General features: G+C 49.1%; 51 protein-coding genes and 1 tRNA gene (1 of these 52 running past the window's edge). 36 read left to right on the top strand and 16 right to left on the bottom strand.

Annotated features, from left to right (window positions below):
* The 6 genes from B5F07_RS09035 to B5F07_RS09010 form a co-directional block, all read left to right on the top strand.
* On the top strand, positions 1-315 hold the end of the coding sequence (locus tag B5F07_RS09035; protein ID WP_087160956.1) for a tannase/feruloyl esterase family alpha/beta hydrolase. Its footprint begins 1,224 nt before the window's first position; the window shows 315 of its 1,539 coding nt (coding positions 1,225-1,539); its start codon lies off the left edge, out of view; its stop codon occupies positions 313-315.
* 24 nt (positions 316-339) lie between these two features.
* Positions 340-1,590: a neutral/alkaline non-lysosomal ceramidase N-terminal domain-containing protein gene (locus B5F07_RS09030; protein ID WP_087160955.1), complete on the top strand. Its 1,251-nt coding sequence runs from the start codon at positions 340-342 to the stop codon at positions 1,588-1,590.
* Positions 1,587-4,394, top strand: coding sequence for an alpha-L-rhamnosidase (locus B5F07_RS09025; protein ID WP_087160954.1), 2,808 nt, complete (start codon positions 1,587-1,589; stop codon positions 4,392-4,394). Before B5F07_RS09030 ends, B5F07_RS09025 begins: the two co-directional genes overlap by 4 nt.
* Positions 4,395-4,542: 148 nt before the next feature.
* Entirely contained in the window at positions 4,543-5,496 is a 954-nt protein-coding gene (locus tag B5F07_RS09020; protein WP_087160953.1) for an alpha/beta hydrolase, read from the top strand.
* A gap of 91 nt (positions 5,497-5,587) precedes the next feature.
* The gene (locus B5F07_RS09015; protein WP_087160952.1) at positions 5,588-7,990 is read left to right on the top strand and encodes an alpha-L-rhamnosidase-related protein; all 2,403 of its coding nucleotides are present in this window, start codon (positions 5,588-5,590) and stop codon (positions 7,988-7,990) included.
* A complete protein-coding gene (locus B5F07_RS09010; RefSeq protein ID WP_087160951.1) occupies positions 7,987-10,803 on the top strand; it encodes a hypothetical protein in 2,817 nt (938 codons plus the stop codon). The genes B5F07_RS09015 and B5F07_RS09010 overlap by 4 nt, the downstream gene beginning before the upstream one ends.
* 168 nt (positions 10,804-10,971) lie before the next feature.
* Here B5F07_RS09010 and B5F07_RS09005 read toward each other — a convergent pair whose 3' ends face one another.
* Positions 10,972-12,429 (bottom strand): ATP-binding protein, encoded by a 1,458-nt coding sequence (locus tag B5F07_RS09005; RefSeq protein ID WP_087160950.1) that lies wholly within the window; start codon positions 12,427-12,429, stop codon positions 10,972-10,974.
* Between the two features lie 189 nt (positions 12,430-12,618).
* Positions 12,619-13,551: a D-2-hydroxyacid dehydrogenase gene (locus tag B5F07_RS09000; RefSeq protein ID WP_087160949.1), complete on the bottom strand. Its 933-nt coding sequence runs from the start codon at positions 13,549-13,551 to the stop codon at positions 12,619-12,621.
* Positions 13,552-13,785: 234 nt separating this feature from the next.
* On the opposite strand from B5F07_RS09000, the gene B5F07_RS08995 reads away from it, so the two are divergent.
* The 7 genes from B5F07_RS08995 (at position 13,786) to B5F07_RS08965 (ending at position 20,191) form a co-directional block, all read left to right on the top strand.
* A complete protein-coding gene (locus tag B5F07_RS08995; RefSeq protein ID WP_242972480.1) occupies positions 13,786-14,250 on the top strand; it encodes a protease complex subunit PrcB family protein in 465 nt (154 codons plus the stop codon).
* A 49-nt stretch (positions 14,251-14,299) separates the two neighbouring features.
* Positions 14,300-15,859, top strand: a complete 1,560-nt coding sequence (locus B5F07_RS08990; RefSeq protein ID WP_087160947.1) for a DUF3794 and LysM peptidoglycan-binding domain-containing protein — start codon at positions 14,300-14,302, stop codon at positions 15,857-15,859.
* 45 nt (positions 15,860-15,904) lie between these two features.
* Complete coding sequence (ispE, locus tag B5F07_RS08985) at positions 15,905-16,798, top strand: 4-(cytidine 5'-diphospho)-2-C-methyl-D-erythritol kinase (RefSeq protein ID WP_087160946.1); 894 nt, start codon at positions 15,905-15,907, stop codon at positions 16,796-16,798.
* Positions 16,782-17,459 carry a GntR family transcriptional regulator gene (locus B5F07_RS08980; protein ID WP_087160945.1) on the top strand — a complete coding sequence of 226 codons (678 nt, stop codon included), beginning with the start codon at positions 16,782-16,784 and terminating at the stop codon, positions 17,457-17,459. Before ispE ends, B5F07_RS08980 begins: the two co-directional genes overlap by 17 nt.
* 62 nt (positions 17,460-17,521) lie before the next feature.
* Complete coding sequence (gene spoIIR, locus B5F07_RS08975) at positions 17,522-18,175, top strand: stage II sporulation protein R (RefSeq protein WP_204248833.1); 654 nt, start codon at positions 17,522-17,524, stop codon at positions 18,173-18,175.
* Positions 18,176-18,216: 41 nt separating this feature from the next.
* A complete protein-coding gene (locus B5F07_RS08970; RefSeq protein ID WP_087160943.1) occupies positions 18,217-19,401 on the top strand; it encodes a cation diffusion facilitator family transporter in 1,185 nt (394 codons plus the stop codon).
* A gap of 37 nt (positions 19,402-19,438) precedes the next feature.
* Positions 19,439-20,191: an acyl-[acyl-carrier-protein] thioesterase gene (locus tag B5F07_RS08965; RefSeq protein WP_087161000.1), complete on the top strand. Its 753-nt coding sequence runs from the start codon at positions 19,439-19,441 to the stop codon at positions 20,189-20,191.
* A gap of 25 nt (positions 20,192-20,216) precedes the next feature.
* On the opposite strand, the gene B5F07_RS08960 is transcribed toward B5F07_RS08965, so the two are convergent.
* Positions 20,217-21,281, bottom strand: a complete 1,065-nt coding sequence (locus B5F07_RS08960; protein WP_087160942.1) for a helix-turn-helix domain-containing protein — start codon at positions 21,279-21,281, stop codon at positions 20,217-20,219.
* Positions 21,282-21,513: 232 nt separating this feature from the next.
* Here B5F07_RS08960 and B5F07_RS08955 point away from each other — a divergent pair, with 232 nt between their 5' ends.
* Entirely contained in the window at positions 21,514-23,868 is a 2,355-nt protein-coding gene (locus B5F07_RS08955; protein ID WP_087160941.1) for a beta-glucosidase, read from the top strand.
* Positions 23,869-23,890: 22 nt separating this feature from the next.
* Positions 23,891-25,237 (top strand): MFS transporter, encoded by a 1,347-nt coding sequence (locus B5F07_RS08950; RefSeq protein WP_162613089.1) that lies wholly within the window; start codon positions 23,891-23,893, stop codon positions 25,235-25,237.
* A gap of 63 nt (positions 25,238-25,300) precedes the next feature.
* Here the strand turns inward: B5F07_RS08950 and B5F07_RS08945 are convergent, their stop codons facing one another.
* Positions 25,301-25,594: a helix-turn-helix transcriptional regulator gene (locus B5F07_RS08945; RefSeq protein WP_162613088.1), complete on the bottom strand. Its 294-nt coding sequence runs from the start codon at positions 25,592-25,594 to the stop codon at positions 25,301-25,303.
* A 52-nt stretch (positions 25,595-25,646) separates the two neighbouring features.
* Between B5F07_RS08945 and B5F07_RS08940 the strand changes: the two genes are divergently transcribed.
* Positions 25,647-26,126 (top strand): glycoside hydrolase family 3 N-terminal domain-containing protein, encoded by a 480-nt coding sequence (locus B5F07_RS08940; protein WP_162613087.1) that lies wholly within the window; start codon positions 25,647-25,649, stop codon positions 26,124-26,126.
* Positions 26,127-26,363: 237 nt separating this feature from the next.
* On the opposite strand, the gene B5F07_RS08930 is transcribed toward B5F07_RS08940, so the two are convergent.
* On the bottom strand, positions 26,364-27,167 hold the full coding sequence (locus B5F07_RS08930; protein WP_087160936.1) for a Cof-type HAD-IIB family hydrolase: 804 nt from the start codon (positions 27,165-27,167) through the stop codon (positions 26,364-26,366).
* Positions 27,168-27,420: 253 nt separating this feature from the next.
* On the opposite strand from B5F07_RS08930, the gene glmM reads away from it, so the two are divergent.
* Positions 27,421-28,764 carry a phosphoglucosamine mutase gene (gene glmM / locus B5F07_RS08925; RefSeq protein ID WP_087160935.1) on the top strand — a complete coding sequence of 448 codons (1,344 nt, stop codon included), beginning with the start codon at positions 27,421-27,423 and terminating at the stop codon, positions 28,762-28,764.
* A gap of 146 nt (positions 28,765-28,910) precedes the next feature.
* On the opposite strand, the gene B5F07_RS08920 is transcribed toward glmM, so the two are convergent.
* Both B5F07_RS08920 and B5F07_RS08915 read right to left on the bottom strand, forming a co-directional pair.
* Positions 28,911-29,693 (bottom strand): N-acetylmuramoyl-L-alanine amidase, encoded by a 783-nt coding sequence (locus tag B5F07_RS08920; RefSeq protein ID WP_087160934.1) that lies wholly within the window; start codon positions 29,691-29,693, stop codon positions 28,911-28,913.
* 158 nt (positions 29,694-29,851) lie between these two features.
* Positions 29,852-31,210 (bottom strand): HlyC/CorC family transporter, encoded by a 1,359-nt coding sequence (locus B5F07_RS08915; RefSeq protein ID WP_087160933.1) that lies wholly within the window; start codon positions 31,208-31,210, stop codon positions 29,852-29,854.
* 192 nt (positions 31,211-31,402) lie between these two features.
* On the opposite strand from B5F07_RS08915, the gene murB reads away from it, so the two are divergent.
* From murB to B5F07_RS08870, 10 genes are all read left to right on the top strand, one after another.
* A complete protein-coding gene (gene murB / locus B5F07_RS08910; protein WP_087160932.1) occupies positions 31,403-32,323 on the top strand; it encodes a UDP-N-acetylmuramate dehydrogenase in 921 nt (306 codons plus the stop codon).
* 48 nt (positions 32,324-32,371) lie between these two features.
* On the top strand, positions 32,372-33,250 hold the full coding sequence (rapZ, locus tag B5F07_RS08905; protein WP_087160999.1) for an RNase adapter RapZ: 879 nt from the start codon (positions 32,372-32,374) through the stop codon (positions 33,248-33,250).
* Between the two features lie 6 nt (positions 33,251-33,256).
* Complete coding sequence (gene whiA, locus B5F07_RS08900) at positions 33,257-34,213, top strand: DNA-binding protein WhiA (RefSeq protein WP_087160931.1); 957 nt, start codon at positions 33,257-33,259, stop codon at positions 34,211-34,213.
* Positions 34,210-34,467 carry an HPr family phosphocarrier protein gene (locus B5F07_RS08895; RefSeq protein ID WP_087160930.1) on the top strand — a complete coding sequence of 86 codons (258 nt, stop codon included), beginning with the start codon at positions 34,210-34,212 and terminating at the stop codon, positions 34,465-34,467. The genes whiA and B5F07_RS08895 overlap by 4 nt, the downstream gene beginning before the upstream one ends.
* 131 nt (positions 34,468-34,598) lie before the next feature.
* Positions 34,599-35,534 carry a diacylglycerol/lipid kinase family protein gene (locus B5F07_RS08890; protein ID WP_087160929.1) on the top strand — a complete coding sequence of 312 codons (936 nt, stop codon included), beginning with the start codon at positions 34,599-34,601 and terminating at the stop codon, positions 35,532-35,534.
* A gap of 113 nt (positions 35,535-35,647) precedes the next feature.
* Positions 35,648-35,719: transfer RNA gene (locus B5F07_RS08885), tRNA-Glu, on the top strand.
* Positions 35,720-35,943: 224 nt separating this feature from the next.
* Positions 35,944-36,081, top strand: coding sequence for an AlbA family DNA-binding domain-containing protein (locus B5F07_RS23040; protein WP_242972479.1), 138 nt, complete (start codon positions 35,944-35,946; stop codon positions 36,079-36,081).
* A 57-nt stretch (positions 36,082-36,138) separates the two neighbouring features.
* On the top strand, positions 36,139-37,305 hold the full coding sequence (locus tag B5F07_RS08880; protein ID WP_242972478.1) for an ATP-binding protein: 1,167 nt from the start codon (positions 36,139-36,141) through the stop codon (positions 37,303-37,305).
* Positions 37,306-37,467: 162 nt separating this feature from the next.
* Positions 37,468-38,331, top strand: coding sequence for a class II fructose-1,6-bisphosphate aldolase (gene fba / locus B5F07_RS08875; protein ID WP_087160928.1), 864 nt, complete (start codon positions 37,468-37,470; stop codon positions 38,329-38,331).
* Positions 38,332-38,591: 260 nt separating this feature from the next.
* Positions 38,592-40,706, top strand: coding sequence for a glutamine synthetase III family protein (locus tag B5F07_RS08870; RefSeq protein ID WP_087160927.1), 2,115 nt, complete (start codon positions 38,592-38,594; stop codon positions 40,704-40,706).
* A 151-nt stretch (positions 40,707-40,857) separates the two neighbouring features.
* Here B5F07_RS08870 and B5F07_RS08865 read toward each other — a convergent pair whose 3' ends face one another.
* Positions 40,858-41,214 carry an ArsR/SmtB family transcription factor gene (locus B5F07_RS08865; protein ID WP_087160926.1) on the bottom strand — a complete coding sequence of 119 codons (357 nt, stop codon included), beginning with the start codon at positions 41,212-41,214 and terminating at the stop codon, positions 40,858-40,860.
* 181 nt (positions 41,215-41,395) lie between these two features.
* Here B5F07_RS08865 and B5F07_RS08860 point away from each other — a divergent pair, with 181 nt between their 5' ends.
* The 3 genes from B5F07_RS08860 (at position 41,396) to B5F07_RS08850 (ending at position 44,802) form a co-directional block, all read left to right on the top strand.
* Complete coding sequence (locus tag B5F07_RS08860) at positions 41,396-42,379, top strand: radical SAM protein (protein ID WP_242972477.1); 984 nt, start codon at positions 41,396-41,398, stop codon at positions 42,377-42,379.
* Between the two features lie 105 nt (positions 42,380-42,484).
* Positions 42,485-43,852 carry a uroporphyrinogen decarboxylase family protein gene (locus B5F07_RS08855; protein ID WP_330397771.1) on the top strand — a complete coding sequence of 456 codons (1,368 nt, stop codon included), beginning with the start codon at positions 42,485-42,487 and terminating at the stop codon, positions 43,850-43,852.
* A gap of 2 nt (positions 43,853-43,854) precedes the next feature.
* Positions 43,855-44,802 carry a CobW family GTP-binding protein gene (locus B5F07_RS08850; protein ID WP_087160924.1) on the top strand — a complete coding sequence of 316 codons (948 nt, stop codon included), beginning with the start codon at positions 43,855-43,857 and terminating at the stop codon, positions 44,800-44,802.
* Between the two features lie 9 nt (positions 44,803-44,811).
* Here the strand turns inward: B5F07_RS08850 and B5F07_RS08845 are convergent, their stop codons facing one another.
* From B5F07_RS08845 to B5F07_RS08830, 4 genes are all read right to left on the bottom strand, one after another.
* Positions 44,812-45,531 carry an ABC transporter permease gene (locus B5F07_RS08845; protein ID WP_087160923.1) on the bottom strand — a complete coding sequence of 240 codons (720 nt, stop codon included), beginning with the start codon at positions 45,529-45,531 and terminating at the stop codon, positions 44,812-44,814.
* Positions 45,528-46,367: an ABC transporter ATP-binding protein gene (locus tag B5F07_RS08840; RefSeq protein WP_087160922.1), complete on the bottom strand. Its 840-nt coding sequence runs from the start codon at positions 46,365-46,367 to the stop codon at positions 45,528-45,530. The genes B5F07_RS08845 and B5F07_RS08840 overlap by 4 nt, the downstream gene beginning before the upstream one ends.
* A gap of 122 nt (positions 46,368-46,489) precedes the next feature.
* Complete coding sequence (locus B5F07_RS08835; RefSeq protein WP_087160921.1) at positions 46,490-47,203, bottom strand: hypothetical protein; 714 nt, start codon at positions 47,201-47,203, stop codon at positions 46,490-46,492.
* 36 nt (positions 47,204-47,239) lie between these two features.
* Positions 47,240-48,127 (bottom strand): LytTR family transcriptional regulator DNA-binding domain-containing protein, encoded by an 888-nt coding sequence (locus B5F07_RS08830; protein WP_087160920.1) that lies wholly within the window; start codon positions 48,125-48,127, stop codon positions 47,240-47,242.
* Between the two features lie 258 nt (positions 48,128-48,385).
* On the opposite strand from B5F07_RS08830, the gene B5F07_RS08825 reads away from it, so the two are divergent.
* Together B5F07_RS08825 and B5F07_RS08820 are read left to right on the top strand one after the other, a co-directional pair.
* Positions 48,386-48,604, top strand: a complete 219-nt coding sequence (locus tag B5F07_RS08825) for a cation transporter (protein ID WP_087160919.1) — start codon at positions 48,386-48,388, stop codon at positions 48,602-48,604.
* A gap of 45 nt (positions 48,605-48,649) precedes the next feature.
* Positions 48,650-50,536 (top strand): heavy metal translocating P-type ATPase, encoded by a 1,887-nt coding sequence (locus B5F07_RS08820; protein ID WP_087160918.1) that lies wholly within the window; start codon positions 48,650-48,652, stop codon positions 50,534-50,536.
* A gap of 72 nt (positions 50,537-50,608) precedes the next feature.
* Here B5F07_RS08820 and B5F07_RS08815 read toward each other — a convergent pair whose 3' ends face one another.
* On the bottom strand, positions 50,609-51,166 hold the full coding sequence (locus B5F07_RS08815; RefSeq protein WP_140397999.1) for a TetR/AcrR family transcriptional regulator: 558 nt from the start codon (positions 51,164-51,166) through the stop codon (positions 50,609-50,611).
* A gap of 134 nt (positions 51,167-51,300) precedes the next feature.
* Here B5F07_RS08815 and B5F07_RS08810 point away from each other — a divergent pair, with 134 nt between their 5' ends.
* Positions 51,301-52,149: an SDR family NAD(P)-dependent oxidoreductase gene (locus B5F07_RS08810; protein WP_162613086.1), complete on the top strand. Its 849-nt coding sequence runs from the start codon at positions 51,301-51,303 to the stop codon at positions 52,147-52,149.
* Between the two features lie 157 nt (positions 52,150-52,306).
* Complete coding sequence (locus tag B5F07_RS23695) at positions 52,307-52,453, top strand: helix-turn-helix domain-containing protein (RefSeq protein ID WP_442911412.1); 147 nt, start codon at positions 52,307-52,309, stop codon at positions 52,451-52,453.
* Here B5F07_RS23695 and B5F07_RS08800 read toward each other — a convergent pair.
* Complete coding sequence (locus B5F07_RS08800) at positions 52,413-53,762, bottom strand: MATE family efflux transporter (protein WP_087160914.1); 1,350 nt, start codon at positions 53,760-53,762, stop codon at positions 52,413-52,415. The two genes, B5F07_RS23695 and B5F07_RS08800, sit on opposite strands and share 41 nt — an antisense overlap.
* A gap of 293 nt (positions 53,763-54,055) precedes the next feature.
* The gene (locus tag B5F07_RS08795; RefSeq protein WP_162613084.1) at positions 54,056-55,279 is read right to left on the bottom strand and encodes a transposase; all 1,224 of its coding nucleotides are present in this window, start codon (positions 55,277-55,279) and stop codon (positions 54,056-54,058) included.
* 329 nt (positions 55,280-55,608) lie between these two features.
* Here B5F07_RS08795 and B5F07_RS08790 point away from each other — a divergent pair, with 329 nt between their 5' ends.
* Together B5F07_RS08790 and B5F07_RS08785 are read left to right on the top strand one after the other, a co-directional pair.
* Positions 55,609-56,067: an Lrp/AsnC family transcriptional regulator gene (locus B5F07_RS08790; RefSeq protein ID WP_087160912.1), complete on the top strand. Its 459-nt coding sequence runs from the start codon at positions 55,609-55,611 to the stop codon at positions 56,065-56,067.
* A 27-nt stretch (positions 56,068-56,094) separates the two neighbouring features.
* Positions 56,095-56,319, top strand: coding sequence for a hypothetical protein (locus tag B5F07_RS08785; protein WP_087160911.1), 225 nt, complete (start codon positions 56,095-56,097; stop codon positions 56,317-56,319).
* Positions 56,320-56,422: 103 nt separating this feature from the next.
* Here the strand turns inward: B5F07_RS08785 and B5F07_RS08780 are convergent, their stop codons facing one another.
* A complete protein-coding gene (locus B5F07_RS08780; RefSeq protein ID WP_087160910.1) occupies positions 56,423-57,535 on the bottom strand; it encodes a tyrosine-type recombinase/integrase in 1,113 nt (370 codons plus the stop codon).
* Positions 57,536-57,671: the final 136 nt, after the last annotated feature.

The raw sequence follows: 57,671 nt of genomic DNA, 5'->3' as shown, positions 1-57,671 counted from the left end.
GTGACCGATGGATATCTGAGATACTTTATGATACCCGGAATGGGACACTGCGGTGGCGGAACAGGATTTCAGAGCGTGGGCTATATGGCGATGCCGAACGGGATCGGGGACAGGTATCACGACACGATGCTCGCCATGGAGAAATGGGTAGAGGACGGAGAAGCCCCGGAGAAGCTGATCGCCACGGCGTTTACGGACGGCAATAATTTCAGAGGAGAGGTTACTGCGCAGCGTCCGGTATGGGCATGGCCCGCAGAGACCGTGTATGCAGGCGGCGATGTGAATGCGGCGGAGAGCTATGTAAAGAAAGGATAGTTTTGAAAGGCAGGAGGAGTTCTTATGGTGAAAAAGTATAGTTTTTACGCGGGCGCAGCGAAAGGGGATATCACTCCGGCAGAGGAACTTTTTCCGATCCCGTTTATCGGTCCGATCGCGATAGACAGGGTTTGCGACCGGATCTATGTGAGAGCGCTTATGATGGATGACGGCAGCAGCCGTATCCTTTTTATGACCTTAGATGTCTGCATCCTTCCCCATTATAAAGAAATGGAAAAGCTGATTTCAGAAGAGACGGGAATCCCGCAGGATCACATTTTCATGGCGGCGACGCATACCCATGAAGTACCGATAACAGGAGCAGGAGATTATCTGGAAGGGGTAACGGAGGAACCAAAACGCAGAAAATGGTACGAAGCGCTGCTGAAGACGGTTCTTGATACAGCAAAGGAAGCAGAGCGTAATCTGCGCCCTGCCCGGATCGGATATGGGACGGGAAAATCTTATGTGAATGCCAATCGGGATGCACTGCCACGAGAGAAAGGCGGAAAATCTGAGATCGGCATCAACTTTGAGCGCCCGAGCGATAAGACGCTTGCTCTTGTCCGGATTGAAGACCTGGATGGGAAGACGATCGCCCTGATCATCAATTATGCGGTACATGCCGTGGTATTAAACGGCTGTATCGTAGAGGGAGGAATCGGTCTTTCGGGAGACCTGCCGGGAAGAACATCCGCATTGCTGGAGGAGAAGATCGACGGTGCGGTGGTGCTTTGGACTTCCGGAGCGGCAGGAGACCAGAATCCCAGGATCATGGGGCAGTACGGCATAGAGATCAGGGACGGAAACCCATATCTGAAGAATCTGGAGGAAAAGGGATATATGATTCTCGATTTTCTCACAGCGGAACATGTGGAGGATATTTTGGAGGTGAACGACAGAATCGTCTGTGAGGAAGAGGAGGCAGAGATCTATTCAGCGGAGAGGACTGCTGTGTGCCCGGGCAGAAAAGCAGAGAAAGATCCGGTCTCATATACCCTTCGGCTTCTGACAGTCGGTGAGATCGCTTTTGAGGGGATTTCTGCAGAAGTTGTTACATCGGTGGGAAAGGCAGTCCGCGAGGATTCTCCTTACAGGAAGACGATTCTTGTAAGCCACGCCTGCGGATACTGCGGCTATGTACCGGACGACTGGGAATATGAGCACGATGCTTTCGAGGCGGAAGGAACTCCGGTGAAACAGGGATATGCACAGCCGGCATTTATCCGCGGATTCCGGGAACTGTTTAAAGAAAGGATGGGGAGAAGAAAATGAAAATCTATGATATGAAAGTAAATCACCTGACAAATCCCGTGGGATACCGGATGGATCGGACGGTATTTTCATGGAAAGTAGAAGAGGCGGCAGGCACAGTGCAGACTGCCGCCCGTATTGTGGTGGCGCGGGATGCATCGATGGACAAAGTGGAGGCGGATACAGGATTTTCGGAGGACACCGACAGTCTGGGAACACCGGTCGTACTTTCTCTGAAGCCGCGCACCCGGTACTATTGGACTGTAACTGTGCGGACGAATGCCGGAGAAGAAGCGAAAGGAGAAGTGCAGTGGTTCGAGACCGGGAAACGGGACGAGGCGTGGCAGGCACAATGGATCACCTGCGACAATGAAAATCCGCGGCATCCGGTATTTGAAAAAAAGATCTCCCCGAAGAAAAAGGTGGAGAAGGCGCGGCTCTATATCTGCGGTCTGGGGCTGTATGAGGCGATGTTCTGCGGGAAACGGATCGGAAACGAGTACTTTACCCCTTACTGCAATGACTATAACGAGTGGGTGCAGTACCAGACGTTTGACCTGACGGAAGTGATGCAGGAGGAAGGGAAAGGGACGCTGTCTGTATTTCTCGGAAACGGGTGGTACAAAGGGCGTTTCGGATTCGACGGCAAAGACGAAGGCGGCTTTTATGGAAAGGAGTGGAAACTTCTTGCGGAACTGCACCTGGAATACGAGGATGGAGAGACGGAGACCATCGGGACAGACCCGTCCTGGAAAGTGCGCCGCAGCAGGATCACATTCTCCAATATCTATGACGGCGAACACCGGGACGATACCCTGCCGGACCTCCCGGCGGAACAGGCAGTCCTTACCGCTGCGCCTGCGGGAGAACTGACAGAGCGGATGAGTATTCCGGTGACGGAACACGAGCGTTTCACTCCGGCTGAGCTTATCCATACGCCTGCCGGAGAGGCAGTTCTTGACATGGGACAGGAGTTCACGGGGATTTTTGAACTGAAAGTGAGGGAACCCCGGGGGACTCAGATCCACATTCAGACCGGAGAAATCCTGCAGAACGGAAACTTTTATAACGGCAATCTGCGCACCGCCAGATCCGAGTACTGTTTTGTCACAGACGGCACAGAGACCGTGCTGAAACCATATTTTACTTTTTACGGATACCGGTATGTGAAGATCGAGGGAATCCCGGATCTGAAAAAAGAAGATTTCACGGGAATTGCCCTTTACAGTGATCTGGAGTTTACCGGGGAGCTGACGACCGGGCATGAGCTCATAAACCGGCTTGTTTCGAACGTACGCTGGGGAATGAAAGGCAATTTTCTGGACGTGCCGACTGACTGCCCGCAGAGGGACGAACGTATGGGGTGGACGGCGGATACCCAGGTATTTGTCCCCACAGCGGCTTATCTTGCCGATACTTACGCGTTCTACAGGAAATATCTGTATGATATGAAGAAGGAACAGGCGGTCAGAGGAGGAAGAGTACCGGATGTGGTACCCGCGTTTGCCGTAGAAGACTGCTCTTCCGTATGGGGGGACGCAGCCTGCATCATCCCCTGGACGCTGTACCGGATATATGGAGACGTATCCATTCTGGAGGACCAGTATGAGAGCATGAAAGCCTGGGTGGATTATATCCGGAGCGTGGACGGAGACGACCACAGATGGCGCAGGCAGTTCCATTTCGGAGACTGGCTGGCACTGGATAACCGGTTTGGCGCGGCAGATGCAGTCCTGGGCGGGACAGATGAAGGATTTATCGCGGATGTCTACTATGCGGCAAGCGCGGAGATGGTGGCAAAAGCGGCGGAGGTTCTGGGAAAGACCGAAGACGCCGGGGAGTATTCAAGCCTTTCCCACGCACAGTTCGACGTGGTGAAAGCAGAGTATTTCAGTGCCACAGGCCGCTGCTGTATAGACACACAGACGGCACATCTGCTGACGCTGAAATACCACCTCTCCTCTGACGAAGAGCGGAGCCGCAGGAATCTGCGGGAACTGTTCCGGAAAAATAAAGAACGGTTGGAGACCGGATTCGTCGGGACGCCCCTTCTGGGAAATGTGCTGACGGACAACGGATTTTCAGACCTCGTCTGGAGACTGGTGTTAAACGAAGAGTATCCGGGATGGCTCCACGAAGTACTGCTCGGGGCGACCACAGTGTGGGAGCGTTGGAACAGTGTGGGAGATGACGGCGTGATATCGCCCACGGGAATGAACAGCCTGAACCACTATGCATACGGCTCCATCCTGGAGTGGCTTTTCCGGCACGGCGCGGGACTGGATTTTGACGGGGAGACGCCGGGGTGCAGGCACGCTGTGATGAAGCCGGCGATGAACTGGAAGGTAAAGAGTATGTCGGCAGTTTACGATTCTCCGGCGGGAAAGTATGCGTTCTCGTGGAAGATTCTGGACGAACATCATGTGAAGATTCTGGCGGAAGTCCCGTTCGGGTGCAGGGCGGATCTCATCCTTCCGGCAGGACATGTGTCTGAAGGAAAACTGGCAGAAAAAGGAAGACTGCAGGAAGAAGCCTCTGTCCCGAAACAGGCGGAAGAGGGAAGATTCCTTCTGCAGCCGGGCAGCTTCCAAGCAGTGTGGGAGACGGAAGAGCCTCTGCGCAGAATCTATACGGCAGATATGCCGGTCAGGGAACTGAAGTCAGACCCGGATACAAGGGAGATCTTTCTGAAGATCTTCCCGTGGGCGGTAGTGACGCCGCCGGATCTTCTGGATAAAACGGTACGCGAAGTGGCGCAGATCAGGAATCTGCCTGTACCCGAAGAGCGGTTTGAAGAACTGGAGCAGGCTCTTAAGAAACTGTAAACAGTGCTGAAGGTGGCAGGTACAGACGAGCAGAATGCATGGAATGGATTCTCCACGGAAATTTATCACAATGCAAATTATCAGGATATAGAGACAAATATTCATTGATTCATGCGGATATACATCATACAGGAAGGAAATCAGAGCGATGAAAGAGCAGAAAGATGAACTGAAAAAACAGGAAAAATCAACGGAAGCGACAGGAATGGCGCAGTCTTATGAAATACTAAAAAAACAGAGAGAGCGCTGGGCGTCTCAGGAAGTTACAGGGGAACGATTTCTCGTACCGCGCAGCGGGAAACCGGGGGTACAGACGATTCTCTACCGTCCGGAACATGCAGGGGACGGTCCTCTTCCCGTATTCGTGAATATGCACGGCGGGGCATGGATCGGCGGGGACGCAGTCCTGATGGATACCTTCTGCCGGAAGATGGCGGATGAACTGGGTGCGTTTGCTGTCAATATCAACTATACCAAAGTGGATGTGTGTCCCCTTCCCTATGCCCAGGAGGAAGCAGCGGATGTGATTCTTTACTTTGCAGAACATGCGGAGCAGTACGGGATCAATCCGGAGAAGATCATCGTGGGCGGACACAGCGCCGGGGCACATCTGGCATGCTGCGCCGGGATCCTGCTGGCGGGGAAGAACTTCGCCCTGGCAGGGGAGATGCTGGTCTATCCCGTGGCAGATCTGACCAGGGAGGAAGAAGTGATCGCTCTGGCGCGGTCCGTGATGCATCCGGATATCCCCTGGGATGATCCGGTCCTCTCCCCGGCAAAGGCTCCGGATGAGGTGCTCCGCAGGACCCCTCCTGCACTGTTTATCCTCTGCGGGAAGGACGAGCTCCTGAAAAGCGGAAAGGATTATATGCTCCGTCTGATGGAAGCGGGAGTCGAGGTGAAGGCGAAAGAATACCCGGCTGCAGAACACGGGTTTCTGGAGACGAACCAGCCGGAATATCCGGACAGCGATCCGCGGAAAAATGCGGAGCAGGCAGTGTATGCCAGAGACTGCGAAGCGTACCTTGTGCGGGAACTGCGGACATTTTTGAACGAAAATTTGAACGAAAATGTCCTTCCCGGGACGAAAAATTCTCTGTGAAGACAGAAAGAAACTCTCTATAATACATACAGCTGTAATAAAGATGCAGAGCTGTGAAAAATAACCAGCGGTGAAATAAGGAGGACTTGTCATGGATCAGTTTCAGAAAGCCCGGGCAGTGTGGATTGGAAATCCCCGGGAGAAGTACAATCAGTTTGCGGGATTTCATACCCGCCTGTCACTGGAAAAAGAGACAGAAGTTACATTTAAGATAGCGGCAAGGTCTTACTACCGCCTCTATATAAACGGAGAGATGGCAGCGCACGGACCTGCCCGCAGCGCGAAGGGGTACTGCCGTGTGGATGTGATCCGCAGACCCCTTGTGGGAACCTGTGAGATCGCAGTGGAGACAGCGGCTTACTCCAAACCGGAGATGTACTGTAATGACTGTACCATGGAGCCGGGAATGCTGACACTGGAGATCACGGATCCGGACGGAAAAGTACTTTCCGCTACCGGTGAGGAAGGATGGACGTGCGGGGAACTTCTCTTCCGCCGTTCCCGTGTGGAGACGATGAGCCACTGCCGTGGAATCGTGGAGTATTATGACCTGACGCCGGAGAGCTTTTCCTGGAGGATGGAAGGATTCACGCAGAGACCGGTCCCGGCAGAAGAACCGGATGCGTATCTTAAGAGAAGAGCGCCTTATCCGACGCTGCGCAGGATTCCGTTTCCGGGCATACAGTCCGTCTGCGATATTGCCCCGAGGGACCAGGAACCGAAAGATACGAACCTTCTGCTTGCGGGAGTGGTGAATCAGAAATGGTACGGTATGATTCCGCCGGAAAACCGTTTCCTGGAAAGCCTTCAGAGAGAAGGAGACGCTCCCTTTACGGGAAAATACCGGGAAGGAATCCCGGGAAAGGGGATAACGGTCATCCCCGGAAGAAATCCGGCTGCCGTATACTGGGCGCTTCCTGCCTCTGAGGTGGGCTTTCTGGATCTTACAGTACAGGTGGAGAAGCCGTGCGTCCTGGATTTGATCAGCTCCGACCACCTGGGGCGGTCCGGGGAACTTGCCGGGAATACGTATGCAGCCCGGTATTGTCTGCAGGCAGGCACTTATCATCTCAATACTTTTGAACCGAAGCTTGTCCGGTATGTAAAAGCAGTCGTGCGCACGAACGGGAAGGTACAGTTTCAGGCTCCGGCGGTGCTGGATGATACATATCCGGATGAGAAAAGGACAGTATTCTCCTGCAGCGACGGGGACTTAAACCGGATTTTTGAAGCGGCTTGGAGGACGCTGCGGCTGAATACGCTGGATATTTTTATGGACTGCCCGGAGCGGGAGAGAGGCGGATGGCTGTGCGACTCCTATTTTACGTCAAAGGGGGCATGGCATCTGTTCGGCGACCTCTCGGTGGAGAAAGATTTTATCGAGAACTTTATGCTTACGGATCCGGAGAAGAACTGGAACGGCTTTTTCCCGGAGGTTTATCCGGGCGTGCGTGGGGCAGACGGGGACGTGGGGATCCGCAACTGGTCCTTCTGGCTGATGTTGGAACTGTGCGATTATTATGAGCGGTCCGGTGACCGGGAATTTATCGACCGGTGCAGGAACAGAGTGGAGCGGTTCATGGAAGGAGTGCTCTCCCTGCGCGGAAAGAGCGGGCTTCTGGAGATACCGGGTTCTCTTTTTGTGGACTGGTCGCTCTCCAACAGCAAAGCTGCCATGGAACCCATCTCCGTCCCGGTCAACTGTCTGGCTGCGCGGATGATGGACGAACTGGGAAAACTCTATGACAGAGCGGACTGGAGGAGGACCGCAGAGGAAATGAGAGGCATCATCAGGGGACTGGACAAAGGCGGTATCATGAGCGGAAGCGGGGATGGCGCCATTGTGGAAAACACCTCCGGTCAGATCCGTCTCAGGCGCGGGGAATGTCGCACGGAGAGCGGGACTGCCCTGGAGATCTGGAGCGGTTTCCATCTCGAGGACAGGGAGTATATCCGGCAGTTTATAAACGCGATGGGAACCTGCCCGAAAGAGCGCCCGGACCCGAATATCGGGCGGTCCAACCTTTTTATCGGCCTGATGATACGGTTTGATGTTCTGGCGCGTCTTGGAAGAACAGAAGAGCTGATCCGGGAGTGGAAAGATCTTTACCTCGAGGAACTGCGCATTGGTTCAGGCACATTTTTTGAAGGAGTCCATGCATCATCCGGCTGTCACGGATTTAACGCATACACGGGATGCCTGATAAAGGAACAGATACTGGGGCTTGGCGAACTGAATCAGCGGACAAAGACTGTCCGGATCGCGCCGCATCCGGGCCGCCTTTTCTGGGCATACGGAAGCGCCCGCTGTGAGGACGGGATGATATTCCTCAGATGGAGTGCAGACCAGGATGAACATGTCCTTGATATGCAGCTTCTTCTTCCGGAAGGATGGAAGGCGGAATATGAGATACCTTTTGAACTGTGCGGCTGGCTGGTATGGGTAAACGGAGAGCAGATCGACTGGAAAACGGAGAGGGGGTATGTAAGATGAAAAAGTATGCAGACCACTGTGACGGACGGAAGAGATGCAGCGCGGAGTTTTTTAAATTCCGGATCGGTGAGGAAGAAGAATCCATCCGGGAGCGCCTGCGGGAAGTATGTCAGAGAGGAATCTGTAATGTGATAGCAGGATGCGAGGACAAAGGTTTTAAAACTATTCCATTTGACGGGGAATATTATGCCGTGCTGCCGCGTCTGGCAAAAGCCTGCGCGGATCTTGGCATGCATTTCTGGCTTGAGGACTATTCCCCTTTCCCGACCGGAAGCGCCAACGGCGCATATGGAAAGCCGGAGAACAGGGAGTGGAACAAGCTGTATATCGACGAGCGGCACATGGATGTCAGGGGACCGGTGAAAAACGCCGGGATCCGGATTGAACTGCTGCAGAATGTCGTGTACGGAAAAGCAACGCACCGGTTCGCGAAGACGGATCCTTCCTGCAGGGAACGGCTGTGTATTGTGGCGTACCGGCTGTGCGGGAGAGAGCGCGCCTGCCGGTCAAAAACAGTGCCGGTACTGGAAGCTGGGACGGCACTTTCCCTGGATCCTTTTGTGAAGAATGGGATACTTACCTGGGATATCCCGGAAGGAGACTGGAGGATCTTTGTCGTTTTCACTACATACGAAGGATCGGGAAGACCGGATTATATGAATCTTTTAAGCCGGGAGTCCGTGGCACTTGAGATTGAAAATGTCCACCTCCCGGTGTATGAACACCTGAAAGACTATCTGGGAACGAGCTGGAACGGATTTTTTTATGACGAGCCGGAGATCGGCAATTCCGGCGATGCGAATGTGTTCGATTACTTTATGCTTCCGGGGCGGAGGACAGAAGAGCCGACTGATATCAGCGTCCTTCCGTGGAGCCGGGAGATGCCGGAAGAAATGAAAAAAAGAGACGGAAAATGGATGGAGAAACTGCCATATCTCTGGTATGACGGAAGCGGGATACATACCGAAGAAAACAAAGCAGATGACGCAGAAAAAGATGAGACATGCGCACGTTTCCGTCTTGCTTACATGGATGCGGTGACGGCGCTTGTCCGGGAGAATTATAACGGGCAGGTATATGCATTCTGCCGGGAGAGGGGGATCCATTATATCGGGCATGTCCTGGAGGATGAGGGAAGCCACGCCCGTCTGGGATGCGGTCCGGGGCATTATTTCCGGCAGCAGTATTATCAGGATGAGGCAGGGATCGATGTGATCGCAGGGCAGATCCTTCCGGGCAGGGACTGGACGGCGTCCTGGTACGGCGCGCCGAACGCGGACGGGGAATTCTACCACTATGGTCTGGCAAAGCTGGCATCCTCCGAAGCGCACATCAATCCCCTGAAGAAAAACTGCTCCATGTGCGAGACATTTGCCATGTACGGGCAGCAGGGACTGACGGAGAGAAAATTCCTTGTGGACCACCTGCTCGTAAACGGAGTAAACCGCATCCTTTTCGCTGAGCTTCCTTCCTATGAAGCTTCCGCAGAATATGCGAAAACTCTTGCAGAGTATACGGATTGGATGAGCGCGCTGCTCCGGGAAAGCGTTCCGGTGATCCGCACTGCGGTTCTCTATCATGCGCAGGCGGAGTGGATGACGGGGGAAGAGGCGCAGGGCTTCCAGGTTCCGGCGGCAGTTCTTGCCAGAAATCAGATCAGCTATGATGTGATCCCGGAGGATGTATTTTCCGAACCGGAGCATTACCGGGCGGACTTCTCAGAAGGGCTCACAGTAAACGGCAACCGGTATGAAGCGCTGGTTATCCCGAGGACCAGATACCTTGCCCGGGAGACGGAAGCATTTGTCCGCCGCTGCGGGGAGACAGGATTTCCGGTGCTTTTCGTGGATGAGATGCCGGACGGATTTAAGAACGGGAAGCAGGAGAAAGAACACGCCGGAGAAAAAGGCGTTCCGTCCTCATGCCGGGCAGTCCCATACAGCGCTCTGGCAGAGGAGGTGTCGAGATATCTCTCCCCGGATATCCGCGTGGAAGCTCCCGGCAGGAGATGGATCCGCTGCGCCCATATCCGGAAAGGGAAGAAGGATATCTTCCTGATTCATAACGAATCCCCGGACGGCGGACAAAAGTGCAGGGTACTTCTGCCTTTGCCGGAGGAAGAAAAACTGTCCGGTACAGGGAAAGTGATCCGGACTGATCCTGTCAGCACTCTGGAATGGATTCCGGACCAGAAGAGACTTCCCGACGGAAATATCTGCATCGAACTGGAACTGGGGCGCTATGAGATGGCAGTGCTCAGGTATGAAAGGACGGTTGGCGGAGCAGACGACCGGGCGGTTCGGTATGAGCGCTCTGCTGCGGCGGAAGGAGCCGTCCGGAATATTTCGTGGACACTGGAACTTCCGAACGGGAGATGCGTTTCTGAAGAAACAGGTGCACTTCCGGAAGCAGAGAGATACCTGCCCCGTGAGTTCTACGGAGGACTTGTCTACCGGGGAAAATGGCAGGAAAACAGGAATGGAGCGGCAGACGCGGATCCGGAGGGAAATGGCGCGGACATCCTGCCGGACATCCTCTGTGTGGACGGTGTGTCCGACTGCTGCGGGGTCTTGCTTAACGGAAAAGATCTCGGAAAACGCGTGGGGGCGGTCTGCTTTTTTGATATGAGAGGCGCGGTATGTCCGGGACAGAATGAGCTGGAGATTGAAGTCTATACAAGCGCCTCCAACAGAGCGGATAAAAAGAGTGTTTTCGGAATCCCTCTGGACAGTCTGACCGCACTTCCGTATACACTTGCCGAACCGCTTGGAATATACGGGGTGGTAAAGCGCGTTTGCGTAAAAATATGGTGATCGCCGTTGTCGGCGCATACTGTATTGCGAAATCAAATCTGAGCAAAGAGGGATGGCGGACAGTCAGATATGAAGCAGTACAGGAAAACGGCAGGATTAGCTGAACAATAATATGAAAAAAATCAGGAGAGTATCCTTTTGTCTGTGGATATTCTCCTGAACTTAAATTTATTTTTTCAGATTTACAATCGTTTCTAAATCATAAAGGCAGAGTTCTTCTGTCGTCTCGGATTCTGAGATGATTTTTGCGTCAAAGCCGGATTCAGAAAACAGGGCATAATAGAATTTTGCTTTTCCTTTCAGGGGTGTGAGTTTCGCAACGGTATCAAGGTATTCGGAATAAGCGAATGGACTTCGTCTGAATTTACATTCGCCTACCAGATATTCCTTTGCGCCTCTGTCGATGGCAAGGAGATCGATCTCCGTTTCCGCTACTCTAAGTTCGTTTTGCGCTTCCTTATCACGGACAGTTGTTCTCCCTGTCCACCGTCCCATTTTTGCATAACGGAACGGTAAAGCGTTTTTCTTCTGAAGCTCCCGCACAAATTCTTTGCAGACATCTTCAAAAACCGGTGAAGCGAACTCGTGCAGAGTTGGTTCTACAAGATATTCGTAAACGCCCTCCACATCTCCATCCTCAAGTTGTGAAAAATTGGAAAATCCGAACGCATACCAAAAACGGAAAAAATTATCGGTCAGGCGGTAGGTCCCGCGATTTGTATTCGCCATTTCCTTTGTTCCGGCATCTACGGAAAATTCACGTTCTATAAGCCCCAGTTCAATCATGTTTTTCAGATAAACACTTGTCTTTGAGGTGTCCTCCACAAGTGATTTCTGACTGATGTCATTCAGCTTTGTGTTTCCCAGTGCGACTGCCTCAATAATGGAATTGTAAACCGGGGTTTCGCGAAGTTCCTGATGAAGCAGGAAATCTGTCTCGCTGTAAAGCACAGAGCCTTTTGTCAGGATATTCCGTTTGATGTTTTCCGCAAGGGAAAGTTCTGGGCTGAACTGATTAAGATAATGCGGAATACCGCCAAGGACCGCATAAGCAAGCACCTTGTCCCTCTCCGAATAATTCGGGAAAAATCTTGCGGCGTCATAAAATCCCATTTCCTTCATTTTATAAATACCTGTGGCTCTGCCGTACAGCGGATTTTTTTCTGCAAGCAGCTCTTTTTCAATGAAACTCATTGCGCTGCCGCACAGAATGATCATCACATTGCTGTCTTTAAACGTTGTGTCCCATAGATTTTGCAAAAGAGATGGAATACTCCTGTTTCCTCTGCACATATACGGGAACTCATCGATTATAACCAGTTTTTTCTTTTCACCGTATGGAAGATCAAGAATTGCGCAGAAGGCTTTTTCCCAGTCTTCAAATTCCGAAATATATTGTTTGGCAGGGATATCCTCCTGCAATAGCTGTTTAGAAAATTTTACAAGCTGCGCCTTATCCGTACTTTGCGTACAGGAAAAGAATATGTGCGGTTTACCCTTGCAGAACTCTCTGAGCGTTTCTGTTTTTCCGACACGTCTGCGCCCATAGAGAACAATGAGCTGTGCCGTTTTTCCCTTATATCTGTCTTCTAAAAACTTGAGTTCAGTTTCTCTGCCTATGAACATATGCCTGCCTCCTGAAATATCTAATCTTGATTTACTAAATCGTGATTTGATATCATTATATCCATGAAATCTGAAAAAAACAAGAGGGGACACGCGCCGGAAAAATCTTTTGAAATCCTTACCGGACTGCTCCGCAATACAGATTTGTACCGCGGACTCAAAAGACCCCCATGCAGTAAACGAAAGCGGTTATTTCAAAAATTCCTCAATCTGCCCTGCCACGATCTTCACCAGACGTTCCCTTGCCTCCAGGGAAGCCCAGGCGATATGAGGAGTAATAAAGAGTCTCTCCTTCTCCTTTACATTCAGGAGCGGGCTGTCTTTTGCCATCGGCTCCACACAGAGGACATCCAGTCCTGCGGCTGCGATCTCTCCGTTATTCAGAGCGTCGGCAAGGTCTGCTTCGTTGATGATCGGACCACGGCCCAGGTTGAGCAGAATGGCGTCGGATTTCATCTTGTGCAGCAGGTCTTTGTTGACAAGATTTTCTGTATACTCGTTCAGCGGTGCGTGGATGGAAATAATATCGGACTTTGCAAGCAGTGTGTCCAGATCCACCTGATGATATCCCTCCTGTGCAGGCGCCCCGGATGCGGAGTAGTAGATCACATCCATGCCGAACGCTTTTGCGATGTCTGCCACCCGCCGGCCGATGGCGCCGAGGCCGATGATGCCCCATGTCTTGCCGTACAGTTCATGGAAAGGCTGGGCAAAATGAGTAAAGATCGGGGATTCGAGATAGCTCCCGCTTTTTACATAATCATCGTAATATCTCAGCTTTTCCAGGAGGTAGAACAGGATAGCGAAGGTGTGCTGCGCCACGGTCTCGGTAGAGTATCCGGCCACGTTGCGCCATTCGATGCCGCGCTGTGCCAGATAATCTTTGTCCAGGTTGTTGGTTCCGGTAGCGGTTACGCACACCAGTTTTACGTTCTTTGCCTCGGAAATAGTAGATGCGTTGACCGGAACTTTGTTTACCACAAGAACATCCGCGTCGGCTGCGCGTTCCGGCACTTCTTCCGGGGCGGTATAGGGATATTTCACCACTTCTCCGAGACGTTCAAACTGCGAATAGTCAATATCCTCGCCCAGGGTCAGGGCGTCTAAAAATACGATCTTCATGATCTTCCTCCTCAATAAGCAGGCTGTGCAGAACTGTGCGCCACATAGGTGCCTTTCCGCCAGGATGCCGTATTTTGTATTTTTTCCAAAACTATACTAGCACATATTTTACAGAGCTGCCATATTTTTTACCTGCCGCAGAGGAAAAACCGTCCGGACGAGAGCGGTTTTTGCTCATAATACAAGTGAAACCTACATATGATTATAGGGAAAAATACCGCGGGGACAAAAAGAGTGGATCAACTGGAAAAACGAAACCCACGCCGGAGGCATGACATGGTGTCTGCCGTGCGGCGTGCTGTGGCGTCTGCCGTGATATTTGCCGTGACGGTATGCCTGCTCTCGGGCTGTGTGTCCCGTCCGCAGAAGACACAGAAGCTCCGGGATCTGGAATTTACCGTGCTGGATAAGGATGCGGTTCCGGAAGAGTTTGCACTTGTGATCGAGGAGAACAAGGCGATGCCTTTTAAACTTACCTATGCTGACCAGGGATATCTCTATATTGCGGAAGGGTACGGCGCTCAGCCCACTACCGGCTACAGTGTGGAGGTGAACGGTCTTTATGAGACGGAAGACGCAGTGTACATCCATACCAACCTTCTGGGGCCGGAGAAGGGGGAGGAGACGAAAGAGATCAGCACGTTTCCCTATGTGGTTGTTCAGACGGAGTACATTGACAAGACGGTTCTCTTTGATTAATGCACCGGAAAACGACAGGATATGAAACAGAAATATGAGGAGGAGTTATATGGAATTAATCACGAAACCCATTCATTATACAAGGGAGGGGAAGCGCACATTTGACCAGTTCTATCTGGATGAAGATTACAATGTGCCCGAGGCTAAGGACGATATCGGCAGGGTGATCCAGGGGGATGCACAGGTGAGGACGGAGGATATCCGTCTTGTGGAGAACTATGTGCGGGTTACGGGGAAGGTATATTTCCGTATCCTCTGTGTGACCGCGTCGGCAGATCCGAAACCGGTGGTCCTGGAGGGGAAAATACCCTTTGAGGAGATGGTGTATGTGGAAAACGGAGAGGGGGACAGCTTCTTCCTTCAGAATGTGCGCACCGAGTTTACGACATCACTTGTACATTCCCGGAAACTGAGCCTGCGGGTGATGGTGGAGATGGAGATCGCCAGGGAGCGGCTGGAAGATGAGGAGACGACGGTGGATGTGGAAAGCGAAGTGCCTGTTTACCGGAAGAAGCAGAAGATCAACCTGCTGAAGCTCTCTGTTTCCAAGAAGGATACATACCGGATCAAGGAGACCTTTACTCTTCCCGGAACAAAGGAGAGCATCGGACAGCTTCTGATCTCGGATGTGGCAGGCAGAAAACTGGATCTGCGCCTTGGGGAGGATGAAATCCTGATCCGTGGCGAACTGCTTGTGTTCTGCATGTATCTGTCGGCGGATGAGAAGACGGACTGGATTGAACAGAGCATCCCCTATGAAGGGCGGATTTCCTGCGAGGGGATCTCGGAAAACATGTACTATTCCGTACATCACACCCTGGAGGATACGCTGGTTGACGTGCGCCTGGATGAGGACGGGGAGATGCGCGTCCTTGGAATCGAAGCGACCCTGGCGCTGAAGATGAATATTTACGAAGAGGAAGAAATGGAGATTTTAAAAGATATATATTCCCTGGAACAGGAATGTGACTTCCATACAAGGGAGGCCGCCTATGAGGAGCTGCTGATGCAGAACCAGTCCAGGTGCAGGGTGGCGGAGCGGCTGGAACTGCCGGAATTAAAGGACGATGTGCTGCAGATCATACACAGCCAGGGAAGCATCCAGATGGAGAGCATCCAGAACACACAGGAGGGAATCCGGGTAGAAGGCATCCTCCATGTAACGTTCCTTTACCTGCGGGCGGATGACATGATGCCCTTTGGCAGCTGGCAGGGAATGGTGCCGTTCTCCTATCTGATTGAATGTGCCGGTATGCAGGAGGATGTGTGCTGCAGCCTGACCTGGTACGTGGAGCAGCTCCAGGTGATGCTGGCGGGAAGCGAGGCAGTGGAGATCAAGGCGGTGCTGGCATTTGACACATTTCTGCGCAGAAAAGTTCCGGTGGATGTGATCACGGAGGTGCAGATGCATCCGCTTGACATGGAGACTCTGAATGAAAGACCGGGAATCGTGGGGCATATTGTTCAGGAAAAAGAGGACCTCTGGAGTCTGGCAAAGAAATATATGACCACCATGGAAGGAATCATGGAGGTGAACGGCCTGGAGGGCGAGGAAATAAAACCGGGGGATAAGCTGTTGATTTTTAAGGAGAATATGAGTATACTATAAGAATAATGTATACAAGATACAAAGAAAAGAATCGGAGGACACAGGATGAATCAGATGGAACTGAGAGCACTGGCAAAGATCAATCTGGGACTGGATGTGCTCGGAAGGAGAGAGAACGGATATCATGATGTCCGCATGATCATGCAGTCCATTTACCTGTATGATACGGTGCGGATCGAGAAGAGAAAGAAGCCGGGGATTGAGATCAGGAGCAATCTCGGATATCTTCCCGTGGGGGAGGGGAATATTGCGTGGAAGGCGGCCCGGCTTCTCATGGATGAATTCGGCATTGACGCGGGAATCCGCATTACACTCGACAAACATATCCCGGTGGCTGCCGGTCTGGCAGGGGGAAGTTCCGATGCGGCGGCCGTCCTGTTCGGAATGAACCGGATGTTCGGCCTGCAGCTTGACCAGGAAGAGCTGAAGAAGAGAGGCGTAAAGCTGGGAGCGGATGTGCCCTACTGCATTATGCGCGGAACTGTGCTTGCCGAGGGAATCGGGGAGAAACTGCATGTCCTTCCCGCCATGCCAAAATGTACTGTGCTGATCGCCAAACCTCCGGTCAGTGTATCTACAAAGGTGGTATACGAGGCGCTGGACGCAAAGGAGATCGTCAGCCATCCGGATATTGACGGGATCATTGAAGGGCTGGAACAGGGGAATCTCGGGAAGATTGCTTCTTCTATGGGGAATGTACTCGAGGAAGTGACTGTTCCCATGCATCCGGTGATTGCCCGGATCAAGGAAGAGATGACCGGATGCGGGGCGCTGGGAGCCATGATGAGCGGAAGCGGCCCCACAGTGTTCGGACTGTTTGAACACTGGAAAGAAGCGAAAGAAGCACAGAAGAAGATCAGAGAAAAAGCACTGGCAAAGCAGGTGTATGTGACCAGCATACACAGCGTAAGGAGGAATCAGAATGGGAACAGACTTTGAAGTAACGATGGACGAATATCTCCCTCTGAGGGATGTCGTGTTCAACACATTGCGCAGGGCGATTTTAAGGGGAGAGTTAAAGCCGGGAGAGAGACTCATGGAGATTCAGCTTGCCAATAAGCTCGGGGTAAGCCGCACGCCCATCCGCGAGGCAATCCGCAAGCTTGAACTGGAGGGGCTTGTGCTCATGATCCCCCGTAAAGGCGCGGAAGTGGCGGAGATCACCGAGAAAAATCTGCGGGATGTCCTGGAAGTGCGCTGCGCCCTGGAGGAGCTGGCAGTGCAGCTTGCATGCGAGCGGATTGACGAGGAGGGGGTGAAGGAACTGCGGGATGCGGGACTTCACTTTAAGGAAGTGCTGGACAGCGACGACATTACCCAGATCGCCCAGGCAGACGAGGCGTTTCACGATGTCATTTTCACGGCTACCGGCAACAGCCGGCTGATTCAGCTCCTGAATAATCTGCGGGAGCAGATGTACCGATACCGCATCGAATACCTGAAGAAAAAAGAATGTTATCCTATACTGATTGCAGAACACAAGGAGATCCTGGACGCTATTGCAGGGCGCGACAAGGAGCGCGCAACCAGGGTGACAAGCCAGCATATCAACAATCAGGTGGATACGGTGGTGGATACGATCCGGCACAAAGATGAATAAACCTGCCGTTCCCGGCCATACTTCATATATGAAACAGAATCATGAAGTATGGAGGGATACATATGAATGGCATATATGACAGGAACAACGGGACATTTATCCGGAGGCATGCGGAGAAGCTGATCTTTCTGATGGCAGTGCTGTTCGCATCGCTGGTGACGGGACTGGCAGTCTGGCAGACGGATGTGAAGGCGCAGAGTGAGCTGCAGCAGCATCTTGCCGGGGAGGTCCTGCGTTTTCATGTTCTGGCAAACAGCGACAGCAGCGAGGACCAGGCGCTGAAACTGGAGGTTCGGGATGCGGTGCTCGATTATCTGGAGAGGGAGATGCCGGAGGGGGCAGATGTGGCGGAGACTACGGACTGGATCCGGCGGCATACTGCAAAGATTGAGCAGACAGCCGGGAATACAGTGAGGGAAGCCGGGTACGACTATCCGGTCAGTGCGGCGGTGACAACCTGCTTTTTCCCGGATAAGACATACGGGGACGTGACATTTCCGGCGGGCAACTATGAGGCGCTCCGTGTGGAAATCGGGGCGGCACAGGGACAGAACTGGTGGTGTGTCCTCTATCCGAATCTGTGTTTCCTGGACACGGTGAATGCCGTTGTGCCGGATGAGGGGAAGCAGAAACTCAAAAACGTTTTGACAGAAGAAGAATATTCCCAGGTGACCGCTGTGTCGGACTTTGAGATACGCTGGTTTTTCTGGAAATAGAATACAGCAGCTGAGGCTGCGGGAAAGAAAAGGGGCAGATCATGACGGAATTTCTTGTAAGACATTTTATAAAAGACTATCAGGATGTGGAAAAAGTGTCCGTGAGGACGGCTTACGGTGTCCTGGCAAGTATTGTGGGAATCTGCTGTAATATTTTTCTGTTTGCAGCAAAGTTTATCATCGGGCTTGTCATACACAGTGTATCCGTCACTGCGGATGCGTTCAATAATCTTTCGGATGCAGGTTCGTCCATTATCAGTTTTGTAGGGGTGAAGATGGCGGAGAAACCTGCGGATAAAGACCATCCTTTCGGGCATGGGCGAATCGAATATATCGCCGCTCTGGTTGTATCGTTTCTTGTACTGGAAGTAGGATTTACATTCCTGAAGGATTCCATCGGACGGATCCGGGAGCCGGAAGACCTGAATTTTCAGGCGGTCTCGGTGGTGATCCTTCTGCTTTCCATTGCCGTGAAGCTCTGGATGGGAATGTTTAACCGGAAACTCGGGGAGAAGATTGACTCCAAAGTGATGATGGCGGTATTTACCGATTCCATGGGAGATGTGATCACGACGGGAGCCACGATACTGTCGATCCTGTTCTTTGCTGTTACGGGGATTAATATCGACGGCATTGTAGGCGTCGGTGTGGCCCTTGTTGTCATGTGGGCAGGTGTCGGAATCGCGAAAGATACACTGGAGCCGCTGATCGGAGAGGCTATCGATCCGGAGGTCTACGAGAAGATCAAGACATTTGTGGAAAGCTATGACGGGATCGAGGGAACCCATGATCTGATTGTACATAATTACGGACCCGGGCGGAGCATGGCGTCCATCCATGCGGAAGTCCCCAATGACGTGGATATCGAACAGTCCCATGAGATCATAGACCGGATCGAGCGGGATGCGGGGAAGAAGCTCGGGATCTTCCTGGTGATCCATATGGATCCGGTGGAGATGAAGGATGAGAGAGTCCTGAATATCCGCAGGAAGACGGAGGAGATTCTTAAGGAGATGGACCCGGCGTGCAGCATTCATGATTTCCGTGTGGTGCGCGGGGAGGAACAGTCCAATCTGATCTTTGATATGGTGATTCCGATTGAATATGACGAAGAGAAGAGAAAGGAACTTCCCCTGAAACTGAAGGAACGTCTGAAAGAACTGGATCCGCGGTATGAATGCGTGATTACGGTGGATTACGACTATGTGGCAAAACAGGAGGACTGAGGCACAGATGGAGCGAGTACAGATGGAAAAAGCAGAGATGCAGAAGGGACGGACAGAGACGGAAGAAGGACAGCGTGCGCCGGAAAACGGATATGAATTTCCCGGCAGGGTTCGCTACAGCGAGATCGATCATCACGGGACCATGACCCTGCCGGCGCTGATCAACTATTTCCAGGACTGCAGTACGTTTCACTCGGAGGCGGTGGGACTGGGAATGGAGAGGCTGAAACAGGACAAAAAGGCGTGGGTGCTGACTTACTGGCAGGTGATTGTCAGCCGGTATCCGAAGTTGGGGGAAACGATAACAACAGGGACTTTTGCCACGGAATTCAAAGGGCTCTACGGCAAGAGAAACTTTTATATGAAGGACGGAAATGGAGAAATGGTGGCATGCGCCAATTCTCTCTGGGCGTTTATGGATCTTAAGAAGGGGCGTCCGGTCCGTCCGGAAGCGGAGCACATCGATCCCTACGGCGTCCATGAGCCGCTGGACATGCCTTACGAGGGCAGGAAGATTGCCATGCCGGATTCTTGTGAGGACTACGAACCTTTCCCGGTGAGAAGATACCATATCGACACCAATGAGCATGTGAACAACTGTCAGTACGTACAGATGGCGCTAGAGTTCCTCCCTGCGGAGACAACGGTGCATCAGCTCCGCGTGGACTACAAGAAGTCTGCCGTGCTTGGGGATATCATATATCCCAGGATGTCGGCGGAGACGGAACGGACGGTCGTGGAGCTCTGCGATGAAGGCGGAAAGCCCTATGCGGTGATCGAGATCCGATGACCCGGGTGGCTTTTGAAGGATGTAATTACTTTTGAACAAGATTTTCACGGTATTGTTTTGGAGTCATGTGGAAATGTTGTTGAAAAATTTTATAAAAATGTGCCCGGTTTGTAAAGCGAAGTTCTTCTGCAATCCGGGCTATACTCATTTCAGTGTTGCGAAGCATTGATTCGGCAGCGGTCATCGTAAAATCCATGCTGTATTCAAACAAGCTTTTCCCGGTCGATTTTTTTACAATTCTTCCAATATAAGAGCCGTCATAGTTCAGTATCTGAGCCAGTTCGCTATTGGTGATCCTGCCATTCCTTTCTGATAAAAGCTGGTCAATGCGGGCGAGAAGAAAGGAATTGCTTCTGGTATTGGCGGTGATATATTCTATATTATAATACCGGGTATTGGACAAAATGAAAATTAATTTACAAAACAGGACCTGAAGCTGGTAAGTTGCTCCATAGAAGGGGTTCAGTATAGTGGTTATCATTTGTTCAAATATGTCATGTACGATGCGTTTTTGTTCTGTTTCTGTGATTTTGGGTACAAAATCCAGAAAGTCTTTTGTATTTTTATGTTCCGATTCTAAATTATCTTTCAGAAAGTTGAGAATAATATTATCAACAAACATGAGTTCTTCCGGAAAAAGCAGTGAATATCCGTAATTGGTCAACCGTGATATGAAATCTGTGGATACTGTGAAGAAAATACAGACATAATCTGAGGAATATTCTTCGGTATGAAGTGTATTGCGATTTAAGAGACAGCAGCTTCCTGTTGAATAAAAATAGCGCTTTTTTTCTACGATCTGGTACATACTCCCTTTTAGAATATACATGAATTCAAAATAGTTATGTTGATGCATACCGCTTTTCCTTTGCTCTTTCATTTCGGTATTGATAGAATAATTAAACTGAGCCCCGGGCAGCAAAGTTGACATTATTACAGGATTGGCAGTATGAGGCTGGCAGTTCATTATATTGAGCATAAATGGAGCAGTGCTGTTCTGAAAAATAATCTCTGAATCTGGAGAATTATGGAAAGAGAAAAACTGATTAATGTTACTGTTTTTGCTGTGTATTTCAGGATTGAGCTTCATATCTGATGCCTCCTTCTTAGATATTTGATTATCTTTATGGACTATATATTTTCTCTATCATAACATTTCCCAAATTAAAAATAAACATAGATGTCGAAATATGAAACAGAATATGAGGTGAAAGAACGGTCGATGTTATTGTTGGGGAACAGAAACACGTTTTAAAATAAAAAACAGAGGTGATTGTCATACATCAGTATGAGCATATTAATAATAACAGGGAGGTATTTATATGTCTGCAAAACTAACAGATCGTGAGTCGGTGAAACAGATAATTTCCGAAATGACATTAGAAGAGAAAGCGCGTATGGTAATTGGTGGCTCTCCATTTCACACAGAAGCAATGCCAGAATATGGTATTCCGGCAATGTATATGATTGACAGCTGCAATGGACTTAATTCCATGGAATATACGGGAGAAAAAATATACCAGAAACTTGCCGCGGATGCAGATAGTGCCGGGCATCCACTGGACCGAGAAAAGAATGGGTATATGGGAGGACTTCTTCTTGCTCTCGGAACCATGATGAAAATGCAGATAGAGAAAGAGAAGAACGGTGAAGCAGAAGGAATGAAAGAGTACGGCTGCTATCCACCGGGAATTGCATTAGGATCTACCTGGAATCCGGATGTTGTTGAAGCATGTGGACGCGCACTGGCTAAAGAAATGAGCAGTTATGGGATTGATATGATCCTCGGACCAAATGTAAATATTCAGAGAGACCCTTTATGCGGGCGCCTGGGAGAAAACTTTACAGAGGATCCCTATCTGGTGTCCAAACTTGGAGCGGCAATGGTTAAAGGAATTCAGGAGGAAGGAGTGGTTGCATGTGTGAAACATTTTGCGGCCAATAATCAGGAAAAGGACAGAATGGGGGTAGAGGAGCATATCCCTGAACGTGCATTAAGGGAAATATATTTTCCTGGATTTCGCGCCTGTATAGAAGCGGGATGTAAGACGGTCATGTCTGCCTACAACAAAGTTAACGGAAGCCCATGTGCTATGAATGAATGGTTGTTGACAGATGTACTCAGAAATGAATGGAATTTTCAAGGTGTTGTTGTTTCTGACTGGGGTGCGGCTTATGATCAGATTTCTGCTATATTGGCAGGAAATGATTTGACTATGCCGGGACCGCGTGGTATTCAGTGTATTGTTCAGGCTGTGGAGGAAGGCAGACTTCCAATGGAAAAACTGAATAATGCGGTTCGGAATATATTGAATGTGATTGTGGACTCAACAGCGATGAGGAGACAATATCATAGTTTGAATCAAAGCGAATCTTTTGAGGCGATGGAAAATGTATTGCGAGAAAGCATGGTTCTGTTGAAAAACGATGGCACATTACCATTAAGAAAAGATGTGGATATAGTCTTTTATGGGAAAAGGAGCAGGAATATGACAATCTGTCCGGCGGGAAGCAGCAATGTAGAAACGGATCTGGCTACTTCTCCCTATGAACGGGCCATAGAAATGTTGGGAGTGGAACATGTTTCATTTGAGAAAGCGACAGAACAGACAAAAATCTGGATTGTTGTGGTTGGTGCTGATGGCAGAGAAGGGGCAGACCGGGAACATATGAATATGGACGAAGATGACAGAAAAGCTCTGGAAAAAGCAATCTTTGAGGCTGAACAGGCAGATGGCAAAGTTATTTTGGTAGTTAATGCAACCGGACCTATTAACCTGGGAGAATATGTTGATAGAGTAAACGCTATCCTTTGCCCGTTCCTGACGGGAATTCGAGGAGGAAAAATAGTGATGGATGCGATTATGGGACTGTTTAATCCATCTGGAAAACTGGCGCTGACATGGCCGAAACATGAGTATGATACTCCTGCTTTTAAGAATTTCGGAGGTGAAAATAAGGAGGTATGGTACGGAGAAGGAATATATGTGGGTTATCGTTGGTACGATGCACGGCATATTGAACCTTTTTATCCATTCGGTTATGGACTGAGCTATACAACCTTTAATGTTACAGATGTAAAGGTGCCGGAAAATGTTAATGTGGAAGAAAATGCTATTTCTGTGCAGATTGCCATCAAAAATACAGGGACTATGTCAGGAAGTGAGGTGGTTCAGGTTTATGTTCATGAGGAGGAATGTGTATTTGACCGCCCGGAGAAGGAATTAAAAGGCTTTTGTAAGGTCTTTTTGGAGCCGGGAGAGGAAAGAACTATTACCGTCCAAATTACGAAAGAAGATCTTGCAGGATATTATATGGAATGGGGCGAGTGGATCACACAGCCCGGTGAATATGAAATTATGATTGGAACTTCATCAAAGAATATTGTCGAATGCAGGAAAGTCAATGTGTTGTGCAGAAATCCTTTTGGATTTTCTGGAAGAACGTCTATTGGAGAACTGGTTAAAGATTCAAGAGCAGTGGAAATCATGAATCATATAATGGAGGATGATATTCGTATTCTTGCACATGTCGCACTGGACTTTGCTCCTGATAAATCTTTTGAGGAATTGTGGAATGGTACGGAAATTCAAGGGGTTTTGAAAAAGAAAGGATGGAGCGAAAAAGTTGTGAAAGAAAAATACGGACAGATTATGGAAGAATTTGAAAAATGTTAAATAAATAATAGGAGGAATGAAGATGTCAAAAAAAGAAAGACATTATGGGGTAACAAGCGGTGGGGAAAAGCTTGCATATGCATTGGGGGATCTGGGATCTAATTTTGTATGGACTTTCTGCTCTTCGTGGCTGACACTGTATTATACGGATAGCGTTCTGATGGCGGCCGGAGTAATAGGAACTATTATGTTGGTACTTCGTGTGGCTGATGGAATCAGTGATATTATTTTTGGAGTCTTGATAGAAAAAACGCATACAAAAATAGGAAAAGCAAGACCGTGGTTTGGGGGAAGTATTATACCATTAGTAGTTATTCAGCTGTTGGTATATAATGTTCCGTCGGGATTGTCGAACGGAGGAAAATTAACTTGGATTGTGATCACCTATTTTCTGCTTACAGTGGTGATTTATACAATTAATAATTTATCATACCACGCTATGTTGTCACGCTTTAGTCTGAATCCTGCAGATCGTAACAAGGTAAGCTCGGTTCGCGGAATTTTTGCATTTTTGGCAGGCTTGATTTTATCCGTCTTAACTCCATTGATATTAAACGGAAATGGCGGTTCAAAAGTGCAGCATGCATGGACGATAACATCACTGATATTCAGTCTTGCCTGCCTGTTTTTGCAGTCTATAACATTTTTTGTAGTAAAAGAAAAAATTTCCTGTTATGATGAGACTGAAAAAAGTGATGTGCCAAAAGCTGATTTGAAAAAAGGAATAGATGTTCTGCTTCATACAAAATACTTTTATATTTCTATTGTTGTATTTATATGTACATATATTTTAAATGGATTGGTATTAGCTACACATGTCTATTATACACGTGACGTTTTGGGAAATGCGGATCTGTATAGTCTTGTTGCTGTGGTGAGTGTATTTGCTACAATTATAGGTATTTCTCTCGCACCAAAGCTTTTTGCAAAATTTGGAAAAAGAAAGACTTTAATATTCAGTGCAGTTATTTACATTGTGGGATGCATTGTCGGTATTATTGGGGCAACACAGCTTAAAATGGTTCTGGTTGCTACTGTGATCACAGGAATAGGACTGGCACCGTATGTGGCGGGAATTTTTACATTTGCACCGGATATTGTGGATTTGCTTGAAATGCAGACGAACCAGCGGTATGAAGGTCTGGTGACTTCTGCGAATAGCGTAGGTATAAAGGTGGGAACCGGACTTGCCTCAGCGGCACTGGGGTGGGGGCTTGCACTCGGAGGATATGACGGTGTGCTGGATGTACAGCCGGCTACAGTTCAAACCGCTGAAATTGTACTGGTTTACGGTTTGCCGATAGTTATGTGTATTTTGTGTATTATTGCCATGTCCCGTTGGGATATAGATAAAAAGTTAAAGCGATGATTAAAAAGGATTCCTGCGAAGTAGACAAACTATGAAAGAGTCTGCACTTCACAGGGATCCTTTTTATGAAAACTGTTTCCTGTATTTTATCGGTGTGCTCCCATATTGTTTTTTGAAATCACGAATGAAGTGCGTTACATCGGAATAGTCGATGGAATCACAGATTTCATTGAGTTTCAAGTCGGTGGTCTGCAGCAGTTTTTCCGCCTGTTTTATTCTGAAGTCCCGGATAATCTTGGAGAAAGTGGAGTGAGTTTCCTCCTGAAAGAAACTGCACAGATAAGGCTCGCTGTAGCCGAAGTGCCGGGCAATCCTGCGGAGAGTTATGTTTTGATAGTTTTCAAATATATAATTCATGATGTCCAACATCCAGAGTTCCGATTTTGTACCGGCGTACAGAAATTTCACGGTGTCACGAGAGTTCTATTTCTGCTGCAACAAGCAGGAGACCAACCGTTTCGGTTCCAACAGCATTGTTTCCGAACGTGCGTTGAGGGAGATCTATCTGAAGGAATTTGGGATTTATGTTAAGGAATCCGCACCCGGATCCGTTATGACTTCCTACAATCTGCTCAACGGAATTCATACCGCGAACAGGAAAGACATTCTCGATGATGTGTTGCGCGGTGAATGGGGATTCCAGGGATTTGTCATGACCGACTGGGGGACGACCGGGGATGCATTCAATATGGGAAGACATGGCGCAAGCAGCTCGGACATGAGTATACGGGTGGGAAACGACATAATAATGCCGGGAAACAAAAAGGATGTGGAGCAGATTCTGGACGGACTTGCTACAGGTTGGATTGACCGGAGTGATCTGGAACTCTGTGCGGGGAGAGTTCTGGCCATGTCAAAAAGCCTCTCAAGAGTGATTCAGAATGAATAGTGAGATAAATATGAGAGAAAAAGGAATGAATAAACATCCGGACTGGTAGATGAGCAGAACTGAAAAATACTGGTATTACGCAGGGAATACTGCACGCCTGTTCTGTTCTTCTCTGGTTGCCGGATATACGACGATGTTTCTGATGTTTCAGGGGGGACACGATATCTCTCTCCACCTGGAAAGTTTTTCGCAGAGTGGCAGGAAGCGATTTGCTGAAAGAAACAGGGGGCTGACGTGCTAATGTGCTACGTCAGCCCCTGCAAGTACGTCCTCAAGTACATCTTCGACAGAGTCTGTGACGTAAGTGGTGTGGTAGGAGATCCCCGGAGCCGCATTCGCCATGGCGTAGCTGGTGCCCACAAGTTCCAGCATCTCCACGTCGTTGTACTGATCCCCGAAGGCCATGCATTCCTCGGGCTTTACGTGGAAGAGATCAAGCAGGTGTTTCAGCGCGGCACCTTTGTTCGTGCCCGGGGCGATGAAATCGATCCAGATGTTCCCGGATGTCACGACTTTGAGCTCGGAGCCGAAGAGATCCTGCAGGTGTTTCAGGTATTTGTCGATGATGTGGGGACCGTCTGTCATGTTGCAGATGGCGATTTTCAGGAACGGGCCTTCTGCTTCGAGAAGGTCATCGACGATAATCGTTTTGTTTTTTACCACATTTAGAATGTGGTTGGTGAATGCGGGGTTTTTGTCCTCAATCAGACAGGCGTCCTCCCGGGATACGAGAAGCTCGAAATTCGCTTCTTTCTTGATCTCCCGGATGATCCGTCTTGCCAGTCCGTCCTCGATGACTGTGCGGGAGATGACTTGTCCGTTGTGGATGCAGATGGAGCCATTCTCCGCGATGTAGGAAATCTCGTCCCGGATGGGCGCGAAAAGCCGGCGCTCATTGCTGTACTGCCTGCCGCTCGCCGCGACAAAGTGAATCCCTTTCTGCGTAAGTTCATGTATGAGCTGAACCGCGCGGGAACCGAGCTCCTGCGCGCCTCCCTGGAGAAGTGTGCCGTCCAGGTCGCTTGCAATCAGTTTGATCATATAGAAATCCTCCCCGAAAAATACAGTTCTCTTTTTTCGTTCTCTTTTCTTCGTTTTCGTTTCTTCTGTGCAGGGAATCCCCGCGAGACAAGTATATCCCAAAATAGCCGGAGCGTAAAGCGGGACTTGTAACAAAAAAGAAATACTTGTAACTCTTTTGTAATGGTAATATAATAAAAAATGTGTTGGGAACGGATATGAACGTCCGCTTTTTCACATAAATTAAAATTAAGAATACAAGAGGAAGACGACTATGGGAAAATATTTTGGAACAGACGGCTTCCGCGGAGAGGCAAATGTCGTTCTGACAGTTGAGCATGCCTTCAAAGTGGGACGCTATCTCGGATGGTACTTCGGACAGGACCATAAGGCGAGAGTCGTGATCGGAAAAGACACAAGAAGAAGCAGCTACATGTTTGAGTACGCTCTGGCAGCGGGACTGACAGCATCAGGAGCAGACGCCTATCTTCTCCATGTGACAACGACTCCCAGTGTTTCGTATGTGGTCAGGACAGAGGATTTTGACTGCGGAATCATGATCTCCGCGAGCCACAATCCGTTCTATGACAATGGAATCAAGGTGATCAACAGCGCCGGACACAAGATGGAGGCAGAGGTTGAGGATAAGATTGAAGCGTATATCGACGGGGAGACGGAAGAACTGCCTCTTGCTACAAAGGAGAACATCGGACGGACCATCGACTATGCGGCGGGAAGAAACCGCTATATCGGTCATCTGATCTCCCTGGCAACTCGTTCCTTCAAGGATATGCGGATCGGTCTTGACTGTGCAAACGGAAGCGCATTCTCCATTGCAAAGAGTGTGTTTGATGCCCTCGGAGCAAAGACTTACGTCATCAACAACGAGCCGGACGGCACGAACATCAATACCAACTGCGGCTCCACCCACATCAATGTGCTCCAGGAGTTTGTAAAAGAGAAAAAACTGGATGTAGGATTTGCCTATGACGGAGATGCAGACAGATGTATCGCTGTGGATGAGAACGGCAACGTGGTGGACGGCGACCGCATCATGTACATCTGCGGGAAATACCTGATGGAGCAGGGCAGGTTAAAGGATAATACCATTGTCACCACGATCATGTCCAACCTGGGACTCTACAAGGCATGCGACAAGGCAGGCATGCGTTATGAGCAGACTGCAGTAGGCGACAAGTATGTTTACGAAAATATGATGAAAAACGGCTATGTTCTGGGCGGCGAGCAGTCCGGACATATCATTTTCAGCAAACATGCGAGAACCGGCGACGGTATTCTGACCTCCCTGATGATCATGGAAGTGATCCTGGAGAAGAAGCAGTCACTGGGCAAGCTTGCAGATGAAGTGAAGATCTACCCGCAGCTTCTGAAAAATGTGCGCGTGAAGGATAAGAAGACGGCAAAAGAGAATCCGGCGGTTCAGGAGGCGGTGAAAAAGGCTGCTGAAGAGCTGGGAACAGAAGGCCGCATCCTCGTGAGAGAGAGCGGTACGGAGCCGGTGATCCGCGTGATGGTGGAAGCGGCTTCCGATGAGATCTGCGAGAAATATGTGGACAGCGTGGTCCGCGTGATCGAGGCGGAAGGGCTGACCGTGTAGAAAGAGTTATAAAAAAGATTCCCTCCATAAACAGAGCAGAAAAGCTCTTTGTGAAGGGAATCTTTTTTTATGAAAGTGCCGGGCATGCGGCTTTACCGGTTCATGACAGGTTACCGGCTCATGGCAAGTTGCCGGCTCATGACAGGTTACCGGCTCATGACAAGTGTCTGGTAGCCGGCTCTTTTCAGGCGGCGCTCCATCTCCGCCGCTTCATCGAGGGTGGGGAAGCTGCCGACGGTGATCCGGTAGAGACCGTTCTCCTGAGTCACAGCCGCCGGGAAATCCTGTTCCTGGAGTTCATCGAGCAGGCGGTTGGCATAGACCTGATTGCGGAAGAGGCCGGTCTGTACCGTGTAAGATACAGAGGAGGCAGGGGTGTCTTTCGGAAGATTACCGCTCATCCCCAGGGTATCCAGGATCCCTTCGGCGATGGCAAGCGCGATGTCATCGAAATTATTGTCAAAAATCATGTTGTCTGTGTCGGAGTTTATAAATCCGACTTCCACGAGAACAGCAGGCATCTGAGTACGCCGGAGCACTACCAGCCCGGGGCGGGCCTTGACGCCAAGATTGACGAAACCAACGGCTTCCAGCTGTTCGTTTATGTTCTCCGCCATCTCCACTTTGATTCCCGACAGATCGTAAACCAGCGATTCCACGCCGGAAACGGTATTATCCGTCGGATAAGAGTTGCGGTGGATGGAGATGAAGAAATCTACTCCCGCCTCGTTTGCTTCCATTGCTTTCTGATAGGGGGATTCATAGACATCGGTGGTGCGGGTGTACTCCACGTCAATCCCGCGGTTCTGGAGAATTTCTCCTACGGCAAGAGTCAGCGCAAGCGCATCGTCCTTTTCCTGCCTGCCATTGTAGACAGCACCGGGATTCCGGCCGCCGTGGCCGGCGTCCAGCATGATAGAATAGGGCATAATGAGGATTTTCCTTTACAGTTTATTCTATAATAAAGTATGCGCCGACAAAAAAATGGTGACCGCAGAAATGCGGTCACCATTTTACTGCAATGGTATTCGGCAGCGGTATTTATCTGTCCTGTATACGGCACAGTCATTACCGGCGTGCCGTCATCTTACGCCTCCGCGGAGGAAACGACTTTGTCACTTTCAGCTTCGGCAGAGGAACCGGCTTTCTTTTTCTTTCTGCTGTCTTTGTCTTCCTCTTCCTCATTTGCCGTCTGTTCGGGAAGATAGACATGAACGGTTTCCACCCGGTTCTTTTCAATTCTGTCCACGACAAGACGGATTCCGTCGTCGGTACAGACTTCATCGCCCGCCTCAGGTAGCCGGTCCAGGTGCTCGATGATGAATCCGCCCAGAGAGTCGTAATCTTCCGAGTCAAGATTCGTGTTGAGCCGGTCGTTTACATCGTCAAGGCTCATGGAGCCGTCAACAGCATATTCCCGTTCGCCGATCTTCTGTACCAGTTCATCCTCCTGCTCGTCGTATTCATCGTGGATCTCGCCTACGATCTCCTCAAGAATATCCTCCAGAGTGATCAGTCCGGCCATCTCGCCGTATTCATCGAGAACAATGGCGATGTTGAAGGTGGATTCCCGCATTTCCACAAGAAGATCGGAGATGCTCTTGTATTCGTATGTGAAATGAGGCTCGCGCAGGAAATTTCTCAGATCAAAGGGATCATTGCGGTCGTAAAGAAGGAGGTCCTTCATGTTGATAATGCCGACAATGTTGTCCTGGCTGTCCTCATATACGGGGAGACGGGTGAATTTGTCCTCCCGGAAAATCTCAATCAGTTCGTCGTAAGTATTGTCTATATTTGCAAATGTGACATGTACCCGGGGCACCATGATGTCTTTGGCATTTGCATCGTTGAAGTCGAATACATTGTAGATCAGCTCTTTCTCCCCGGATTCGATCACACCGTCCTCATGGCTGACGTCCACGATGGTCCGCAGTTCATCCTCGGTCATGCTCTTGTTCGTCGCGTTGGGGTCAACGCGCAGAAGGAACATGATTCCTCTTGAAAACAGGTTGATAATGAAGATAACCGGGGTCATGACTGTCATGAATACATAGATGATGCGGATATATCTTAACGCGATCTTCTCGGCATTGATTGTAGCGTAATTCTTGGGTGTGATTTCTCCGAATACAAGGATTGCCACGGTGAGTACGGCAGTTGCAAGGCTGACCATGTACCCGCCAAACGCATAGGCAAGCGTGGCAGAGAGAGAAGATGCGGAGATATTGACAATGTTATTGCCGATCAGTATCGCGCTGAGCATCTTGGAAGTATGGTTTTCCGTAACGTCCAGAACCAGTGCGGCACGTTTGTCTCCGGAATCGGCAAGAGAACGGAGACGGATCTTGTTTACCGTCATAAGCGCTGTCTCGGAAGATGAAAAAAACGCCGAGAGCATCAGAAGAATAATAAGAATAATAAATTGAAAACTGTCACCAGAGTCCACTGTTTTAATTCCACTCCTTTTTTACAATGAATACAGGTTTTACAAATACATTTCCCAGCGGCACTTCTGCATGACGCCGGAAATGTGTAGATACGCAGAACATTATACACGTTTTTGCAAGGTTTTGCAAGTTGCTTTACTTTAAAGCAAGGTTGTTGTATTATGAATAAAAAAATGAAACGGAGTTTATAAATGGAATTATATAGAGAAAAGCTGCTCAGTGAACTTTCAGAGATTGTGGGAAAAGACGGTGTGCTTGCCGACGAACCCATGTCACGGCATACGACGTTCCGGATCGGCGGACCGGCGGATTACTTTGTCATGCCGTCCCGAAACGAAGAGATTCTCGAGATTATCCGGCTGTGCCGCAGGGAGTCGGTGCCTTATTACATTATTGGAAACGGAAGCAACCTTCTGGTGGGAGACCGCGGTGTCCGCGGAGTGGTGATCCAGATTTTCCGCCGGATGAGCGGAGCGCATGCAGAGGGAGAGCGCCTTTACGTTCAGGCGGGGACGCTGCTCTCCAAGGCGGCCGCAGCGGCGTACGAGGCATCTCTGACGGGGCTGGAGTTCGCCTCCGGCATCCCCGGGACCATGGGGGGAGCCCTGCGGATGAATGCAGGGGCGTACGGCGGAGAGATGAAGATGGTCACGGAGAGCGCCGACGTGCTTACCCCGGAGGGGGAGATTGTCACGCTTCCGGTGGCTGAACTGGGAATGGCATACAGGACCAGTGTGATCGCAAAAAATGATTATGTGGCGCTGGGAGCGGTCCTTCATCTGCAGAAAGGCAGCAGGGAGGAAATTAAGGAGAAGATGGATGATCTGCGCCGCAGAAGGACAGAGAAGCAGCCCCTTGAGTACGGAAGCGCGGGAAGTACATTCAAGCGTCCGGAAGGGTATTTTGCAGGGAAGCTGATCGATGATGCCGGGCTCCGCGGATTCCGGATCGGGGACGCCCAGGTGTCGGAGAAACACTGCGGATTTGTGATCAACCGGGGCAATGCCACGGCTGCGGAAGTGGTGGAGCTGATGAATCAGGTGGCGGACCGGGTGGAAGAAAAGTTCGGCGTGCGCCTGGAGCCGGAAGTGAAACGGATCGGAGAATTTTAGGGCATGCAGCCGGAACAGAAGAGATTCAGAGTAGGAGAGAAGTTGGGTATGCGTTTGGTTATCGTTACGGGAATGTCGGGCGCCGGAAAGTCAACGGCGCTCAAGATGCTTGAGGATATGGGATATTTTTGCGTGGACAATCTGCCGATTCCGCTTTTGCCGCGGTTTGTGGAGCTGTTTGACACGCCGGATACGGAGATTAAAAAGACGGCTCTTGGGATTGATGTGCGCGGCGGACAGGATTTCGCCGGACTGAAAGAGAATCTTGAGGAGATGGACCAGGCGGGCATCCAGTATGAGATCCTGTTTCTGGACGCCAACGACGAAGTGCTTGTAAAGCGATACAAAGAGACGAGGAGACAGCACCCCTTAAGCGGCTCCGGCAGAGTGGATACCGGTATCGCAAAAGAGCGGGAGAAGATTGCATTCCTCAAAATGAAGGCGACGTATATACTGGATACGAGTAAAATGCTTACCCGGGAGCTGCGCCTGGAACTGGAGAAGATTTTCGTGGAGGGACAGAGTTTCTGCAACCTGTTCATTACCGTGATGTCTTTCGGCTTTAAATACGGGATCCCTCAGGATGCAGACCTGGTCTTTGACGTCCGGTTCCTGCCCAACCCATACTATATAGAAGGACTGAGGGAGAAGACGGGAAATGATCCGGAAGTCCAGGACTATGTCATGGATAACGATAAGGGGCGGATCTTTCTGGAAAAACTGAAAGATATGGTAGGTTTCCTGATACCGAACTATATTCTGGAAGGAAAGAACCAGCTTGTGATCGCCATCGGATGCACCGGGGGAAAACACCGGTCGGTGACGCTTGCCAATGCGCTCTATCAGATTCTGGAAAAAGAGGAAAGTTACGGAGTGCGCATTGAACACCGGGATATCGGGAAAGATGCTATTACAAAGAGAAGGTGATGGAGCATGTCGTTTTCCGGAAAAGTAAAAGAAGAACTGGCGGGGCATATCAGCCCGGCAAGGCACTGTGGAATAGCGGAACTCGCTGCATTTATCGGTCTGTGCGGTACGGTGGTGATCAACCGGTTTGACAGATACAGTATCAAAATTCATACGGAAAATCTCCTTGTTGCAAGAAAAGTCTTTACATTGATCGAAAAAACATTTAATATAAAGACTGATATCTCTGTCAGGAGAAATGTAGCAAAGGAAAGCGTATCATATGCAGTTGTCGTCAGAAAACATGAAGATGCACTGCGTATTCTTCAGGCGGAAAAGATGATTGGTGAGCATCCGCGGGCGCTGGATGAGATCTGTCCGGTCAGTCCCCTTGTAATACAGCAGATTTGCTGCAGGAGGGCGTTTATAAGGGGGGCGTTTCTGGCCGCCGGGTCCATGAGCGATCCGAAGAAATCTTATCATTTTGAGATTGTATGCGCGGTGGAGGAGATGGCGGAGAAGATCCGGGATGTTATATGCAGCTTCGGGATGGACGCCAAAATCGTATCCCGCAAGAAGTCCTTTGTCGTATATCTCAAGGAAGGCTCTCAGATAGTAGATATCCTCAATATTATGGAGGCTCACGTCTCTCTGATGGAACTGGAAAATGTCAGAATTTTAAAGGAGATGAGAAACTCTGTAAACAGAAAGGTAAATTGCGAGACTGCCAACATTAACAAGACGGTGTCCGCAGCCGTAAAACAGGTCGAAGATATTACATATCTCAGAGACCATATAGGCTTTGATAATCTGCCGGAGAATCTGGTTGAGACTGCTCTTGCCCGACTCTCGAATCCAGATGCGACCTTAAAAGAACTCGGGGAGTCCTTGAGCCCCCCGGTTGGCAAATCCGGTATTAACCACAGACTGCGGAAGCTGAGCGAGATGGCGGAAAGGGTAAGAGAACAAGGAGGAATATTATGATAAAAACATCTGTTGTAGTTAGGACGGACAATGATTTCGACGGTCGGCCTATTGCGCTGCTGGTTCAGGAAGCAAGTCAATATGCCAGCAAGGTGTATATTCAGGTTGGTGAGAAAAACATCAACGCAAAAAGTATTATGGGAATGATGAGCCTCAGCCTTTCGGGCGGCGATCAGATTACGGTTGTAACAGACGGAGAGGATGAGAAGAAAGCGGCAGAGGGAATCAAGACCTTTTTTGCCCAGAGAAAATAGGAGTACTGTCCGGCGGATGGAATCTGCCGGGATTGAGATAAAGTGATAGCAGAAGAGGGGTTGTGCAGATATTGTGCAGCCCCTTTGAGTATCCTTGGGGCGGGGATATTGCGGAAAGGAGCGGATCAGAAATGAAGAAGATGCTGTTTATATATAATCCGAATTCCGGTATGGGGCTCATTAAGCCGAAGCTTTCTGATGTGATCGACATCTTTGTGAAGGGCGGTTATGAGGTGACGGTTTATCCGACCCAGAGATATCACGACGCCATGCACAAGGCGAGAACGTACACGGAACATTACGATATCGTCGTCTGCAGCGGAGGCGACGGCACCCTGGATGAGGTTGTGACCGGGATGCTTCAGAGAAAGGACCGGGCGCCGATCGGATATGTTCCGGCAGGAACAACCAATGATTTCGCCAGCAGCCTGCATATTTCCAAGGATCTGTTGGAAGCGGCGGACACGGTGGTAAACGGCTCGCCCTTTGCCTGTGATGTGGGCAAGTTCAACAATGACTATTTCGCTTATATTGCGGCATTCGGACTTTTTACGGATGTTTCCTATGAGACGAAGCAGAGCATGAAGAATATCCTGGGGCACCTGGCGTATCTGCTTGAGGGAACGAAACGTCTTTTCAATATTCCGTCTTATCAGATCAGGGTAACCCACGACGATGAAGTGATCGAGGATGAGTTCATGTACGGGATGGTTACGAACTCCCGATCGGTCGGAGGGTTTAAGGGAATTATCGGAAAAAATGTTATCTTCGATGACGGTGAGTTCGAGGTGACTCTGATCAAGACGCCGAAGAACCCCATGGAACTCAACGAGCTTCTGGGGGCGATCGTAATGCGCCAGATTAACCCGGAGAGAATGTATTCCTTTAAGACGAAGAAGATTCGCTTTGAGTCCGTGGAAGAGATCCCCTGGACACTGGACGGGGAATTCGGCGGCGTTCATGATGAAGTGGTGGTGCGGAACTTAAAGCAGGCCCTTCAGATTATGGTTAAAGATGAAAAAGTCCGGGAGCTCTCAGGCGAGGAAGAGGACCAGGAAGAGGAATAAACGGCAGGCGGAAAAAATATTAAAAAATTTTTCAAAAAAAGCTTGCAATCTTAAAAATCATATGGTATAGTAATATTCGCTGTGAGGCACTGCTGAACAGCGAATATGAATAAGGCTCCGTGGTCAAGCGGTCAAGACGCTAGCCTCTCACGCTGGAATCAGGGGTTCGATTCCCCTCGGAGTCACTGCTTTGGGATTCTCCGCAGAATGATCTGCGGAGATTTTTTTAGCTGAAAGTCTGTATTTTCGGAGGATTCGGAAACCCAAAATGGGATATGTTAGAATAAGGGTACACAAATTAGATTGAGTGATACATAAGTAACTCAGAACAGATTGCTCGGAGATTGTCTGAAAAAATCAGGAAATGGCATATTTATTACAGGTTTGTATTGAATGTTAGGAGGATTAGATGTTACAGGAAAGTAATCGGGTAGAGTTGAAAGCAGATCTAAACGATAAGCTTGAAAAAGAAATAGTAGCTTTTTTGAATAATCATGAAGGAGGAGTTCTTTATATAGGTGTAGACGATGATGGCAATCCAATGTAACTTCCAGATATAGATTCGTTACAGCTAAAAATTGCGGACAGAATTAAGAATAATATTTTGCCTTCAACGTTAGGTCTCTTTGATATCGTTACGGATGTTGTAGATGGGATATCTGTAACAAAAATTATTATTTCCAGCGGTCTTGAAAAGCCATATTATATTAAAAATAAAGGCATGTCCCCAAATGGATGTTTTATGAGGATTGGAACCTCCACGCAGCCTATGTCAACTGCATTGATAGATGAACTGTATTCGAAAAGGATACACACTACATTACGTAATATTCCGGCTCCGAGACAGGATTTAACTTTCGCGCAGCTGAAAATTTATTATCAGGAACGGGGACTCGAATTAAATAATAGATTTGCTCAGAGTCTTGAGTTGCTTACACCCGATGGGCAGTATAATTATATTGCATATTTGCTGGCAGATGAAAACGGTGTGTCCATTAAAGTTGCTAAGTACGCCGGGACAGATAAAGTTGATTTGATCGAAAATGAGGAATATGGATATTGTTCTTTAATTAAAGCGACAAATCAGGTCTTAGAGAAAATGAAAATTGAAAACGTTACGAAAGCAAAGGTAACGAGTACCAAGAGAATAGAAAAGAATCTAGTCGAACCTGTCCCGCTGAGGGAGGCACTGATTAACGCTATCGTCCATAACGACTTTTCCAGAGAAATACCACCTGTTTTTGAGATTTTTAGTGATCGAATGGAATTTACATCATATGGCGGGCTTATATCAGGTCAGAGTAAAGAAGATTTCTTTAGCTGCAGCAGCATGCCGAGAAATCGGGAGCTGATGAGAGTGTTCAAGGATGTTGGACTGGTAGAGCAGCTTGGGTCAGGAATGAGTCGTATTTTAAAATATTATGATAAGAATATTTTTACGATATCAGATCATTTCATAAAAGTTGTTTTTCCGTTTTCTGATAAAAATATCATTGATGGCATAGAAAAAAATGAAAGCAAGGGGAAAAATGGCACAATAAATGGCACAATAAATGGCACAATAAATGGCACAATAAATAGTCTGGACGAAGAGGGAAAAAATATTATTGCTAAAATGGTTGAGATGCCCCATATTACGATAAAAGCAATGAGCGAATGCACTGGATATAGTGTCCGAAAGATTAACCGGATTATAAAAGAACTGAAAGAGATGGGAATAGTTGAGAGAAGGGGAGCTAATAAAACGGGATACTGGGTAATTCGGAAATAGCGGCGCGCTTGGGGGCGGCGCTGTTTGCAGCGGGCGATGAAAAATAAGATTGTCTTTTCACAGCCGATAGGCTATAATAAAAAAGGGTTTATAAACACTCAAAAGATCCCGACTGCTGTCTGGTTTGGGGACGGCGGGGAGCAGAATTGGAGGAAAAGAATTATGTTAGTATCAGCAACGGAAATGCTTCAGAAAGCAAAAGCAGGCCACTATGCAGTAGGACAGTTCAACATCAACAACCTGGAGTGGACGAAGGCAATCCTTACAACAGCACAGGAGTGCAATTCCCCGGTTATCCTTGGCGTATCCGAGGGTGCAGGAAAATACATGACAGGATATAAGACAGTTGTCGGCATGGTAAAAGGAATGATGGAAGAACTGGGCATCACAGTACCGGTTGCACTTCACCTGGACCACGGCAGCTATGAAGGATGTCTGAAATGTGTAGAGGCAGGTTTCTCATCCATTATGTTTGACGGATCTCATTATCCGATCGAGGAGAATGTTGAGAAGACAAAAGAGCTTGTCAAGATCGCACATGACAACAATATGTCTATCGAGGCTGAGGTTGGTTCCATCGGCGGCGAGGAAGACGGTGTTATCGGAAGAGGCGAGTGCGCAGATCCGCAGGAGTGTAAGATGATCGCTGACCTGGGAATCGATTTCCTGGCTGCAGGTATCGGAAACATTCACGGAAAATATCCGGCAAACTGGGAAGGATTAAGCTTTGAGACTCTGGATGCAATCCAGCAGCTGACGGGAGATATGCCGCTTGTGCTTCACGGCGGTACAGGTATTCCGGACGACATGATCAAAAAAGCGATCAGTCTCGGCGTTGCAAAGATCAACGTAAATACAGAGTGCCAGCTCTCCTTTGCTGATGCGACAAGAAAATATATCGAGGCAGGAAAAGACCTCGAGGGCAAGGGCTATGACCCGCGTAAACTTCTGAAACCGGGTACAGATGCAATCATGGCTACAGTAAAAGAAAAGATGGAGCTGTTCGGTTCTGTAGGAAAAGCCTGAAAAATTTTCAGCATAATCTAAATAAATTTTTGCAAAAAATGACTTGCCTTTTTCGGATGAATGAGGTATACTGTCACACGTAGACAAGAACAAGGGCGTTCCAACATAGCTTGGAGTGCCCTTTTTTCGTAGGAAACCTATATGGTTTCCTGCGAAAATGCCTCCAGAATACTTCTTCTGGAGTGCGGGGAAAAGGGACGCTCCATGGCGGGTTGACCACTCCCGCAGTGAAAAAGAAGACAAAAAGGAAGGGATTTAATATGAGCACAGAATTGATCAATGTTGCAGAGATCTTTGGCGAGAATGTGTTTAACGATGCTGTTATGCAGGAACGTCTGCCAAAGAAGGTTTACAAAAATCTGAAAAAGACCATTGAGGAAGGAAAAGAACTTGATCTCGAGACCGCTGATGTTATTGCACATGAGATGAAAGAATGGGCGATTGAAAAAGGCGCAACCCATTATACACACTGGTTCCTGCCGCTGACCGGCGTGACCGCAGAGAAACAGGATTCCTTTATTTCAGCGCCGCTTCCGAGCGGAAAAGTACTGATGAGCTTTTCCGGAAAAGAACTGATCAAAGGAGAGCCGGACGCTTCTTCCTTCCCGTCAGGAGGACTCAGGGCGACATTCGAGGCAAGAGGATATACGGCATGGGACTGCACTTCTCCGGCATTCGTAAGACAGGATGCAGGCGGAGCAACACTGTGTATTCCTACCGCATTCTGCTCCTACACAGGAGAGGCGCTTGACCAGAAAACCCCGCTTCTGCGCTCCATGGAAGCGATCAATAAACAGGCGCTGAGGCTTCTCAGACTGTTCGGAAATACGACGTCAAAGAAAGTGACTCCGTCTGTTGGACCGGAGCAGGAATACTTCCTTGTGGATGCAGAGAAGTTTATGGAGAGAAAAGACCTGATCTATACAGGACGTACACTCTTTGGAGCAATGCCGCCGAAAGGACAGGAGCTTGATGACCACTATTTCGGAACGATCCGCCAGAGGATCGCGGCATTTATGAAAGACGTCAATGAGGAACTGTGGAAGGTTGGTGTTACGGCGAAGACTCAGCACAATGAGGTTGCGCCTGCGCAGCACGAGCTGGCGCCGATCTACGCAGAGGCAAATATTGCTGTTGACCACAACCAGCTTGTAATGCAGACGTTAAAGAGAGTGGCATGCCAGCATGGACTGAAGTGTCTGCTCCATGAGAAGCCGTTTGCGGGAGTCAATGGTTCCGGCAAGCATAACAACTGGTCCATCACTACCGATGACGGAATCAACATGCTTGATCCGGGCAAGACACCCCATGAGAATACCCAGTTCCTGCTTGTGCTTACCTGTATTTTAAGAGCGGTAAACATGCATGCGGATCTGCTCAGAGAGTCTGCCGCCGATCCGGGAAATGACCACAGACTTGGAGCGAATGAGGCACCGCCGGCCATCATTTCCATCTTCCTCGGCGAGCAGCTTGAGGATGTGCTGGAACAGCTTATCAGCACGGGAGAGGCGACGCACAGCCTGAAAGGAGGAAAGCTGGAGACGGGAGTCAGCACACTTCCGGACCTGGAAAAAGACGCGACAGACAGAAACCGTACATCGCCGTTTGCGTTTACGGGAAACAAATTCGAGTTCCGTATGGTCGGATCCCGCGATTCCATCGCTTCTCCGAATATCGTGCTCAACACCATCGTTGCCGAGGCTTTTGCGGATACCTGCGATGTGCTTGAAAAGGCAGATGATTTTGACAAGGCGGTACATGATCTGATCAAAGAGTATGCGACAGAGAATCAGAGAATCGTCTTCAATGGCGACGGGTATTCCGAGGCATGGGTTGAGGAAGCGGCGAGAAGAGGACTTCCGAACATCCGCTCCATGGTTGAAGCAATCCCGGCTATGGTGACGGATACAGCGATCAGTCTGTTCGAGAGATTCGGCGTGTTCACAGAGGCTGAGCTCAGATCCCGTGCGGAGATCCAGTATGAGACATATGCGAAGGCAATCAATATTGAGGCACGCACTATGATCGACATGGCGAGCAAGCAGTTTATGCCGGCTTTCATCAAATATACAAAGACACTTGCGGATACGATCAATGCGGTGACGGCAGCGGGAGCTGACGCGAGCGTACAGAAAGACTGCCTGGCACAGGTAACAGAGCTTATGGGCGAGACAAAGAAGGCTCTGGATGCGCTGGTGAAAGTGACAGACGAGGCTGCAGCAAAAGAAGAGGGATCCGTACAGGCGAACTTCTATCACTCTGATGTTGTTCCGGCTATGGAGGCACTCCGCGCACCGGTTGACAAACTGGAGATGATTGTGGATAAGGAAGCATGGCCGATGCCGTCCTACGGAGATCTGATCTTTGAGGTGTAGGATCTGAGGACAGGAAAATCTCTTTCCCTGGCAAAGAATATATTTGAAAGATAAGAAAACCCCGCAGCGGGCTGCCTAAAAAAGGCGGCTGGCTGCGGGGTTTTCTTTTTGCGGATTTTTAAATGGTTTTTATATGGATGTTTTTCCGTTTTTACGACGGGCAGGTGATCTGTACCATCTTCTCGATCATGTGGTGCAGCAGATCCGCCTGCTCCGTGTCCGCGGCTTTATAATACACTTCCTTGCCGTCCCGGCGGCTGACAATCAGCCCGGCGCTCTTCAACTGCTTCAGATGGTGGGAGACTGCCGGGCTGCTCATATCCACAAGGGCGGAAATATTGGTCACACATTCCTCGCAGTGGCACAGGAGCCAGAAGATCCGGATCCGGCTTCCGTCACCGAGCTGTTTGAAAATATCTGATACAATCTGAAATTCTTCTGTTTTCGGCATATGACTGAACTTTTCAGCGACATTCTGACCGTGATCGTGCGGTAACTGCTGATTCATGTGAAAACCTCCCTGTAAATATGTAAACCGTTTCTTTCTATAATAATATTCCGGCGGGATGTTGTCAAATGTGAACCGGTCTGTGAATAAAAAGACTGAATTTTTTTTGATTATACAAAAAAATTACTAAAAGTAAACCGGGGGAAGAAGTAAAATAAAGAAAAATATGGAGGTATGGACAATGAGCAGTCAGAGAAGTGAGGCAATCGATATGCTCTTTTCCAAAGTGGACAGAGACGAAAATCTGACGTTGGAAAATGCAGTGGAACTTTTGAATATAGAAAACGGCTCTTCTGATTTTTACCGTCTGCTGGCAAAAGCTCAGGAACTGACATACAGGGAATACAAAAACCGGGGCTATGTCTTCGTTCAGATCGGATTGAACAGCAGGCCGTGCCCGGGAAACTGCAGATTCTGTTCCATGGGGCTGGACAATTTCGTTGTGGAGGAAGAGACAGAAAAGACAGAGACTGAGGTTGTGGAGGAAGCCAAAAGGGCAGCCGCACAGGGAATCGACGCGCTGTTTCTGATGACCACGGCGGATTATGATATTGAAAAATTCCTGGAAATTTCCAGAAGCGTAAAGGCGGTTCTGCCGGAGGATGTGATGCTGGTTGCCAACATCGGCGACTTCGGAGAAGAGACGGCGCGGAGGCTGAAAGAGGCAGGCGTTACCGGAGTTTACCACATCGTCCGCCTGAACGAGGGAATTGACACGGATCTTGACCCGGCTGATAGAATCCGCACACTGGACGCGGTGCGCAGCGCGGGACTGGAGCTGATATACTGCGTGGAACCTATCGGACCGGAGCATACATATGAACAGATCGCAGGGGAGATGCTGCGGGCGCGGGAGTATGATGTGAATATCATGGCCTGTATGAAACGGGTGTGTGTGAAGGGAACGCCTCTCTATGAAAGAGGGGAGATCACGGATCTGGAACTGACGAAGATCGCGGCGGTTACGCGGCTTGTGACCAGACCGAAGACGTCGATGAACGTGCATGAGCCCAAGCAGATAACACTCCTTGCGGGAGTGAACCAGCTCTATGCGGAAATCGGCATTAATCCAAGGGACTGTGCGGTGGAAACAGGGATGAACCGGGGATGTTCCATCGCGGATGTAAAAGAAATGCTCCGGCAGGTGGGATACAGGACGAGATAGAGCAGAAGAAGAATATCGGAACAATGTAAAAAATTGCAAAAATAAAAATTACAAAAATAAAAATCACAATAATATAAAAAATCAGATAAGCATGAAAGAGAGGATATGAAAATGACACAGAAGGAGATCTTGATCCGCACACTGAAACACGAGGAAACGCCGAAAGTGGCATGGGTTCCCTTTGCAGGCGTTCACGCGGGAAAGCTGAAAGGATACACCGCAACTGAGGTCCTGCAGGATGAGGACAAGCTGTTTGAATCGCTGATGGAGGTGAACCGGCTCTATAAACCGTCGGGACAGCCGGTTATCTTTGACCTTCAGGTGGAGGCGGAATGCCTCGGCTGCGATCTGGTATGGGCAGACGATGCCCCGCCGTCGGTGGCGAAACATCCCCTGGAAGGAGAGGATGAGCTCGTAACACCGTGCTACTGTACAATTCCGACAAAAGAATCCGGCAGAATCCCGATGATTCTCAATGTCATGAGAAGAATGAAAGAGGCTGTCGGCGAGACAACGGCACTGTACGGGCTGATCTGCGGTCCGTTTACACTGGCGACCCATCTCAGGGGAAATGACATTTTTATGGACATGTATGACGATGAGGATGCGGTGAAGGAATTCCTGAAGTACTGCTGTGCGGTTGCCATGAAGATGGCGGATTACTACATTGAGGCGGGCATGGATGTGATCGCGGTGGTAGATCCGCTGATCTCCCAGATATCCCCGGCTCATTTTGAGGAGTTCATGCACGAGCCGTTTGCAGAACTGTTCCGCCATATCAAAGAGCAGGGCGCGTATTCCGCATTCTTTGTATGCGGCGACGCTACAAAAAATATCGAGGTGATGTGTGAGACTGCGCCGGATTCCATCTGTATTGATGAGAATGTGGATCTGATCGCGGCAAAGAAGATCACAGACCGTTACAACATTGCAATCGGAGGAAACATTCCTCTGACAACGGTTATGCTTCATGGAAGTCAGCAGGATAATATGAAGTTTGTCGTTGATCTGCTCGACCGGCTGGAGGACAAGAGAAACTTTATCCTGGCGCCGGGATGCGACATGCCTTACGACGTGCCGGTGGAAAATACAATCGGAATCGTTCAGGCTGTCAACGAGACGGATTCCGTGCGCGAGATCCTGAAAAACTATGTGGCTCAGGACGACGACATTGACGTGGAGCTGCCGGATTATGCGCACCTTGAGAAACCGCTTGTGGAAGTGTTCACCCTGGATTCCGCAACCTGTGCCGCCTGCACCTATATGATGGGGGCTGCCAATGAGGCTAAGAAAGAATTTGGCGATGCCATCGACATGGTTGAGTACAAATATACCGTGAAGGAAAATATTGCGCGCTGCAAGAAGATGGGAGTACCCAATCTTCCTTCCATTTATATCAACGGAGAGCTGAAATTCCGGTCTGTCGTTCCTTCCAGGGAAGAGCTGGACGATGCGATCCGGGCTGTGATGTGAATATGAGCAGGTTATATCTGGTAACAGGATTTCTCGGGGCGGGAAAGACTACTTTTTTAAAAGGCTTTCTGAAAATGTTTCCCGGAGAGAGAATCCATGTAATCGTAAATGAGTTCGGGAAGGAAGGCGTGGACGGCGAACTGCTCCGGGAAGTCGGGGCGGTTCTGGATGAGATCAACAACGGTTCCATCTTCTGCTCCTGCCGTCTGGACAGATTTGAGGAAGTGCTTGCCTCCGTGCTCGGGACGGAGCCGGATGTTATTGTCGTCGAGGCGTCCGGGCTGTCTGATCCCACCAACGTTAAGAAGATTCTGGGACAGAAAGATAAATTCCCCGGTGTGGAATACCGGGGAAGTATCTGCCTGGCAGATGCCGTGAATTTCCGGAAGGTGTACGAGACTGCCCGCGTGGTGAAGAAGCAGATCAATGTAAGCGATATGATCCTTCTGAATAAAACAGATATGGTTCCGGCGGAACAGGCGGAGCAGGTAAAACAGATGATCCGCGCCCAGCGTCCGGATCTTCCGGTGCATCTGACTTCGTACGGACGGATCGAGCCGGAATGGCTGAAGCAGATGGAGCGGGCGCAAAGCGCCGGAGCGGGAAGTACCGGGGCGGATAGTCCGGAAGCCATCTTCCAGAGCGCGGATATCACTCTGCGCAAAGGGCTTCTGTATATTAACCGGGATATTTCCCTGGAAAAGCTGCAGAAGTTTGTCGAGATGTTTATTGAGGACACCTACAGAGTCAAGGGATTCGTGTGCCTGCAGGGGCAGTGGTATCTGACAGACTGTGTGGGAAATATGTTCCATGCACAGGAGTGCAGGCCGAAGGAGCAGAGTGACAATGCACTTGTGGTGCTCTCCGGCTACGGACTTCCTGTGAGAAAATCAGTGAAAAAGGCGATGGAGTGGTATCCGGATGTGGTGGAGAAATATGATTTCCACTGACAGACAGAATCAGCAGTCTACGCCCTTTTTCCGGTAAAACAGGTTGAACAGAACCGCTCCTCCGATGATCCACACCGCGCACACCGCAAGTGCAGCCAGGTTTCTGCCTGAGGTGAGGCTGCTGTCCGATGAGGCGGAGGTGAAGAGCGTCTGGTAGGACGTGGTCGGGAAAATAACCGCGATTTTTCCGATCGTGTCATTGAATCCGGCAAACAGGGGCGGCAGCATGGCGAGCAGCGTCAGAGGTGCGGAGATGGTGCCCGCAGACGCCTGGTCTTTCGCGGTCAGCCCTGCGATGGCTCCAAGGAAACAGAGCCCTGCCGAGCTTAACAGGATAATGGCTGTGTACATCAGAAAGTCTTCCGGCCTGCCGGCGGAGAGAAAATATACGGCTGCGGCGTCTGCCAGAGTCAGCAGCAGGCAGACGGCAATTTTCGAGAAGAGAAATTCACCGCCGCTTACCCGGGCGAGCATGAGAGAGCGGAGCGTGTATTTCTCTTTTTCTTCTGCGATCATGACCGGAAGGATACTGGTGGGGACGATGGAGATGGCGAATACCGCGCATGCGTTGAGCACAAAGTCCTCCAGACCTTCTCCGAGACCGCTGAACAGAAAGCGGTAGAGCAGGCAGAAGAAGACAGGGATCAGCACGCTTAACAGGATGGTTTTGTTTGTCAGGCAGGATTTCAGATCTTTTTTAAACAGAGTACGGATGATTTTTCCATTCATGATGCATAAGCCTCCTTTGTCAGTGTAAGAAATACGTCTCTTAAGCTGGGTTCCTCCGAGTGGATCATCAGCAGGTCAGCGGTTCCTTCCAGTTCGCGGATAATGTCAGATTTGTCGAGCGGAATTTCTTTTGTCCCGTCTGTGGATGTGATCACGACTTTTTTTCTGGAATATTTCAGCTTCAGTTCCTCAGGGGAGCCACATTCCACGATTTTCCCTTTGTTGAGCAGAGCAATCCGGTGGCAGAGCTCGTCCGCTTCTTCCATATTGTGGGTGGTGAGAAATACAGTTGTGCCGTTATCGTTGAGCTGTCGGATCAGGGCGCGGATCTCATCTGCGGTAGCGGGATCCAGGTTCGCCGTAGGCTCATCCAGAAAGAGAAGCTTCGGGCTGTGGATGATAGTCCGGGCAAATACAAGACGCTGTTTCATGCCCCGCGAGAGTTTTTCCACCTTCTTTTTTCCGGCGTCAAGCAGTTCGACGGACGCCAGGGCTTTCTCAATCTTCCTTTTCTTATCTGTGATACCGTAAATGTCTGCGAAGATATCCAGGTTCTCATAGACTGTCATCTTCTCATAGAGACCGCTCATATCGCTCATGATTCCGATCTGATGACGGATCTCCGGAGAAAAGGGGTTCTTTCCCAGTACGGTAATTTCTCCGCCGTCGCTGTGGAGCTGGCCGGTCAGCAGTTTGATGGTAGTTGTCTTGCCTGCTCCGGAAGGTCCCAGGTATCCGAAGATCTCTCCTTTCTTTACTTCCAGGTCACAGTGGTCAAGTGCCTTTGTGTTTCCAAATATTTTTGTCAGTTGGTTTACTTTGATTATGTTTGTCATGGCTTTTGTCCTCCTTACAGTCTCTATCTTAGGCTTTTCGGAGAATTCTGCCTTATTTCAGGGGTGAATGGAGTCCGGGAAGGGATGAATGGAGCACTGGAACAGGTGAGTGGAGATGCCACTCACCTGTCGGAAGAAATAAAAAAGCATCTTCTTTTTCTGTAAATGATATAGAGTACAAAGATACCTGCTGCGAACCAGATCAGGCAGAGTGCCAGAGCCTGCATCAGGGAAACCTCACGGTATCCGTACTCCCGGGAGAGAGCCGGGAGGATAAGCCCGACTGCGCCGGTGGGAAGAAACAGAGATGCCGCATTGAAAATGGAAGTCCAGGCGGCAAAAACGGGCGGGATATAGAAAATGCACATCACGGGGGTGGAAAGCACATGGGTGTCATTTTCTTCTTTTGCAAAGACGGCTGTGATTAGTCCGCAGGGCAGAAGGGTTGCCATGATAAGCAGGTTAAAGAGCAGATAGCCGGGCAGCAGGGAAAGCGATGCTCCGGAGATCAGAAAGATAACCATGGCGGTGATAATGTCCTGAATGACTGATGCGGCAGCTTTTGCTCCAATAAACAGATTTTCGTCCACACCTGAGCGGAAAAGCAGAGGCAGGGTACCCCGTGCTTTCTCATCCGCGATCAGGAGCGGATGGAGATAGACGGATGAGAGTACCATATTAAAGAGCCCGCAGGTGAGCAGAACGAGATCCGGGTCATCGATGACAAGCCGGAAGATAACCGCGAGAAACGGCGGAATCAGGGTGATCGCGCAGATGACCTTATGTGTGCAGAACGTCCACAGGTCTTTCTTCAGCAGTGTACAGAATTTTTTCACAGTAATTTCCTCCTGGTTCTGTTATAATTTGCCGCATTAGAACTCGTACATGCCGCGGAGTTCCTGAATTTTCCCCTTGCTTAAGGGCACGTCGGTTTTCCCGTAGCCGATAAGCCGCAGGGAGTAGGAGTTCCGGGTCCATTTTACAAGCTCGGTCACTTTCTGCATGTTAACAATGTAAGAACGGTGGCAGCGGAAGAAGCCGAATTTTGTCAGTTTCTCTTCCAGTTCACTCATTTTATAGGAACCGAGATACTGTTCCTGCCTGACGTAGACGTAGACTTTTCCGTCATTTGCCTCCACATAATCGATCTCCTCGGGATTGAAGAGAAAGGTTTTTTCATTGTAAGAAACGGAAATCTTGCTTATGACCGGAAGATCAGGATTCTCATCTGTCACTTCAGGCTGGTCGATGCAGCGGATACCCTCTTCAAGAATTTCATAGTGTCCGCCCGGACAGATACAGGTGTCCCGGTGGGAGACTGAAAGAGTGGCAAGCCGTCCGTTTTTCTCATAGAAGGTTTCCATCCATCCGAGAATAATTTTCTTGGATTCTTCGTCAGCAAAAGCTATGGGATTGACAAGAAAGAAATCTTCCGCGCCTTTTGAGATTTCCCGGGCAATACGGAGACGGACCTTCTCTCCGTCCGAGCATTTTGAAATTTTCTTTTTCAGAATATCTGCCAGATGCATCTGCTCCACTGCAGAGTCAAGCTGCTGCTTTGATCCGGATAATCCGGCAAAGAAACTCAGATACTGTTTTATGCTCATGTTGTCATAGAGCGCGCCGCTGTCCTCCACAAATCCGTCACTGGGAGTGAAACATTTCTGAAGCAGGGGAACGGTACTGAGCGGCCCTTCAAAGTGGACGGGCTTTCCGCTTTGAATAAGCTGTCCTGCTTCGGGAAAATGGTTGTTGTCCATGGCCTTATCTCCTTGTATAATAAGCTGGTTCTGTGTATATATAATAATAAAGTAGTCCGTGTATAGACGATTCTATTCTATCGGAGTCAGGCGGAATTGGCAAGATAATAAATGAATGATAGAAGATAGCCTGATAAAACATTGAAAAAGATTATAAAACAGTATTGACTTTGCAGTTTGCCGGGTGTATTATGATTACAACAATTAAATAAATATTTAATTGTTTAAATGAAGGCGTGTGCGAAAGGAGCCATTACAATGAAAAAGACTTATAAAATCGATGTGGACTGTGCAAACTGTGCGAACAAGATGGAGGAAGCTGCAAAGAAGACAGCCGGAGTAAAAGACGCGACCGTGAATTTTATGACATTGAAGATGAATGTGGAGTTTGAAGAGGGACAGGAGCCGAAGGCAGTTATGCAGGAAGTGCGGAAGAACTGTAAGAAAGTTGAGGACGACTGCGAGATCTTTTTATAAAATACAGACAGAGCCTTTATTTTCAGAGGAGAGGGATAGTTTGTTATGAATAAGAAGCAGAAAAAGATGCTGATACGGATTATCATCGCGGCAGTGCTTATGATCGCGCTGAATTTTGTTCCGGTTACGGGATGGCTCCGTTTCATTTTATATCTGGTTCCGTATCTCGTGATCGGGTATGATATCCTGATCAAAGCGGGAAAAGGAATCAAAAACAGGCAGGTATTTGACGAGAGCTTCCTGATGGCGGTGGCGACGATCGGAGCGATTGCCCTTGCGATTTACGAACAGAGCGGCGATTATACCGAGGCCATCGCGGTTATGCTGTTCTATCAGGTGGGCGAGTGGTTCCAGAGCTATGCGGTGGGAAAGAGCCGCAGAAATATCAGCGAGCTTATGGATATCCGGCCGGACTATGCAAATATCGAGAAAGACGGAAAACTTGAGAAAGTGGATCCGGACGAAGTGGAGATCGGTTCTGCGATTATTGTTCAGCCGGGCGAGAAAGTGCCCATCGACGGTGTGGTGATATCGGGAAGTTCTACTCTGAACACGAGCGCGCTTACCGGGGAGAGTCTCCCGAGAGATGTGAAAGAGGGAGACGAGATTATCAGCGGATGCATCAATATGTCGGGCGTGCTGAAGATCCGGACCACGAAAGAGTTCGGGGAGTCCACCGTTTCCCAGATTCTGGATCTGGTGGAGAATGCGAGCTCGAGAAAGTCCAGATCCGAAGATTTTATCTCGAAATTTGCCAGGGTCTACACCCCTGCAGTCTGCTATGCGGCACTGGCGCTGGCAGTCCTTCCGCCGCTTGTGCGGATGTTTGTCATGGGGACTGACGCGGCGTGGGGCAACTGGATTTACCGGGCGCTGACATTCCTTGTTATCAGCTGTCCGTGTGCACTGGTGATCAGTATTCCGTTGAGCTTCTTTGCAGGTATCGGAGGTGCCAGCAATGCGGGAGTTCTTGTGAAGGGATCCAATTATCTGGAGACACTTTCCAAGACGAAATGTGTGGTATTTGACAAGACCGGAACGCTGACCCAGGGTGTATTTGAGGTAAACGGCATCCACCATAATGCCATGGAGGATGCGAAACTTCTTGAGTACGCGGCTCTGGCAGAGAGCGCGTCTTCCCATCCCATCAGCAGGAGCCTGCAGCGGGCTTACGGAAAAGAGATCGACCGTTCCAGGGTAAGCGATATCGAGGAAATCAGCGGAAACGGCGTGACCGCGAAGGTGGACGGCGTGGAAGTGGCGGCGGGAAATGAGAAGCTGATGAAGCGGCTTGGTATAAAATTCATCCCCTGCCATCATGTGGGAACGATCATCCATATGGCGGTAAACGGAGCATATGCAGGACATATCCTGATCTCCGATATCGTAAAGCCGCACTCGAAAGAAGCCGTCTCAGCGCTGAAAGCATCAGGAGTAAGAAAGACAGTGATGCTGACCGGTGACGCGAAGAAAGTGGCGGATCAGGTCGCAGGGGATCTGGGAATCGATGAAGTGTACAGTGAGCTCCTGCCTGCGGGAAAGGTTGAGAAGGTAGAAGAGATTATCCGCAATAAGCGGGAGGGTGATGTGGTTGCCTTTGTTGGAGACGGTATCAACGACGCTCCGGTACTTTCCCGGGCGGATATCGGTATCGCCATGGGCGCCATGGGATCCGATGCGGCGATCGAGGCGGCAGATGTTGTCCTGATGGATGACGATCCCATGAAGATTGTCAAGGCGATCCGGATTTCCAGGAAATGTTTGCGGATTGTGTACGAGAATATCGTGTTTGCCATCGGAATCAAGCTGATCTGCCTGCTGCTCGGAGCAGTCGGCATCGCTAACATGTGGCTTGCGATCTTCGCGGATGTGGGCGTGATGATTATCGCTGTGCTCAACGCGATCCGGGCGCTGTTTGTGAAGAAGCTGTAAAAGAATATTTTTGAATGCTGTTATATTAAGACGGCGGTAAAAGGGAATGGGTGCCTTTTGCCGCCGTTTTATCTACCAGCGTTCCAGTACGTAGGTGTCAATTTTGTTAAGCCTTTCTGCGAGCAGGTCAGGATCTTCTTTCATCCCGTTCATACACCAGTCGAATATGATCAGAAGAGTACCGCCGGTCGCAAATCGATTGATGAACTCCAGATCAGAACTTCTGTGAATTCCCTGATCACGAAATATGTGTAAGATGGTCTGGTTGGCAATCTCCATTACATGGTAAAGGTACTGAAGCCCGATGTTGCTTTTGCAGATGAGAGTGGTGAATTCCCTGTCTTCATACATTGTGCGGCAGATATCTTTCAAAAGCAGGGTGTAGTCTGAACAGGAAACAGTATTGCGGATCTGGTCAACGACAGTCTGATCATGTTCTGCGAAGATTTCATCCAGGACATCAGAAGGAATCGAATAATGGGCATAAAAGGTATTCCGGTTGATGTGAGCTTCCCTGCAGAGCAGGGAAACAGTAATGTCATTGAGAGAACGGATTTCCATAAGGTGAAGCAGCGCGCCCTTAAGCTTCTGCCGGGTTTTCGCGATGCGCAGATCTTCTGTATTCTTCATTACAATCTCCATTTCACAAAAATATATTCCGCCTGAGGGAAAATAACGAACATATTGCTGAATAATTGCTGTGTGATTATTAAATATTTTAAGCTAAAATGGGAGGGAAAACAATAGCAGGAGGCGGAAAAATTATGGAAACGAGAAGTGCTCTGGTGACTGGTGCCGGAAGCGGGCTGGGATTCGCTACGGCAAAGATGCTGAAAGAGCAGGGATGGAAAGTGTATGGAACGATTATTGAAAGCCAGTCAGATGCAGAACTTAAGAAACTGGGCATTACCCCGATTGTGCTGGATATATCTGACTACAGGCAGACGGATGCCGCCCGGGATTTTGTGGGAAAAGACCTGGGAGAAAAAGGACTGTCGGCACTGATTAATGTTGCGGGAATTGCGGGACCGGGAGGCGGCCTGATCGAAGGGGTATCCCCGGAAAATGCGAAGCTTGTATTTGATACGAATATAACCGGAACGCTGAACATGGTACGCTCTTTCCTGCCGCTGCTGCGCAAATACGGTCCTGCCCGTGTGGTTAATGTTTCTGCCGGGGTACGTACACCGGCAGTATTTACATCGGTCTATCTGATCAGTAAATTCGCTGTAGAAGGGATTACCAATACTCTGCGCTATGAGATGATGCCCTTTGGAATCCAGGCGACAAGTATAGAGCCTGTGGGAATGAAGACGCCTATGACGGCAAATCCGGAAGAAAATACAAAAAAGACATGGGACCGGATGGGAGATGAAATCAAAAAGGTGTATTACGATAAACTTGCGCCGAGCCTTGATTTTATCAACAGTGTGATCGATCAGGCGGAGGAACCGGAGGAGGTGGCGAAAGTTATTTTGAAAGCGCTTAACGCCAGAAAAATGAAGATACGCTATATGGCAAAATCTTCTGCATGGCAGGCTCCGGTACAGAGGCTGATCGGAGAGAATGCATTCGAGAAGATGATGGCGAAAGGAATGAAACTGATTAAGTAAAGAAAGGAAGAAATGAAAGATTCCGGCAGTGGGAAGAGGGGACGAGGACGAAGACGATCAACACTTTTATCGTGGAGATTAAGGAGAGCGATGCAGATTTTCACGATATCAGTAATGTAGAACAGTGGACAAATCCATCGGGCACTATATCCTGGGGATGCGGATGGAGATGGCTTTGGATCTGCTCGGAAGAGAGAAAATGAAAGCCACGAAAGTCGCAGAGATGGTGGGGTATAACACCTACTCTGCGTTCGTGGCTGCATTTAAGAATTATTTCGGTTATCCTCCGTCAAAACACGTTTAGCAAAGAAGTAGCCGATTCCCAGGGCGTCTGCCAGAAACCATCCGATGGGGACGGACCACCAGATACCTACGACTCCGATGAAAGGAATTGCAGACAGAGCATAGGCGAGTGCCACACGTGTGCCCAGGGACATAATCGTTAAAACTACAGACATGCCGGGCCTGCCAAGCGCCCGGTACAGTCCGTAGAGCAGGAACAGGATACCGATCAGCGCATAGAACGCACCTTCAATCCGCAGGTAGCGCACGCCTTCGGATATAACTGCAGTTTCTCCTGCATCGATAAAGAGCGTCATCAGCGGTTCGGCAAATACAAAGACAAGCGCGGAAACGATGAGGCTGAAGATTACAGAGGTCAGGACAGCGGTCCTGATCCCTTTTTTTATCCGCTCCGTCTCTTTTGCCCCGAAATTCTGGGCAATGAAGATGGAAAATGCATTTCCGAAATCCTGTACCGGCAGATAGGCAAAGGCGTCGATCTTGACCGCTGCCGCAAAGGCAGCCATGATCGTGGTGCCGTAACTGTTGACCAGTCCCTGGACGGCGAGGATTCCCAGATTCATGATGGACTGCTGCAGGCAGGTCAGGGCAGAAAAACTGGTGATCTCTTTCACCCGGGACATCCGCAGCCGGACAGACGGCTCACGGCGCAGCAGATGAGGAAACTTCACCATGGTATACAGGGCAATGCCGATGCCGGATACATACTGAGAGATCACGGTGGCTGCGGCAGCTCCCGACACGCCGAAATTCAGACCGGCCACGAACCAGAGATCCAGGGCGATATTAAGCAGGGCAGAGACGGCGAGAAAGGCGAGAGGAACGACGGAGTTCCCCAGGGAGCGGAGCAGGGAGGCAAAGAAGTTATAGAGGAAGATTCCCACCAGTCCGGCGAAGATCACAACCAGATACTCCTTCATCATGCCGATCAGCTCTTCCGGAGTGCGCAGAAACCAGATGATTCCGTCGATTCCTGCAAAAACCAGGATATTCAGGACAACCGTCACAGCGGCAAGCAGCACGAAGGAGGCAAGAATGCCCTCTTTGAGTCCCTTATGGTCCTTTTCTCCGAAACGAATGGAGAAGACTGTTCCGCTTCCCATGGCGAGGCCGAGGAGGATGGAAGTGAGGAATGTCATCAGGGAGAAGGCAGATCCCACGGCGGCAAGGGCATTTTCCCCGAGAAAACGCCCGACGATTACGGTGTCGGCAATGTTGTAGCACTGTTGCAGGAGATCCCCCAGGATCATGGGAACGGCAAATTTCAGCATGGTTTTCATGACCGGTCCCCGGGTCAGTTTTGTTTCCATATGTATTCACACAGCTTTCTTTTCGTAATATATAAATTAACATTTGTAGGAAAATTATAGAACTGATACTATGATATGTCAATTAAAAATGACGGAGCGCAGTTTTAAACGGTGAAATATTTTTGCCTGCCATATGCCAATGAATTTCATAAGAAAAAATAAGTTATCCACAACACTTGCTATTCTTCCGAAGTTATCCACTTTTAAGGGCCTAATGACCGAATTTCTCCTTTTTGTGGATAATTCAGTTCATTTTCCTCTTGGCAGGCATCACTTCCTTTGCTATACTTATCTCAGTTGAATGACTGTGTATTTTCATCAACTGGGAATATATCTTCTTTTGTTAGTTGCCGACCAAAGCTGGCTAACAAATCAGAAGATATATTTTTTTGCTTCTTTTTGATCCCTTTTTTCTCCAGATAATAATACTCATACAACTGTTTCATAAAATCTGAGATCTGTGCCATCAGATAATGGTTCTTCTGTGCCTGGTCGTTCCAGCTGCATGTATGGGTAATGCTTCCCTGCCAGTTCTTCTGCCGGTTGAATCCTTCGTTCTCTATCTTCCAACGCTTTCTTCCTGTTTCCGCCATCTTTTCCGCATTCCTTTTGGTAATTCTTATGCTGCTCAGCCATTGGAATTCTGTTGTTTCCCCATCCTTTTCTTCCCGATATCTTAATACGTGTACCGGTTTGCCATTATAATCAATATCATTCACGAATTCAGCTTTCTCTGTTTTCCCTTTTTCCGGTATCTTTTCGTATTCTTCCGCTATGCCCGGAATACTTCCCTTTTTATATCGGATCAGGAATTCCCACTTATATTCCCTGCACAGATCCATAACCGGTTTTGATGCATATAGACTGTCTGCCAGCAGCAGGATCGGCAGACGTGGGAATCTCTTCTTGATCCGTCCTGCCAATCGGGCAAATGCTTTGGTCTCACAATCCTGTTTGATCTCCTCCGCACTCATTTTTTCCTGGCGTTTCCGGTCTTCCCCGTTATTCTCGATAAATTCACTCCCTATACTGGCTACCAGCTTTTCCCCAAAGAAGATCTTCGCCTCCAGCACATCCCGGTGATACAGTGTGACCTCTTTGTCTGTCCCCTTATTGCAGCACCGTTCCAGACAATGCTCATTCAGTTTCCTCTTCCCGCAGTATAGCTGCGTCCCGTCCACTATAACCAGCCATTTCTTTTTATATCTTGCATCCTCAAAGCATCGCCTCCGGATCAGGTGATACACCAGATCCTGCTTGATCTCTTCCAGCTCCATAGGATCAAGCCTTTCCAGATATTCATTCTCTGTTACATGGTGCGGAACATAATCTCCTGCTTTTTCACCTATAAATATAGACAGATTTTTAGAAACCTTCTCATCATTAAACTGGTCCGTCATTTCCTGCATACTGTCAATTCCTGCGATCCCTTTATAATATAAAGTCCCCAGCATCATCCGGTTTGTATATGTGATATAGCCCGGATGCCGGGGATCCTTTGTCTGTGCAAACTTCAAAAACAGCTGACTATAATATCTGTTTTGTATTTTGTTGAGTTCTCCAATTGGATTTTTTTCAAGTTTCTTTTGTATTCTTTGTTCTTTTCTTCCCATTTCAGCCTCACTGTGAAAAACTTTTTTGGTATACTTATATTTTCGCAGTGAAGCTGTGTATTTTCAATAGGTTTTAGTGCGAATTATTTTTACCTGTCAGAACTGGACGGAGCGACAAAAGTGATAAAAAGGGAATACCGGAGAGGTGGAAGCAGGAAGCGATGTATGATAGAATATGAATATCACATTTTTCGGTAAGACGCGAAAGCGCAACAAAGAGGAGGCATAGATCAATGTTTTTGGATGGACTGGATGAACTGGACAAGAAGATCGTTGAACTTCTGATCAAGAATGCCAGAATGTCATACTCAGAAATCGGACAGCAGACGGGAATCTCCCGGGTGGCGGCTAAGATGCGGGTGCAGGCTCTGGAGCAGAAAGGGATCATCGAGGAATATACGACGATTATTAATCCCCAGAAGATCAGTGGGGCGGTGTCCTGTTATTTTGAAATTGAGGCGGAGCCGGATGCAGTCGGGAAGGTGGCGGAGATTCTGGAGAAAAATAGTATTATCACACAGATCTACCGGGTTACCGGGAAGAGCAGACTTCATGTACATGCGGTGGCATCCTCCGGGGAAGAGATGGAAGAACTGATCTGCGGGACAATGGATAAGCTTCCGGGAGTCAGGGAGTGCAGCTGCAATGTGATCCTGTCGAGGATCAAGGATATCAAAGGACTGCGGCTGTAGCGCCGTGAGATTCCCGACACTGGAAAAATGAAAAAATATGCTGCTGAGATGCGCTATATTCACGCATTTTGTGTGATTTTTAAGAAAAAATCAGGAAAAGATATTGTACTAGCGAGAAAACTGAAGAAATTGGCACTGCACATTTGTGCAATAATTGCGACGGGTGTTGAGAGGATAGAAAACAAAACGGATGTGTTCCGTATCGGAGAGAAAATCTCCGGTACAGGGCACATCCGTTTTGTTTGTGTGTAAAAGTTTCGCAAATTATCCCAGATTGCGAAGCATCCCCGGAATCAGCGGAACTGCGCGATATTTTTCACTGTTCTGACCACTTCTGACGTCTATTGTATTTTTCTTATTCTGCCTCGCTGTTGTCCGGTTCCAGCCGGGCGATATTTTCACGCTTTGACTCAAATGTACAGTGGGAGTAGTGTTCCATTGTAATTCCGGGAGAAGAGTGTCCGAGAAACTCGCTTAAAACCTGATAATTCACATTTTTTTCGAGACAGCGCGTTGCAAATGTATGTCTGAGCGTATGCATATGAACGCCTTCTATTCCCATTTTCCTGCACATTGATGAAATGCCGATCTGCATGGAACGGGGATCCCGGAATTTTTTCCTGGTACCGGGAAATAAAAATTCGCTGCCCAGCCCCTGCTCTCTCGCCCTTTTGGTTTCTAAAATTTCTGCCAGATGATCAGATACCGGAATCTCCCTGACCGATGATGCTGATTTTGGTCTTCCGATGACCAGAGCCGTCTTCTCCGAATGTTCGTCTCCTACTGCTGAACGTTCTCCTCCTGCTTCCGAGAATTCACCTTTTCCTGTAAGTTCTCCCATCCTGCCGGACAAATACCCGACCGGAATCCGCTGCACAGAATTTCTTACGTGAAGAACCCGACTGTCCAGATCAACATCGCTCCACTTCAGCGCACAGAGTTCGCCAACCCGCAGTCCGGTATACAGACATATGATATACTCCTCTTTTTCTTCCGCCATGGCAGTCTGTTCTACCTTTTTCTGCTCTGACCGGGTCAGGATCCGCGGGGCCTGCTTTTCCATTCCCGGAATTCTGATGCCATGGTATGGATTGCATTCGATGTATTTTCTGGCACAGGCCGCGTCAAGGATTGCTTTCAGAAGACGGCAGATACCGCGAAGCGTCCCGGATGCCAGTTTTCCCTGAAGCTCACTTACCATATCCTGAATATGCCTGCCTGTAATATCGGCAAGCTGCATTTCACCGATAAACGGATACATATGATTTCGTACATTTCTGCAGTACCCGGCATATGTTCCCGGTCTGACACGCGGCTTCGCCAGGATCTCAAGCCAGTACTCCGCCCAGTCACGGAACGTTCCTTTTTCAAAAATTCTGCGGACACTGCCTTCTCCGTACAATCCGGCTTTCACTAAAGTCAGCTGCCGCTTCACATCGCTGTACTTTTTTCCGTAAACAGACCCCATTACAGCTCTGCCGTCCTCTCTCCTTCCCCTAACCCGGATAAACCGGAAAAGTTTATTTTATATATTTCCCCTTTGTGTTACTCTAAAGAAAAAGGGGGTTTTCCATTATGTTACTTACGGATAAATACGCTGATAA

This window comes from Lachnoclostridium sp. An169 (genome assembly GCF_002160525.1).
Lineage (GTDB): Bacteria > Bacillota > Clostridia > Lachnospirales > Lachnospiraceae > Mediterraneibacter > Mediterraneibacter cottocaccae.
The sequence above is the reverse complement of the archived record's forward strand: the minus strand, read 5'-3'. Positions and strand labels throughout refer to the sequence as shown.

What these genes read in the sequence shown, in the direction of transcription:
- B5F07_RS09030 (WP_087160955.1), top strand. Translation starts at nt 340, where the DNA reads ATGGTGAAAAAGTATAGTTTTTACGCGGGCGCAGCGAAAGGGGATATC.
- B5F07_RS09025 (WP_087160954.1), top strand. Translation starts at nt 1,587, where the DNA reads ATGAAAATCTATGATATGAAAGTAAATCACCTGACAAATCCCGTGGGA.
- B5F07_RS09020 (WP_087160953.1), top strand. Translation starts at nt 4,543, where the DNA reads ATGAAAGAGCAGAAAGATGAACTGAAAAAACAGGAAAAATCAACGGAA.
- B5F07_RS09015 (WP_087160952.1), top strand. Translation starts at nt 5,588, where the DNA reads ATGGATCAGTTTCAGAAAGCCCGGGCAGTGTGGATTGGAAATCCCCGG.
- B5F07_RS09010 (WP_087160951.1), top strand. Translation starts at nt 7,987, where the DNA reads ATGAAAAAGTATGCAGACCACTGTGACGGACGGAAGAGATGCAGCGCG.
- B5F07_RS09005 (WP_087160950.1), bottom strand. Translation starts at nt 12,429, where the DNA reads ATGTTCATAGGCAGAGAAACTGAACTCAAGTTTTTAGAAGACAGATAT.
- B5F07_RS09000 (WP_087160949.1), bottom strand. Translation starts at nt 13,551, where the DNA reads ATGAAGATCGTATTTTTAGACGCCCTGACCCTGGGCGAGGATATTGAC.
- B5F07_RS08990 (WP_087160947.1), top strand. Translation starts at nt 14,300, where the DNA reads ATGGAATTAATCACGAAACCCATTCATTATACAAGGGAGGGGAAGCGC.
- ispE (WP_087160946.1), top strand. Translation starts at nt 15,905, where the DNA reads ATGAATCAGATGGAACTGAGAGCACTGGCAAAGATCAATCTGGGACTG.
- B5F07_RS08980 (WP_087160945.1), top strand. Translation starts at nt 16,782, where the DNA reads ATGGGAACAGACTTTGAAGTAACGATGGACGAATATCTCCCTCTGAGG.
- spoIIR (WP_204248833.1), top strand. Translation starts at nt 17,522, where the DNA reads ATGAATGGCATATATGACAGGAACAACGGGACATTTATCCGGAGGCAT.
- B5F07_RS08970 (WP_087160943.1), top strand. Translation starts at nt 18,217, where the DNA reads ATGACGGAATTTCTTGTAAGACATTTTATAAAAGACTATCAGGATGTG.
- B5F07_RS08965 (WP_087161000.1), top strand. Translation starts at nt 19,439, where the DNA reads ATGCAGAAGGGACGGACAGAGACGGAAGAAGGACAGCGTGCGCCGGAA.
- B5F07_RS08960 (WP_087160942.1), bottom strand. Translation starts at nt 21,281, where the DNA reads ATGAAGCTCAATCCTGAAATACACAGCAAAAACAGTAACATTAATCAG.
- B5F07_RS08955 (WP_087160941.1), top strand. Translation starts at nt 21,514, where the DNA reads ATGTCTGCAAAACTAACAGATCGTGAGTCGGTGAAACAGATAATTTCC.
- B5F07_RS08950 (WP_162613089.1), top strand. Translation starts at nt 23,891, where the DNA reads ATGTCAAAAAAAGAAAGACATTATGGGGTAACAAGCGGTGGGGAAAAG.
- B5F07_RS08945 (WP_162613088.1), bottom strand. Translation starts at nt 25,594, where the DNA reads ATGAATTATATATTTGAAAACTATCAAAACATAACTCTCCGCAGGATT.
- B5F07_RS08930 (WP_087160936.1), bottom strand. Translation starts at nt 27,167, where the DNA reads ATGATCAAACTGATTGCAAGCGACCTGGACGGCACACTTCTCCAGGGA.
- glmM (WP_087160935.1), top strand. Translation starts at nt 27,421, where the DNA reads ATGGGAAAATATTTTGGAACAGACGGCTTCCGCGGAGAGGCAAATGTC.
- B5F07_RS08920 (WP_087160934.1), bottom strand. Translation starts at nt 29,693, where the DNA reads ATGCCCTATTCTATCATGCTGGACGCCGGCCACGGCGGCCGGAATCCC.
- murB (WP_087160932.1), top strand. Translation starts at nt 31,403, where the DNA reads ATGGAATTATATAGAGAAAAGCTGCTCAGTGAACTTTCAGAGATTGTG.
- rapZ (WP_087160999.1), top strand. Translation starts at nt 32,372, where the DNA reads ATGCGTTTGGTTATCGTTACGGGAATGTCGGGCGCCGGAAAGTCAACG.
- whiA (WP_087160931.1), top strand. Translation starts at nt 33,257, where the DNA reads ATGTCGTTTTCCGGAAAAGTAAAAGAAGAACTGGCGGGGCATATCAGC.
- B5F07_RS08895 (WP_087160930.1), top strand. Translation starts at nt 34,210, where the DNA reads ATGATAAAAACATCTGTTGTAGTTAGGACGGACAATGATTTCGACGGT.
- B5F07_RS08890 (WP_087160929.1), top strand. Translation starts at nt 34,599, where the DNA reads ATGAAGAAGATGCTGTTTATATATAATCCGAATTCCGGTATGGGGCTC.
- B5F07_RS23040 (WP_242972479.1), top strand. Translation starts at nt 35,944, where the DNA reads ATGTTACAGGAAAGTAATCGGGTAGAGTTGAAAGCAGATCTAAACGAT.
- fba (WP_087160928.1), top strand. Translation starts at nt 37,468, where the DNA reads ATGTTAGTATCAGCAACGGAAATGCTTCAGAAAGCAAAAGCAGGCCAC.
- B5F07_RS08870 (WP_087160927.1), top strand. Translation starts at nt 38,592, where the DNA reads ATGAGCACAGAATTGATCAATGTTGCAGAGATCTTTGGCGAGAATGTG.
- B5F07_RS08865 (WP_087160926.1), bottom strand. Translation starts at nt 41,214, where the DNA reads ATGAATCAGCAGTTACCGCACGATCACGGTCAGAATGTCGCTGAAAAG.
- B5F07_RS08860 (WP_242972477.1), top strand. Translation starts at nt 41,396, where the DNA reads ATGAGCAGTCAGAGAAGTGAGGCAATCGATATGCTCTTTTCCAAAGTG.
- B5F07_RS08855 (WP_330397771.1), top strand. Translation starts at nt 42,485, where the DNA reads ATGAAAATGACACAGAAGGAGATCTTGATCCGCACACTGAAACACGAG.
- B5F07_RS08850 (WP_087160924.1), top strand. Translation starts at nt 43,855, where the DNA reads ATGAGCAGGTTATATCTGGTAACAGGATTTCTCGGGGCGGGAAAGACT.
- B5F07_RS08845 (WP_087160923.1), bottom strand. Translation starts at nt 45,531, where the DNA reads ATGAATGGAAAAATCATCCGTACTCTGTTTAAAAAAGATCTGAAATCC.
- B5F07_RS08840 (WP_087160922.1), bottom strand. Translation starts at nt 46,367, where the DNA reads ATGACAAACATAATCAAAGTAAACCAACTGACAAAAATATTTGGAAAC.
- B5F07_RS08830 (WP_087160920.1), bottom strand. Translation starts at nt 48,127, where the DNA reads ATGGACAACAACCATTTTCCCGAAGCAGGACAGCTTATTCAAAGCGGA.
- B5F07_RS08825 (WP_087160919.1), top strand. Translation starts at nt 48,386, where the DNA reads ATGAAAAAGACTTATAAAATCGATGTGGACTGTGCAAACTGTGCGAAC.
- B5F07_RS08820 (WP_087160918.1), top strand. Translation starts at nt 48,650, where the DNA reads ATGAATAAGAAGCAGAAAAAGATGCTGATACGGATTATCATCGCGGCA.
- B5F07_RS08815 (WP_140397999.1), bottom strand. Translation starts at nt 51,166, where the DNA reads ATGAAGAATACAGAAGATCTGCGCATCGCGAAAACCCGGCAGAAGCTT.
- B5F07_RS08810 (WP_162613086.1), top strand. Translation starts at nt 51,301, where the DNA reads ATGGAAACGAGAAGTGCTCTGGTGACTGGTGCCGGAAGCGGGCTGGGA.
- B5F07_RS23695 (WP_442911412.1), top strand. Translation starts at nt 52,307, where the DNA reads ATGCGGATGGAGATGGCTTTGGATCTGCTCGGAAGAGAGAAAATGAAA.
- B5F07_RS08800 (WP_087160914.1), bottom strand. Translation starts at nt 53,762, where the DNA reads ATGGAAACAAAACTGACCCGGGGACCGGTCATGAAAACCATGCTGAAA.
- B5F07_RS08790 (WP_087160912.1), top strand. Translation starts at nt 55,609, where the DNA reads ATGTTTTTGGATGGACTGGATGAACTGGACAAGAAGATCGTTGAACTT.
- B5F07_RS08785 (WP_087160911.1), top strand. Translation starts at nt 56,095, where the DNA reads ATGAAAAAATATGCTGCTGAGATGCGCTATATTCACGCATTTTGTGTG.
- B5F07_RS08780 (WP_087160910.1), bottom strand. Translation starts at nt 57,535, where the DNA reads ATGGGGTCTGTTTACGGAAAAAAGTACAGCGATGTGAAGCGGCAGCTG.